The sequence below is a fragment of the Mesorhizobium sp. WSM4823 genome (genome assembly GCF_055811195.1).
In genome coordinates, this window is the sequence record NZ_JBVVQL010000007.1 from 866 (window position 1) to 58,536 (window position 57,671).

Consider the following 57,671-nt stretch of genomic DNA (forward strand, 5'->3'; position numbering starts at 1 on the left):
GCGCCGGTGTCACCAGTTGCACCGGTATCGCCTGTTGCACCCGTCTCGCCAGTGGCTCCAGTGTCACCCGTTGCACCGGTATCGCCAGTGGCGCCGGTGTCACCAGTTGCACCCGTGTCGCCTGTGGCTCCGGTATCGCCCGTTGCACCCGTGTCGCCTGTGGCTCCGGTGTCACCCGTTGCGCCGGTGTCGCCAGTTGCACCCGTGTCGCCAGTGGCTCCGGTATCGCCCGTTGCACCGGTATCGCCAGTGGCTCCGGTATCGCCAGTGGCGCCGGTGTCACCAGTTGCACCGGTATCGCCAGTAGCACCCGTGTCGCCGGTGGCTCCGGTGTCGCCGGTATCGCCTGTGGCTCCGGTATCGCCAGTGGCGCCGGTGTCACCCGTTGCGCCGGTGTCGCCAGTTGCACCCGTGTCGCCTGTGGCTCCGGTATCGCCAGTGGCGCCGGTGTCACCAGTTGCACCGGTATCGCCTGTTGCACCCGTCTCGCCAGTGGCTCCAGTGTCACCCGTTGCACCAGTATCGCCCGTTGCACCCGTGTCGCCTGTGGCTCCGGTGTCGCCCGTTGCACCGGTATCGCCGGTCGCGCCAGTGGCGCCGGTGTCACCAGTTGCACCCGTGTCGCCTGTGGCTCCGGTATCGCCCGTTGCACCGGTATCGCCCGTTGCACCCGTGTCGCCAGTGGCTCCGGTGTCGCCCGTTGCACCCGTGTCGCCTGTGGCTCCGGTATCGCCAGTGGCGCCGGTGTCACCAGTTGCACCGGTATCGCCAGTAGCACCCGTGTCGCCCGTTCCACCTGAAGCGCCAGTCGCACCTGTGGCACCGGTCGAGCCCGCACCGGTGGCTCCAGTCGCGCCCGTGGCACCCGTCGGGCCCGTCGGGCCTATTTGACTCGTGAGGGTGAGACTACCACTATTGAACGTATCGCCATTATCGCCATTGTTGTCAGCCACCGTCGCGAACGTATAACCGCCTCCGGAAGGCGTAAGTGTGCCGTATAATTTGAAGCCGCTGTCGTAAATTAGATAAGTATGAGTAGTGTCTGGAACATTTATAGTTATAGCAAATGTAAAAACGAAACCATTCGACGCAGATGGAAGTTGAAAACTACCAACAATTTTATCATCTGAATATTCTGTTGTAGGCCCAGGGGGGTCTATAAATGTATTGTTGGTGTCAACAAGATAAAATGTGTTAATATTATTGCCGCTACCAGCAGCGATGCTTCCCTCGAGTGTCAGATTGCCTGAAGCAAGCACGCCGGTGTAAATTGCCAACCCATCCGAGGTCAGCGGCGGCAGGGGCGTGGACGCGTTCCCGCGTGGGGACAGTTCCCAGGCGCCGCCCAGGGCGGCTGCGCCAACCAGCGATCTCGATGCGCGAACGTCCGCGCCGACCGCCTTCTCCAGCGCCTCCAGGAAAGGTTCACCTGCATCCCCCGATGCCGTCTCGCAGCTCCACAGCCGCAGTTCGCCGTCCACGGCAAGAGATCTGCCTATTGCGGCGAAATCGTCAGCCGCTTCTTTCAATGTCCCCGATGACCACTCTCCTGCAGCGAAGCTAACCCGGCCAGGCGCGCCATGCGCCATGATATGAACCGCGTCGAGCCCTTCGTGCCCTGCGAGCGCGGCAGCGATCTGCTGCAGCGCCGGTCGGCGACCATCGAGCACAATTGCTCGGACTTCGGGCCGCAGGTTGCCGAGAACCATCTCCGGGTCGGAGACTGAAGGATCGACAAAAAGAATTTCAGAGGCACGGGCCATGACTGGCTCCTGTTGGCTTCGAATTCAATTCAAAGGGAAAACGCCCACCGGCTTGGCCGGCGAGCGTCAGGGACAATGAACTTGGGAGGCGGTCATCGCCCGGACGGACCCACGGCGCCGTCGGGACCGTCAACAGCTGGGGTCTCTACGCGCAGGAAGCTGGCGGTCTGGAAATTCCCGCCGTCGTCAAACGTGCCAATCGCATATGAGCGTGCGGTGCTGGGGACTTTGACGGTGAGGGCGACAGCCAGGCTTCGCTTGACGGTTTTGGGAAGAACGACCTGGCCAACGATCGCGCTCTTGGCCATGTCCAAAATAAAATAAGTTACATTGTCGGTCGTGTCGCCGATCGGCAAAACGCCCCGAACGGTGACTTCCATAACTGCAAACCCTGCTGTGTAGCTCATCACGCTCTCCTTGGTCGGCGGCTGTGCCGCAGCTTCTCTTGTTTCGTACCCTTAGGTTTCAATGGTTGGCGCGCGCCCGCGCTCGCTGAGATTCGGTCGCGGCAGCCATCGGCGCTCGAGACGCGCGGCATGCAGCAACCATGGAGGGACTTTCGCAGTACGCAGCCGGACGATCGGCGTGATCGCTTCCAGCGCCTGGCTGCGGATGGGGTTGAGAACTATTCAAGCGAGGGGTCCACAACGTGCTCCCCCGGATCGCACGGGATATTATTCTACCCACCGCAATTCCCTCCCCAGTCGTGCCAACGGGCTCGGCGCGAACTATTGAAGGGGCCCCGGATCGTGAAAAACGTCATCATTCGAATGGATGTTGTGCAGTAACTTGGCACGTCATCGGCGCTTCGGACGCGCCTCTTTCATTGGCGAAATCGAAGTCGTCATCGCCAGTTTTGCTCACCGAGATGGCCAGCTTCCGCGCACGAATAACGCGGGCAAGCTGTATCGCGCGCCAAGCGTCTGGCGCTCCTTGCGTGGGTGGGGTGTGTTGACGGTTTGCGGGTTGTCTTTAATCTTGAATCTTGACGGCAGCCCGCAAATGGCGGCGAAGTATGGAACATAGACCTGATGAACCGGAGCTCTCAATGCAGACAAATGCAGCTCGGACAGGGTCTGTTCGTGACATTTTCTGCTGATCTTGCTGGCGCTTCGGCTGGGGGGAAACAATGAAGGACAAGGTTAAGCTCGATTTCGCAGGACGATCTCTGCACCAACCGTGAGAACGAAATGATCGGATCTTCAGGATTCGGATTGTTCTATCGATCGGATTGGCAGAGGGTCGAGACAGCGGAGTAAATGCATGAGCGATCGAAACCTGAAAATCCAAATCGAAGCGGATCCCTGCTCGGCGAGGGCAAGGCGGCAATCGAACAATTCCCGTAAACGACAGCCAGGTTGAGAGTCGACAAATCACAGATGACAAACGGCAAGCGCCTTTGCCTCAACATGATCGTCAAGAACGAGATGGCCAACCTGCAGCGCTGTCTCGGGGCGGTTGTCGACCACATCGACTGCTGGGTCATTGGCGATACCGGCTCGACAGATGGGACACAGGATTTCGTCAAATCGTTCTTCGCCGCCCGCAACCTGCCAGGCGAGCTGCATGAGTTCCCATTCCACAATTTCGGGCAGGCGCGCAACGCCGCGCTGGATCACGCCTATGCCTCACCGCTTGCTTATGACTTTCTCTTGTTCGACGACGCCGACATGGAGCTGATGGTCGAGGACGCGGGCTTTCGCGAGCAACTCGACGGTCCGGGCTACCGGCTGCTGCAACGCGCGGATTCCGGCCTCGCCTATTGGAACACGCGCATAGTCCGGCGCGACGTCGGCGCGCGCTACCACGGGGTTACCCACGAATACATCGATGTGCCCGGAGGCGTGCAGCAACTGAGAAGCGCTTGGTACAAGGACCATGCCAGCGGTTCGAACCGGGTGGACAAGTTCGAGCGTGACGCCAGGCTGTTGCTGGAAGCGCTGGAGAAAGATCCCGAAAATCAACGCTACTGGTTCTACTTGGCGCAATCCTACCGCGATGCCGGACGGACAGCGGAGGCCGCGGCCGCTTACGCCAAGCGCGCCGTGATGGGCGGCTGGGACGAGGAGGCATGGAACGCCCGCCTGCAGCAGGCGCGCTGCCTGCGCAAGCTAGGCGACGAGGCCGGCTTCGTCGAGCAGGCGCTCGCCTCTTTCAATCAACGGCCACAACGTGCCGAGCCGCTCCACGACCTGGCACGGTTCTATCGCGACAAGGGGATGAACGACGCCAGCGTGTTATTTTCGGAAGCGGGGCTGGCGATCAAGCGACCCGACGACATCCTGTTTGTCGAGGATTTTGTCTACACGACGGGCTTGCAGGAGGAGTATGCGATCGCGGCAAACTACGCCCGCGACCCGGTACGCAAGGACCGCGGTTTTGCTGCTTGCAACTGGCTGGCGCTGAATCGGGACGTCGGTGATACGCCTCGCGAACTGGCCTGGTCCAACCTGTTCTTCTACGTCAAGCCCGCCAAGGCGATGATGCCATCCTTCAGCGCACGTCCGCTTGGGTTCACGGCACCCAACGGTTACAGGGCATCAAACCCGTCGGTGGCCCGATGGGGCGACAAGATCGTGCTCCTGCAAGGGGCCGGGAACCACAGCTTTTCCGAAGACGGTTTCCCTGGCGACTCGCCGGATGGAGCGGCCCATACGCGCAATTTCCTGCTTGGTTTGAGCGACGAACTCGACGTTCAGTCCGCAAACGAGATCTTGCCCCCGTCCGATTGGCCGAAGCCGGCTTACGACAAGGTCCTCGGTTTTGAAGACATGCGCCTGTTTGCCTGGCGCGAGGAGCTGTGGGGCGTCTCGTGTGTACGCGAGCTGACGCCGGAGGGTTGGTGTGAGCAGGTCATCGCGCGCATCGATGATCGCGGATCGAGCCCACAGCGGATGACTGACTGGCGCGTGGTGGAGCCGTCAGGCCCGCGTGTGCACGAGAAGAACTGGATGCCGCAAATCAAACCAGCTGGTGCAGCTGGCGGCGAGGAGCTGCAGTTCATCTATTTTGGTGACTCTGCCCAGGCAGTGGATGAGCGTGGTGGGTCTATCTCCAAGACATCGCCCGTGATCGCGACCCAACGGTTCAGGGGGGGCACCCAGCTGATCGCATTCGACGGCGGTTGGCTGGCATTGATTCACGAAGTGCTGTGGAGGGCTGCGGAGAAACGATACTACTACATGCATCGGTTCGTCTGGTTCGATGAAACGAACAACCTGCAAAAAGTGAGCCGCCCGTTCTTCTTCAACAGAAAGGCCGTTGAATTCGCTGCCGGCCTGGCCTGGCATCCGGATGAAAGGCGCTTGCTGATTTCCTACGGCGTGGCCGATAGCGAGTCCTGGATCGCGACAGTCGACAAAGCAGATGTGGGGGTTCTGCTCGAGGACGTGGATCGCCTGCCGTCGGGCGTGGCCTATACAGGGCCCAACCTGCCGCCATCGTCACGGCAATCCGGATCTCCACCGCATGGCGTTCCCGCAAGCAGAGACGCGACCAAGCCTTGCCTCTCTGGCGATCAAGCAAGAGGCGAGGCGCCGACGGAAAGCAAGAGCATCCGCTCCAGCAGTGCGAAATCGACAGAGGAGATGTTTGATGAGGTGGCGCCGTTTCTGCGTGACGCCGATTCACCGCTGAGACGAAGGGAGCAATCGCGCCAGTTCGACGCGCGGATTGCTCCATTCCTGGGTGGCGACAACGCCGCACTTCCGCAGATCAACTGTTTCTACGAGGTGATGTCCGACAAGGCCGAGCATCGTACCTTGATTGCCTCAGCAACGTCGATGCGAGCGGTGGGCCATCCGGTGCGGGTATGGACCTATTCGCCGAACAAACTCGAATTTCTGGTTCGGCACGGGGTCGAGATCCGGGATGCGAACGACGTCCTGCCAAAGGCCTTGTTCGACCGCATCGTCGCCGGCTCCGAGATCAGGTATTTCAGCGATATCTTTCGCTACGCCGTACTCTACGAGCATGGCGGGCTATGGATGGATTGCGACGTTATTATGCTGCGGTCGTTCCCCTTCCGTGGCGATCATTTTTTCAATCTGCAGTGGCGGGGAGCGCACAAGGGCCACTTCATCTGCGGCAACGTCATGTACGCCCAACCCCACAGTGGGCACCTCAGGACGCTGTATGAGATGTCGGTCGAGCGTTTCCATGGAACGCATGGCAAGGAATTCGGCGACATCGGCCCAAAGCTGCTCTCCGACTACATCGCGTCCGACGCAGGTGCCGAATTGCGTGACAGCGTAGCCAGCCCGATGTACTTCAACGCCATCGATTGGACGGAAATCGACAGGTTCGACAAGCCGATTGCCGAACTGGCTGACTACCTGAAGGACGAGCGCGTATTCGGCATCCATTTGTGGACGGCGCGCAACGACGCACGGCCGGGCGACGAAGGCGCGCCGTTGATTTCGCTGCTCATCAGCCCGCTCGACAGCTTCCCAACACTCACAAGTCTCGCCGACCGCTTCAATACCGACAAAAACCGGCGGACCGGCAACCGGCACGCCTATGCCAGAGTCTATGATCGCCTGCTGTCGAGCCAGCGGTTTTCCCTGCAGAGGCTCATGGAGATCGGGCTATGTCGTGGGCGGGCGGAAGGCAGGCAGACCGAAACGCCTTCGGTCTCGCTCTGGCAGAGCTATTTTCCGTTCTGCCAGGTGATCGGCGTCGACCTGACAGATTTTTCGCGGCTCAACAATGACCGGTTCAAATCGTTCATCTGCGACCAGTCCAAACTGGACGATCTGCGGGAGGTGGCCGCAAAGCTCGCACCAGGTTCGTTCGACGTGATCATCGACGACGGTAGCCACGCGTCATTCGACGAGCAGCTCACACTCCGCGAGTTCTTCCCTTTGCTCGCCGAGGGTGGCTGGTATTTCATCGAGGATCTCGATTGGCAGCCACCGGGTGAGGACTCCACCAAGATCACACTGACGAAGAACCTGCTGCGGGAAATCCAGCAATATGGCACCGCGCGATCGATCGATCCGCTGGGAGTGAGCGTGCTTGCCGGCCAGTTCGCCGAGATATTGTTCTTCGACAGTCACTACGAGTTGAATCGGGCAAGGCTGCTGGGAGGCCTCGTCGCAATCCGCAAGCGCGGCGGGTCGAGGCACGTCCCCTAGGCGTGGTCATGCAACAGGGCGCTGAGTAGCGGGGTGCATTTGAAAGTCGCAGTCTACACCATCGCATTGAACGAAGCCGCTCACGCCGAGCGGTGGGCAAACTCGGCCGTCGACGCCGACTATCGCATTGTGGCCGATACCGGCAGCACCGACGGCACGGTGGAGCGGCTGATGGCTGCCGGCGTTACCGTGCACCGGATAGCGATCCGCCCGTGGCGCTTTGACGATGCCCGCAACGCCGCCATGGCACTTATCCCCGCCGATGTTGACGTGTGCTGCACGATGGACATGGACCGATTTCTCGAGCCTGGCTGGCGGGCGAAGCTCGAGGCGGCCTGGAAACCCGAGACCACCGCCCTTTTTTGTCAGACCACCTACAAATCGCATGTCGATGACCCGACACCGTTGCGAAGCTGGCCGGCGAAGAATTTTCACCATCGCTGGGGGTATCGCTTCAAGCGGCCGGTCCATGAGGCCCTTGTCTTCACCGGAGAAAGGGAAGTGACGGCAAGCAGCAACGACATCGTCATGTTCGAGGTACAAGACCTCACCAAGCCGACCAGGAGCAGTTATCTGCCTCTGATGGAAGTTGCACACAAGGAAGATTCCGCTGACGGACAGATCTGCTTCTGGCTCGGTCGAGACTTGATGTGGGCCAATCAGCAAGATCGGGCCGTCCAGCTGCTTGAACGCTACCTTGCCTTGCCGACCAGCTTGTGGGGCGAAGAGCGATCCGAGGCAATGCGTTACATCGCGCGCATGCAGCCCGAGCACAGGTTGTCGTGGTTGGACAAAGCGCGGATGGAAGCGCCGCACCGCCGCGAGATCTGGCTCGACCTTGGCGAGGAGTTCCACGGCAAGGCCGACTGGCTGAATCTGTTCTGGGCTTGCACTAACGGCATCGAGAAAACGCGCCGCACCGGAAGCTATCTGGACGACGCAAACTGCTGGGGTTTTCGACTTTATGATCTCGGTGCGATCGCGGCGTGGCATCTCAACCTGATGGATCGCGCTGTGGAATGGGGACAAAAGGCGCTTGAACTGGATTCAGCCAATCCGCGCCTCAGAGATAATCTTGACTTCTTCCTTCGTCGACGGGAGGAGGTGCGGGTACCGAAATGAGCGAGCTCTCGCCATTGTCTCGTTCGCGCTTGTTCACGGCGTTCGGCACAGTCATGTATGTCGATCCCTCCACAGGTGAGTTGCGCCATGGCCCGAACGAGAGCAGTCCTGCGAACGCTTTTTTTGAGGCGGGCAGGGGTGAGGTAGGCAGGTATCGGGACGGTCAGCTGCTCCATGTGGTCGACCGCTCCTCCGAACCGATTGTCTGCTACGCCGACCGGTGCCTAGCCGTTTCACGGTCGCAGCGCGAAAATCGATCCGCTGATCCGACGACGCTCGAACAGATTCCCCTCGAACGTGGCCTGCTGGCAATGAGATCCGACCGCATGTTCTTGTCGGCGCTGCCCGACGGGCAAATTAGGCTGTCTGCGTTGGTCTGCAGCACGTGGGAGATTTTCATCGCGTCTGAAGACTGGTGCACAGAGTTCAGCGTGAACTACGACAATACTTGGCGTGTTGCAGAAACAGAATTCGATATAGGGCGGATACAAAGCTTCATCGTCCATCCGATCACGAGGGTAAATTCAAATAGGCGATCTAAACGCTGCAAAATTCTGATATTCGGATATACAAAATGGTCACATGGCAGGGTATATTATGATTTATCGCGCCGTTTGAGCAACAGAGGGTTTATAGTTGACATATTGGACTGGCAGTCCAATAATGCAAATCTGGTTGACGCTATTTCAAATTACTATGATTTTTATTTGACGGCTCTTGATGGGGTATGTGTTCTTGCCGATAACTACAAAGTACCATACGACAGGATAATAGCCGTATCTCATTCTGAGTTCGATATACGAATGCTGATCGAACAAAAAGGGTTAGATATTTTTAATAGATTTGCAAACTATGGCGTCGTTAGTGAGTATTTATATTCGGCGTCAGTAGTTCGCGGAGTGACGCGAGCGCCAAAAGTGGCGCCCTTGGGAATTGACTATCAGGCTTTTTTTTCCGCATTGCCTGAGCGACTAGCAACAGTTGGCTACGCCACTTCGATGTCGGTAACGACATACGGTGTGGAGTTGAAACGGGGAGAACTCGCCGAAAAGGCGGTTGAGGCGGCAGGTTTGGATTTCAAGGTGGCCGGCTCGACCGCAAAACAGATTTCATTCCACGACATGCCTAAGTTCTATCAGAGCGTTGACGCCGTTGTGACCAGTTCGATCAACGAGTCCGGTCCCTTGTCGGTGATGGAAGGCGCAGCGGCCGGGCGGCTAGTCATCGGGACTCCAGTGGGGCACTTTCCCCTCAAGGCCTATCTTGGCGGAGGTATCATAGCCCCGATCGAGCCGGAAAAGTTCAAGGCGTTCACCAGCGCTACTCTGCGTCACTACAAGGACAATCCCGGTGCATTCGTTGAGAAGTGCTACGCAATAAGGGAAGCTGCACGCAAATTCGACTGGCGGTATTCAATTGATGAATGGATCGACCTGATCGAAGGCAGAAGTCCGACTGGGCAACGTGGCGTCGTGAGCAGCGCTTTGTGACGGTCGTGTGGAGCAAGCATGAAGCGGCGTAACTTCATCCTTGGCGCAGGGAGTGCTTCTATGCTATTTGCGCGGCCCGAGTTGACGCGCTGGGGTGTTTCGTGGCCCGATACAGTGGCAATGTCCGCCCCCTCTCCGACGCTCCTCACCGCGCCGATCGCACTCGCAGGTGATTGGGGGCACATGCTTCCGCGTGCGGCAGAGCAAGTCGTCGAGCGCATGCGCCAGGTTTGCCTGGATGGCATCCGCCTGGTCTCCGATCGCCAGCCAGCGCGACTTCGCGTCGACCGACATGCCTCGGGTTCGCCGGCTGTCTGGCTGCATTCTGACAACAGCAGCATGGCCTGGGTCATCGTCGACATCGGCGAACGGGACTGGTCGAAGCTCGCTTATCAATTCGGGCACGAACTCGGCCATGTCTTTGCCAACAGCTGGCAGCGCGACGCCACGCCGGCGCCGCCCTGCCAGTGGCTCGAGGAAGCGATGGTGGAGGCCTTCTCGCTGCGCGGGCTGGCGCGGCTGGCAAAGAGTTGGAAAGCGGATCCGCCGTTCGCCGGCGACAACGCTTTCGGCGATTCCATTGCCCGGTATCGAAGGAACATCATCCGCAAGTATGGTGCGCTCGCCGACAGCCAGGGGCTCACCCGCGACGCCGCGGCATGGTTCGCCGGTCATCGCACCGAGATCGAAATACCCGGCCTCAATCCATTCGCGCAGGCGATGTCACTGACCATTCTCGCCGAATACGACAGTGCTCCGGACTGCGTCGAGGCGCTGGGCGCACTCAACCGCTGGCCCGGCCGCACCGGCCTGCCGATCGCTGAGTACCTGAAGCGATGGGAGGTGAGCTGTGCCGAACTGCAAGCCTCGCCGCGACTGCCGATCCGGCTGCGCGAACTGCTGCGCATCGCGTGACCAGCCAGAGTGAAGGAAGAACCCTCCACCTGCGATCTTCGGAAACCGCACCGAGCGCCAGGGGGCTGCGGCAACCGCGGAATGGAATGTGTCCAAAAGGTCAAGGTGAGGCGCGAGGTCGCGTACTCATTTTCTTCAGACAACAAAGGAGGCAACCATGAACTGGGAAAATGGACGCAGCTCAAAGGGAAAGCCAAGGAGCAATGGGGTGACCTTGCCGACGATGATCCTGACCGCGCCGAGGGCAACCGCGACCAGCTCCTAGGACGTATCCAAGAGCGATAGGGAATCGCCAAGGAAGAGGCAGAGCGTCAGATCGACGACTGGTCCAGAAGGATTAGCTGAGCTGATTTTTCTTAAGGCTCAATCGGCACATCCTGCTCAACTGGCGCGCTGTTAGTGAAGATAGGAAGCGTGGGCCGCCTGGCCCCTCTGGACCCTGGACAGCGATTTAACAGTTGAGGTGCCGCTGACACCTACAACCTTTCTTCGCGCTCAATTGTACGCCGCTCAATCCCCCGTCGGCTCGCGGGCGCAAAGCAACGCGGCCGCCTCTAGGCCGAGAATCTGGATCGGATCATGACCATTTTACTAAATTAGCAATCTTGCATGAAATGGCTTATAACTCGCGCCAGCCGGCAAACGACCCAACTGCTCGCCGGCTAGGCCCCCGGCGGCCCGCTGGTCACCCCCGATAGGCTGTCGGGCCATTGCTATCACAGTTCGGCAGCGACCAACGTGAAACGAGATCGAACCAACAACCCCGCAACCGGCACCAAGGGCACGCGCCACGGGCCGCCCGCAAACGATGAAGCAGGGCATTTGGAATTCTGCCCCGGTTGTGGCCAGACGTTCGACAAGCGGAACCTTCGCGAGGTGCTGCATCATCATCTCCCCGACCATGAGCCGTTGAAACTCGATCGATAGGTGAAACGTCTCTCGCACGGATAGTCTTCCGGCGGCACGCCGTCAAACACCACCGTTTGCAGTTGGACAGGAACCGCACTGAGAGGACTTTGCGTTCCGGATCGTATTCCGTTTGGTTATCGAACACCGGCAGGCGTGGATCTATCGCGCAAAAGCAGATGGCCGACATCAGGGGCGGCTCGCAACGGTTGCTCCTGGCGAAGGTTCGGAGCCGAACATGATCGCTGTGAAAATCGCGCGAAGTGTCTTCAGCCAGGGTTGAACCGTTCAATACTGCTCGAACCGGTCTGGCCGAAGACGAACGCCATCAGCAGTTCCGGCTCGATCACCGGCGCCCGCACGGCGCTCAATTGACCACGGTACTGGCGTTCGCCGACGCCGATGACAAAACCGCTGGTGACCGGCGTTTCGCCGTTGAGGTCGAGACGCGCAAAAATGTCGGCAACGTTGAGGTCCAGCGCCAGTTTGAGGTCGTGCCGTGCATCATCGTTTGATCTGGAAGGCAGTTGGCGCTTCACCAGTTGCTGGAATGGAGCATTGAAGGTCAGGATCTTCTTCGATGACGTCAAGGCAAATGCAGGCGAAGGGCAGGCAACCAGTATGGCGTTGATTGTCGTTATTGACGCAAGCTTACTCAACGTCACGTTTTCCTTCGCCTGTCCGCATATGCAGGCTACCCGGATCGCCGATGTCAGGTTCCCTTTCTGTGCCTGAGTTTCGGCTATCTCATCGATGAGCATGCCGATGGTGCACTTCCGGCTCTCAGCCATCTGCTTCAGCGATATCCAAAAAGCCCGCTCCAAGCGGATCCCGCGGCGCGTTCCGCCACGCGCCACAACTCGAAATTCCAGGCCAAAATCCTCCTTGGCGAGCGGCAGGAGTAGCGGATCGGGATTGCTGGGGGGAGAGGTGGCGCTAGCGCTCACTCATGGCCTCCTGTCGCGCCTTGTTGATCGGCTTCAAAAGGTAACTCAGGATCGTCTTGCGTCCGGTCCTGATGTCGACAGAGCAGATCCTGCCCGGATGAAGCCTTGCCATCCCGTTCGAGCGTCGATTTGTCTCTCGCGACACCGGCCGTCGCTTCCTTGAGCGTGAGGGCACTAGCGCTTCCGCGAGCCAACATCGAAATGTGATCAGAAGGCCAAGGCGCTTGCCAATGGCCACTTTGATTGTCGTATTCATTTCTACCCCCGCCCCACGCTCTGCCCTGCATTTTTTATGGCCAAGCCTTGTCACTGAGCTTTGACAGATTATCCGACAAATTCTTCGAATATGTGAGTGTTTATTGATTTTTAGCGCTGGCTAAGGACCGAATTCGGGCGACAAGTTTCGGAATGTACAAAAATGGCACATAAACAAGGGGCCCGGTACGGTTGTGGCAGGGCGGCCCTGCGCCTTTGACCAATGTTGCTCGCCGCGAATCCTCGGGGGCGTGGCTCAGAAGCGCCTCTGTTCGGGAAGAGCACGCCTTCGATTAAGCCTCGCGCAATCTTTGCAGTCTATTCTGCTTGTCGATTGTCGAGGGAACATGACGCGCAAGCCGCTACTGCTTTTTGCCTTTCCGGCTCTCATCCTTCTGATTCTTGCAGGGGAGCGAGCAGCGACGTTCCTGCTGGGAACCTATTCGGCCAGCCCCGCCATGTGGCGGGTCTGGCTTGAACTGCGCCCTTTGTCGACGATGTTCTGGCAGCAGGTCGACCTCTATTTGAGCGATTCAATGATCCTTGATGCCGCTATCCTGATCGCCGCATCGATCGTCTGCTGGATAGCTTGCCGGACGAGAAAATCGACCGCGTTCTTCTTTCTTGCCAACCACATCGCTCTGCTTTTCGCCGGGTTGATGATCGCTTCCAGCAGCCATTCTGAAACAGCGAGCACGATTGCGGCGTTCACCGCGCCCAGCGGCCATCCATTCTCACTGATCCTCGATTTCACATGGCAGAACAGCCTGGTGTTGCTTCTAGGCACTGCAGCCTGCGCCTACTGCCATGTTGCGTTTCTCGGCGAAGCGCGACAGCGTTCCGAAGCGCTCGCCGTACGGCTTTTTGCTCTGCAGCGGGATCTCTAGGATCCAGGGCACAGCCCGTCTCGCTCCCGATCGGCATTGCCAACCAGGATGACGGCAGCTCGGCAAGCAGCTGAACGCAATACCGCTCTCGATGTCGCTTCTAATTGATTTTCTTGTAGTGGACCTTGCCGTCCGGCTGCACTATGCGCTGGTAGGAGGAGTTCGGGGCAGGAGGCAGCGCCGCCGCGATCTTCCTTTTGAGCGGGCGCGGCACATCGACGATACTGGGTTCGGTCGCTTCTTCGGGATCGGTGGCCGCTTCCGCCATGGTGCTGGTCGTGATCACGGAAGGCTCCGCCACGCTCGACATGTCGTCGTCACTGTCCAGGGGCAGGTTCTGTTCAAGCCGGGCAATACTGCCTTTGACTTCGTTGAAGCTGCCCTGCAGTTGACTGTCCAGTTTTTCGAACCGGCTTTGAAAGCCGTTGTTGACCGTATCGAGCCGGGCTGCGATCCGTTGCTCGAACGATCCGAGCTGTTCCAGCCGCCGTTCGACAAAGCGCAGATCGTTGATGCCGTGGTAGAAATAGACCGCGGCCGTTATGTTCGCCGCCGTGATCAGCAGGGCACCGACGGCGACAACGCCGATCATCGTTGCATTGCTCGGTTTCCCTACTGCAGCTTGCTCTTCAGTGTGGGTTACCGGCCCAATGTCGATCGCTGGCATATCCGGGTCGCTGATCATCGTCATTGAACCACCACCTTTGCGCCAACCGAGACGCGCTTGAAGAGATCGATCACGTCGGTGTTGGTAAGACGAAAACATCCCGATGTTCCGTCGAAGCCGATGCCCTTGGGATCGTTGGTGCCGTGGATGCGGTAGAGCGTGTCGCGCCCGTCCCGCAGCAGATAGAGTGCCCTGGCGCCGAGCGGATTGTAGGGACCGGCAGGCACCATTTCCGGCAGCTCCGGCTGGCGGGCGCGCATTTCCCTGGGCGGGCGCCATTCCGGCCATTCCGTTTTCGCCCCGACCTTAACGATGCCGGTCCAGCCAAAGCCGTCGCGTCCGACGCTGATCTGGTAGCGCAGCGCCTGACCCTGCCGGGTTACCAGATAGAGCGCCTTCTCGTCCTTGCGGATGATAATCGTGCCGGGCTGTTCCGCGGTTTGGAGAGCAACCGCCTTGCGCAGGCTGGGTCCCATTGCCGGCAACGGCGGCCGGTCCGACAGCGCGGATCGAGCATGGGCGAATTCCCAGGCCGGCATCCCCAACGCCAGGCCCATGATGCAGGCGCCGGCAAGCCTCGGGACGATGCGGTATCTAGCGGGCTGCGTCATCGAGCCGCTCTTTGAACATCCGCTTCAGGTCCTTGTTGAAACGCGCCCGCCCAGCCACTTCGGAAGGCAGGATGGCCCGGTTCAGCGCGTCGGTCAGCAGCGCATTGTCCAGGCTGACCGACTTAATGTGCGGCGCCCTGAAAATCTTCTCGAGTTCGCTGCGCGAAAAGTGGTTGCCGAACCATTTGCGCTTATGCTTGTTTGCGACCAGCGTGATGCTCACCGAATTGCCGCGCAGCTCGCGAATCTTCGTGTAGAGCCGCTTGCCTTGCCGCAGCGAGGCGACGTTGAGCTCGAAGACGATGAAGATCTCGTCGCTCGTCGAAAGCACGGAATTCTGCCAGGGGGTTTCGATATTCGGCAGATCGATGACGATGTCATCGAACCGGTAGGCGACGAGGTCCAGCAGCCGGAACACGAAATCGGCGCCCTGAGGCTCAAACGGCAGTTGCGGCCTCTCGAAGGCATAGAGCGTCAGGCCGGACGGGCGAGAGAGCTTAATGACGTCCATCAGTTCGACATCGAGCCTTTCCGGTTGGCCGATGATGCCGGCCAGGTCGAACTGGTTGAACAGGTTGAGATAAGCGCCGCAATTGGCGCTCTGGAAATCGAGGTCGACGAGGCAGGTCGAAGCCGCACGTTCGGCGGATTTCGACGCCAGGAATTCCGCCGCCGACAAAGCGAGCGTCGTGGCTCCGGCGCCGCCGCTGGCGCTGATGAAAGTGATGATGCGGCTCTTGGTGCCCTGGTTGCCGGTGTCGTGGAAGGTGACCGCGTTCAGCAGCTCCTTGGCGTCGAGCGGCTTGTGCAGCCAGTCCGAGGCGTTCATGCGAACCAGGATGCGCGTCTTTTCGGAGGTCAACTCGTCGGAGACCGCGATCAGCGGCACGGCCGCCCATAAGGCGCGCGCCGCGACTATTCCCGCATTGTCGAGCAGCTCGCCATTGCCAAGGTCGAGGATGACGATGCCCGGCCGCGTCTCGGCAGGCGGGCCCTTGAGGAACTCAGCTGTCTCGGCAATCCTGACATCGTAGATCGCCAACGCATCGAGCCGCGTCGCCACCTCGCGCTTGAACTGCGGATCCGACGAGAACAACGCCACTTGCTTTCGTTTGGTCGGGAGAACCTTGGTGTCGATGGCGTTCATGGGGATGTACTCCTCAGGTCTTCGCCCGTGACCGTGCTGAGCATCGAGGGCATGGTGATATTCGCGAACCCCATCAGTCCCTGCAGAAAGAAGAACTGGAAGTTCACGTTCTGAAGGCTGACTGTTATTGTCGGTACAGGACCGCCCAGCCGGGTCTGGTAGCCAAGCCCTGTGGCCGAGTAACGGACGACGACGTTCGCCGGCTGCAGATAGGGATAGAAGTCGCACATGCCGAGACGACTGCCGGCCACGGGACCACATACCCCGTCGTCACCTGCATAGACTCTGGTGAAATTTGCTGCTGACCAGACGCCGGCGACACAATAGGCGCCTGTGCAGTTGCAGGTCGATGTTGCGCCGTTGCAAACGTAGGCAAAAGAACCAGCGGCTACTGGCGCTCCCGGCGTCGTAGTCGGGCCAGCTGTGGAAATCTGCGGCGCGACCGGATCGGAAATGGAGGCCAACCTTGCGCCGATCTGTACGGCCTTGGTGGCCGCATTCCATTGATAGAAGGCATTGCCGAAATCCACGAAGCCGAGAACAAGAGCAAACAGCAGCGTCGCCACGATGGTCATTTCTACCATCGCCGCGCCGTCTTCCGATTTCGCAAAACGCTTGATCATGATCAGAATCGGATCAACCGCTCCTCGTGAGAGCCGGTCAGCGTGATCGGACCGATTCCGATGAACGACAGCATGCCGACGCCGGCATATGGATAGTTGCCGACCGCTCGGACGATACAGACTTGTGCCGTGGTGGAGCGATATTGGGTGACGCCGGCGACGACGGCGTCGCGACAGGAAGCGGGGGCCGCGATGGTCACCGTCGCATTGTTGGATGTCCCGCCCGATTTCTCCCAGTCGCTGATGCGCGGACTGCCTGTCATTGCTACATTGCCGAACACCGCGATGTTTGCTGCGATATCGGCGCAGTTGATCGCCGTGAATCCAGGGTAGCTAGTATACAGTTGGCTGTTGCAGCGCGCGGCAAAGCGTGCCGCGTCCGACAGGCCGGCCTCCATCAGAAGCTTTTTGTGGATCAGATTGCCGAACTCGAACACACCTGCCGACAAGATCAGCATCAGCGGCGTGATCAGCGTCATTTCGACGAGGACCGCACCACGGCTGTCGCGTCGAAATCTGTCGAGGTGGCGGAATAGCGTTCGGATCATCGCCATCACCGATAAAGCTGGGCTTCGTCACGAAGGAAGTTGTCGAGCGTGCCCTGGCCGCCGCGCCCGGTGATGTCGACCAGTTCAACCATGACGGATCCATCCTCCGACGGCGAGGCCACCGGCTCGGTGAGGAAGAAACTGGCGAATGCTTCGACCGGCAGGCCGGTGCTGTGGCCAGAAAGATCGTTGGTATCGTTGAGCGCGTCGCAATTCAGGATCGCGCCATAGATCAGGCGACGGTCCACCGACGTGACAGGCGGTTGGCAGGCTGCGGGCGGCGTTCCGATCTCTCCACCGGTAGACGCGGTGCCCACCAAACCGGCCGATATCTCGTAGCGGTAGACCTGATAGCGTGTCGGCTTGATCGTATCCCATGCCGATGGATAGGCAGCTGAACCGAAATTGGTGTTCCAATAGGCGGAGAAGTTCCAGTCTCCATTGCCCATTCGCCCGCCCATGTATGGCGTTGCCGGATCGCGCGGAAGGCCCATGGTGCCAGCTTCGGTGAATGAGTATTTGTTCATGGAAGCGCATTGATTGGGGCCGCCTGAAGTCTGTATCGCCCCTTTTCGAACATTGGCGGCAGGACCGTACTCTGGGCTGGCGAAATGATTGCCGTTAGCTCCGATCCCGAAACGAACGTTGAAGGCGTCCTGCACCGGGCCGGCATTCTGACCGGTCTTCGTGTCAACGCTCGCGGAATTATAGCAGCCGATCGGCCTCGATGTGGCGATGGTCTGTGCAAGGGCCTGGGCCCCGTTGCCGACACCTTCCGGCGGCTCGAGAAAGCCAAAGTTGCCGGGACCGGCGGCTGCACCGTTGCCGACCTTGCGCAGTTCTATGAGCCTCCGCCGCAGGGCGACGCTGGCGGCTGCCTCTTCGAGGGTGTAGTCAGGATCGTTCTCGTACGGATTGCAGATGAAGACGGGCGTGAAGTCACAGACGCCGGATGTAAAACCGGCGACAGCGACAGCGCCGACCGTAAAAGAATTGCTGGCGCCGGCCTGTAAAAACGAGGCCGGGAAAATCGCGGCAAAGCCGACCGGGTTGACGCTGACCTCAACAAAACGGGCGAGGTGGGGGTCGTTAAGTTCGTCGGTGATCACATTGGCCGCCACGATCGGCAGATTGTCAGTGGCCGGCAAGGAGCGGAGGTAACGCCGCGTCACGCCGGCAGCTGCCAGTGTCTGAGGCGGTCCTGCCGTCGAGAAGTTGTATCGATTGGCAACCAGCGTGAGCAGCGCTCTATCGGCCCGGGTGATGCTGTCCGACTTGCCGTCAAGCTCGGCTGCGGCAGCGATCGAGAAGGCGTCGGCACCCTTTTGCAGGTCGTTATGCAGATTGTTCACCCTGCTCATGTCGATGGCGAGCAGCGAAAACCCGATGATCGCCGGCAGCATGATGCTGACCAGGATCAGCGCTATTCCCCTCTGATCGTGCCAGAACGCGCGAACAATCCGCAGCATGGTCTTACTCTTAGCTCCCCTGACGCCAGTCACTTTGCCTGACGCTGAACCCGCATCCTTCTGTTTAATCCCCGGTGTCGCCGACATTGACCGTTATGGCCGGCGGAGGCGGCGGTGGTGGTGGGAATTTGTAATTCTGGGCAACAGCGGCAGCACGCGCGCCATCGCCTTCAATCGCCGTGTTCTTCGACGCGGGATTGAGCGGATCGACCGTCTGCAGCAGAGAATTGTATTTCTGCGTGTCGCCGGCAGCCAGTGTCACCGTTTCGTAATTGTTCAGGTAGTCGGCGGCGCAGCCCGACAGCACGCCGGCGCATAAAAGAAGGATCAAGGCGCTATTTCTTGACATAGATCATTTTGTCCTTGGATTTCAGGTCGAGCATGTGGCCGTAGGGGCCGACCACGCCTTGGCCGAGCTCATATTTGCGGACCATGTCCTTGGTCACTTCGAGCTGACCGAGGAGGAAGAGCTCCGGGTCGTTGGCTGGTCGCGTCTTGTCGAATGGCGTCGCCAGCTGCTCGCCGGGCTTTGTCGGGCGTACGATACGCGGCGTGACGATGACGACCAGCTCCGTCTCTTCTTTCTGATTGCTCGAATTCCGGAACAGTACGCCGACGATCGGAACCTGGCCGAGCCATGGCACCTGTTCCTGGATCTTGGTGTTCTTGCTGGACAAAAGCCCGCCGACGGCGAAGCTTTGGCCGTCGCGCAGTTCTATCGCGGTCGACAGCTTACGGTTGGTGAAGATCGGGTCGCCAGCGGCCGTGAAGCCGCTCAGGTCGCTCACTTCCGGCGCCAGCTTGATGTGGATCTTGTCGTCGTTGAGCACGATCGGCGTGAACAGCAAATTGACGCCGAACTGCTTGTATTCGATGACGACCTCGTCGTCGACCAGGCGGCGCACTGGCACTTCGCCACCGGCGTTGAAGCTGGCAACCTCACCCGACAGCGCGGTGAGATTGGGTTCGGCAAGAGTGCGCACAACGCCCTTTGCCTCGAGCGCCTCGATGATCAGGTCGACCTTGATATCGCTGTCGATGACGCGGGTGATCAGCGCTGCGAACGGGCTCGAATTCCCCAGGAGACCGCTGACCAGATTTCCTGGTCCAAGCACTAAACCGTCCTCGTCGACGGCGGCAATCCCGGTTCCTGTGCGGGTCGTGCCGCTGCCGTTGGTGCTCCTGATTGAAACGCCGAGATCGCGGCCGGCATTGCGCTTGGCCTCCAGCACGCGCACTTCGAGATTTACTTGCTGGCTGTCGTCGACGGTCACGGCGTTTATGATCGCGTCAGGGCCATATTGCTGGGCAACCTGCATGATCGCCGCCAGGGTTGCGCCGTCCTTGACATGGCCGCCAAGCCTGACCTTGCCGTTGACCGATCCGATATCAATGCGTGCGCTGGGAGCCACCTGCCGGATCGCTTGCGCCATGTCGCTCACGTCGACGCCGACCTCGATCTGGATCACGCCGAGCGAGCGCTTGTCTTCTGAAAAGAGGTTGACGGTGGTGGTGCCCGCGCTCTTGCCGATGACATAAAGCGTCCGGTCGGTCATTGGCTGGGCGTCGGCGATCTTCTCGTCGCCGACGACGATGTCGCCGAGAGTGGCGTTCACCTGGATCGTCACCGACTGCGACATGGGCAGGAAAATACGGTGGACGCTGGGGTTCGACACATCGATCCTGCGGTCGGCTGCATGAGCAGTAAGATCGATCGGCAATAGCATGACCGAACAGGCCAGCGCGGCAGCCGCCAGTGGTCCCCGGAACATTCGCATCTAGACTACCCCCTACCGACTCGTCGGTAATATCCTAGCGTAATTTTTGTCGCGGCACGTCGTAGGATTCGAGCTTCACACCCCTGAAAACGCCGATTGTCGCACGCGCCGGCGGCTCCGGCTGCACATATTTGATCACTTCCTTAACTACTTCTTGCATCTGGGGTGCTGAGGCCACTGCCGGAGCAGGTTTTGCGCTGCTCAACAGGTCGAGCCTGCTTCCCACACGTTCCACGGCCTGGGTCAGCCCATTGATCTTGTCGTCCGCGCGCTTGCGTTCGGCCGCGGCCTCAGCCTCGGCTGCAGCCTGCTTGGCGAGTTCGGCCTGCCTGGCGGCGACATCGTCCGGCGTATCACCGGTCAGGTCGGAAAGCGTGATACGTTCGGTCGTCTCGCCCTTGCTGGCGGCAGCCTGGCGAAGCGCTAGGGACAGCTGGCCGGCGTCGGCGGCGAGGGTAAGCTTCTGTGCGTCCTTGGTGCTAGCCTCGAGCGTGACCGCCTTCACGACCGTCGGGTTCTCGGTGCTTTCATCGGCGACCTGGTCGACGGCGAGCACCTTCATGCTCTGCAGAAGCACGTCGACAAAACTCTGATCCGTCCCTTGGCCGGTGCGTACCTTGCGCGTCAGCAGCACATCAACCCGGTCGCCGGGGAAAACGAACCCGGCCACGCCAAGCACGTCGTTGACCCTGATAGAGACGGCCTTCATGCCTTCGCCGAGCACCGCTGAAAGGGTAGCGCGTTGGCCCGGGCCAGTGATCTTGGTGGCGAGAACGGGCTCGTTGACGCCGATCGCCTGCAGCGCCTGCCTGGTGCCTTCGCCGTCCAGCATTTCTTTCGTTGTCTTGAAAGCTCCGGTCGGGACGGCGCCTGAGGGCCAGGCGACTTCGCGCAACTTGTCCGCCGACAGCGTGTCGCCGAATTTCAACGGCATCGCGGCCACCACAACTGTGTCGCGCTGAACATCATCCGGGCGCGCCATTGCACTGCGCTGGCTGGCCAGCCAAACATTGGCGAGCACCACCGCCAGCACGCCGAACACGCCGGCGAGAACGATCATGATGACACTGTTTGCGCGCATTTCTTGCCCCACCCGACTGCGTTTGCACAGCTCACTGCACTATTCTTGATCATCGACGCCGGGATGTCACCGGCGTCGATGATTAGATCAAGATATCACGGCAACGCTCCCGACAGCGCCGTCCACTGGGTGCCGACCCAACCGCCGACGAATATGACCGAGAGAATCACGGCCACGGTAATGAGGCCGAGCAGGATAGTATATTCGACCATGGCAGCGCCGTTTTCGTCGTCGCGGAACTGCCGGGTCATCGTCATGAGCTTCTTCATGCCAATTTCTCCCTTTGGAGGTTTGAACCCGACGAGACGAGCCAAGGATGAAATCCATACCCAAGCATCCCCCGTCATCTCGATCTAAGTCCCGACGAAAATCAGAGTCAAACGGGATTAAGGGTTTCTTAACTTTCCTATACATGATCTGGCAAGAATATTGCCGATCTGAAGGGGACCAAAACATTGGTTCGGCTCGTTTTTTAACCCGTCTTAACCATTCGTTCATAATTTGGCCATGGATATGGCAGGAGTGGGGCGGTATTAGCGATAGTGCATATTCCTTTATATCTAAGGGTTTGCGTGGGTTCCATGGCGCCTTTGTGGCAAAGAAGCATTTGGCATTGAAAGGCGAGTGCTCGTGTTCCATCAGGACAGCGCCGCTGACCAAATAAACGTCGCGTTTTCTGATGCTTGATCTTAACTATGTCTGAAGTATTAAATTGCATGGTGCGCGGCTGGCGCTTGTGCCCTGCGTGGTTAACGTTTAGTTTCCGTGGCGACGGATCTTACGGGGGAGTATAACGCGATATGCTGGGGCGGTTCACCAAAGGGCCAAGCGAGTTGCGAGTCGAGCCAAAGCTCGAGCCGATGGCGGTTTTGCCCGCCACCCCGACGATTTCTCCTGTTGTCGAACCGCATGGTAACGATTTCCTGACGCTCAAGGTCGAGCTCCACCGCCACCTCATTGACCGCTTCAACCTGACCGCACTTGAAAACGCGTCCAAGGATGAAATCCTGAATGAGATCCGGCCGATCGTGCGAGAATTTGTCCGCGCGCGCAACGTGCCGCTGAATGCTCGCGAGCTCGATCAATTGACCAGCGACACCGCCGACGAGATGCTCGGCCTGGGGCCGATCGAACCGCTGCTGAAAGACGATTCAATTTCCGACATACTGATCAACACACACAACCGGGTTTTCATCGAGCGGCGCGGCGTGATTGAGGAGACCTCGATCCGTTTCCGCGACGAGGCGCATCTGCTGCGTGTCATCAACAAGATCGTCTCGGCCATCGGCCGACGCGTCGATGAATCCGCGCCGATGGTCGATGCGCGGCTGGAAGATGGGTCGCGTGTCAACATCGCGGTGCGGCCGATCTCGGTGGATGGCCCACTGGTGTCCATCCGCAAATTCTCCAAGAATCCCTATTCGCTCGAACGCCTGATGGCGTTCAATTCGATCCGCCAGCCGATGATCGACCTGCTGCGGATCGCGGTGCAGGCACGCAAGTCGATCCTGGTTTCAGGCGGCACCGGCAGCGGCAAGACAACCTTGCTCAACGCGCTGTCGAGCTACATCCCGTCTCGGGAGCGTCTGATCACCATCGAGGACGCGGCGGAACTGCAATTGCAGCAGCCGCATGTCGGCCGCCTCGAAACGCGCCCGCCCAATGTCGAGGGCAAGGGCGAGGTCCGCCAGCGCGAGTTGCTCAAGAATGCGTTGCGCATGCGGCCGGACCGCATCATCGTCGGCGAGGTCCGCGGTGAAGAAGCTTTTGACATGCTGCAGGCGATGAACACCGGCCATGAAGGTTCGATGACCACCATCCATGCCAACACGCCGCGCGATGCAATATCGCGGCTGGAACAGATGGTCGGCATGGCCGGCATGCCGATGACCCATGAGTCCATTCGAGCGCAGATCGCGTCGGCCATCGACATCATCGTGCAGACGCAGCGTCTTTCGGACGGTGGCAGGCGGGTCGTTTCAATCTCCGAACTGACCGGTATGGAAGGCAATGTCGTCCAGCTTCAGGAACTTTACCATTTCGTTCGCCGCGATGTGAATGCGGAGGGTCAGATCGTCGGTGAATTTCGCGCCACCGGCATCCGTCCGCGCTTTGCCCAGGAAGCGGCGACGCTCGGCCATCACTTCGCCAAGGATGCGTTCAACCCGCAGGTTCCGCTTTGATGCCGTCGGGCCAGACATTGCTTTACCTCATCTATGTGATGGTGGCGGCGTCGGTCATTCTCGCGGCCGAGGCTTTGTACGTGAGCTACGCCAAGCGCCGCTCAACGGTCAGCACGATCAACCGTCGCCTAAAGCGGCTCGCTGACGAGGTTCCGGCCGAACAGACCTTGCAGGGATTGCTGCGAGAACGTGGGCTTACCGGCTCGGGCGATTTTCTTTTCAATGCGGTCGGGCTGAACAGGCTATACACTCAATCCGGCATTACCGGGAATCCGCTGTCGTTTGTCGCGATATTTATTCTCGCTGGGCTGGTACTGGCACTGGTATTGGCTTTCCTGCTGCACTTCTCCACGGTGGTTTCGTGTATCATCTTTCTTCTCATCGGATTCGTCCTGCCGTTTCTGGTTCTCCGCCGCGCGCGCGGCAAGCGAATCCAGAAATTTGCGAAGCAATTGCCGGATGCACTTGACATGATCGTGCGTTCGCTGCGCGCCGGTCACCCGACTTCCGTGGCGATAGGTCTTGTCGCCCGTGAAATGCCCGATCCGCTCGGCACCGAGTTCGGCATCGTTTCCGACGAAATCACCTTCGGCCTGAGCCTTGAAAACGCGGTGCGGAAACTCTCGCAACGCGTCGGCTTCGAGGGCCTTCAACTGCTATCTGTGTCGCTGTCAATTCAGGCCAAGACCGGTGGCAATTTGACCGAGATCCTGTCGAGCCTCGCATCGGTGTTGCGCGAACGGCAGAAACTGCGGTTGAAAATCAGGGCGCTCTCGGCCGAGGGCCGAGTGTCCGCGTGGATCCTTTCCCTGTTTCCGCTTCTGATGCTCGGCATCCTCATGGGCATCGCTCCGAGCTACTATGGCGAAGTATGGGGTAGCCCGCTGGTCATGCCTGTGTTCCTGATTTTCGGGCTATGGGCCCTGCTGGGTGACTTTATCATGTATCGCATGGTCAATTTCGATTTTTGACAGGAGCGAGCCATGAACCTGTTTTCGAATATCGGGGATTTGAGCCTTCTGGTTTCCATTGCTGTCTTCCTGGCGGCCGTAGCGCTTTTCCTGGTTGGCTCGCTCGTGTTCTTGCCGGCACTGCAGACGAGGAAACTGGTTGCGCAAAGCCTGATGGCAGAGGGTATTCCCAACCGCCGCTCACTTGTCGGACAGGAAGAACTGGCCAGGATTTCAGCGCAGCGGCCAGTCGAGGCGTATTTTCGATCGATCGAAAAGGAGCGGGACGAGCCCAGCGCGCTGGACGCGAAGCTCTTTCGCGCCGGCTTCTACCAGTCAGGCGCGCCGCTGATTTATACTCTGTCGCGGCTCGGGGCAGTCTGCACCGGCTTTATTGCGACCTATGCATTCCTGTCCCAGATTTTACCGCCCCAATTGCCCGGCCTTGTCGCTTTTGGAGGTTCAGCCTTGGTTGGGCTGGCATGCATTGTCATACCAAGTATCGCGCTCGATCGGTTCGAGAATGGGCAAAAGCAGATCTACCGTCGTGGCTTTCCGGATTTCATGGATATGATGATCACCTGCGCCGACGCGGGCATGAGCCTCGAGGCGGCCGTCGAGCGCGTCAGCAACGAACTGGCCGGCACCCATAAATGGCTTGGTATCCAGCTTTCGATCATGACTCTGCAGTTGCGCGCCGGCAAGCCATTGCGCGAGGCGCTGCGCGAACTGTCTGACCGCATCGGGCTTGAAGAGGCGCGGGCGCTGGCGGTTCTGTTCCGGCAATCCGAGGAACTCGGTACAAGCTTGACAGAAGCCCTGCGTGTCTACAGCGACGAAATGCGTGGACAGAGAATCCTTCGCGCCGAGGAACGCGCCAATGCCTTGCCGGTCAAGATGATGATTCCGTTGGGGCTGTGCATCTTTCCGGTGGTGATGATGGTCGTCATGCTGCCTGTCATCATCCGAATGAAAGGCGTTTTCTTCTAGGCAGGTATATGCTTTGGTCGAAATACAGAGTCGGAGAGAACTCTTTTGGGGGACGAAATGACTGGGCCAATGCGCCTCGCAGCCATAGCCAGCCTGCTGCTTATCGTGCTTTCCGGCTGTCAGACGGCTGATAGCGGCGTCGTCCGCACCAACGAGCCCTCAAAAGGTGACGTGACAGCCTTTGGCGATGCCTTCGACGGGCTGAAGACGGTCAGCGACGTCGAATACTATGCCTCGGACCAGGCCGTCGCCGAAGCCAAGAACCAGTTCCGCGCGGAAAACTATGGCAACGCCGGCGCCCTGTTCTACAAGGCGACGCAACTGGCGCCCAATGATGGTGGTGCCTGGATGGGCCTGGCCGCCTCTAGCGATCGCATCCGCCGCTTCGACCTCTCCGACCTGGCCTATCGCCAGGCCTTCCGGCTGGTCGGCGGGACGCCCGAATATTACAACAATGTCGGCTATTCCTATCTGCTGCGCGGCAAGCTGCAGGACGCGCGCAGCAATTTCCTCAAGGCTTACGAGCTGGCGCCCAACGATCCGACCGTGGCCAACAATCTGCAGCTCCTGTCGTCCAGCGTGAAGAATCTCGAGCGGTAAGGCGATAGCATGTTGCTCGCCGCATCGCTGCTGCTGAAGGGACTAGCCATTCCTCTGCTGGGAAGGATCGCCTGGCTCGACTTCACCACCCAGAAGATATCCAACCAGAATGTGCTGCTGCTGCTTTGCCTGGGTATGGGCTCGCTGCAGCTCCTGTCGGTGCAATCCGGGTCGTGGTGGGACATGGGCCTGAGCGGGCTTGCCGGTCTTTTGCTGTTTGTCGCGCTCTTTCCGTTCTGGGCCATGCGCAAGATCGGGGCCGGCGATGTCAAGCTGATGGCGGTGGTGCCGGTTCTGATCGGCGGCAGCGGCCTAGCCGTGTTTTCCGTGCTGCTGCTGGTTTTTGCGCTAGTCGCGGCACTGCTTGTCAAGAATCCATTCCTGCTGCCGGCAGGCGCCTTTCGCGTTTACGTCCAGCATCTGGATAGGAAAGGGGTGGTGCCGTTTGGCGTGCCTATTTCAGCAGCGGCGATTTGCACGATAGTATTCCAGATCGCATACAGCCTCGACGCTCTCGGTGCGCTACCGCTTTAGCGCCGAACTCCGGGCTGCCAGAGTCGAGATTAACCTTCTGGAAACCATTAGCTTGCGCTAAAACTGATGAAGTGCTTGCATTGGGTCTTGTCGGCGGGGTGCCGTATGGACGTTTTAAATCTCAAAGCGCTATTGATTACGGCTCTGATCTTCGTGCCGATCGAACGCCTATTTGGCCTACGACCTAGCCAGAAGATTTTCAGGAAAGCCTTCTTCAACGACCTGATCTATGCCGTGTTCAATGGCGTACCGATAATGCTTGGCCTGATTGCGGCTGTTACACTGGCAACGAGCACGGTTGGGCGGCTGGTGCCGGACTATGTCGGCAGAGCAGTGTCATCGCAGCCGGTTTGGCTGCAGGTGATAGAAATCATTCTCGTCGCGGACATTGGCTTTTACTTCGCGCACCGTGCTTTTCACGCTGTCCCGTTTCTGTGGCGCTTTCATTCAATCCATCACAGTATAGAAGAGCTTGATTGGTTGGCAGGGCACAGGATCCATCCTGTTGATCAAATTCTGACGAAGAGCGCTTCCTTTGTGCCTGTGTATTTGATGGGCTTTAGCAGTCAGTCGATCGCCCTTTTCGCGCTCGTTTTTCACGCCCACGCGCTGTTGCTTCACGCCAACGTCAAGCTGAACATCGGGCCGCTTCGATGGCTGATCGCCTCACCTCAGTTCCATCACTGGCATCACGCTCACGAGCGCGCTGCATATGACAAGAATTTCGCTGGCCAACTTTCATTCATCGATACGCTGTTTGGAACGATGCACCTGCCTGGCAAAGCTGTGCCGGAGCGCTATGGCGTTGATGATCCCATTCCACCAACTTACGTCGAGCAACTCGCCTATCCGTTTATTCCGAAGGGCAAAATCCATGAAGCTCCCACCAGCAGCGACGCGTGATTTCATCGGGCGCGCGACGATGATACTCTACTTCACGGTCTGCGCGACTTTGAAGGCCGGAGCATTGGTTATAGCTCTTCGCGGCGCAGAATGGTCAATAGCGCGAATTATCGGGGTCGTAGCGGACGTTGCCGCTCTCGGCTTCCTCGTTCTCGTTGTAGCAACGACAGTGGCGCGTCTTCCGCCGCTGAAGACAGCGCAAGGGCTTGAACCCCGAATCTCGGCGCTGATCGGATGCTTTGCCACCGTAACTTTGATCGCTGTCCCTCGAGTCGAGATACTTCCGCAGATTGAGCTCACTGCCAACCTGATTACCATCATCGGCTTCGCGCTTTGCGTTTGGTGCCTATGGTGGCTCGGCAGATCGTTCAGCATCTCTGCTCAGGCCAGACGGCTCGTCACCGCAGGCCCCTATCAAGTCGTGCGGCACCCTCTCTACGCCTGTGAAGCGATCGTCCTGTCCGGCATTCTTCTCGGTAATCCGACGTGGGCGACGGTCGCAATCTGCGCGATCGCCCTCGCTTTTCAATATCGGCGGATAATCAACGAGGAGAGGGTCTTGCGAGCGACGTTTTCCGAATATCATGAATACGCCCAACGCGTTCCGATGCTCTTGCCTCGTTTCGCTGGCGCATCTTTGCCGGCGCCTGAGCCGCGATAGAATATGTCGCATCTCAAAACACGCCCAAGGCGGGTAAATTCATCCCATACTGCGGTGAGGATTATGGGCGCAAGAAACTACCTTTACGCGACGTTGATCACTTCAGGCCTACTTGGGGCTGTTGACCTGCTGTGGCTGCCCTATTCGACCGTCCGCTTTTCGCCACTTAACTGGCATGACATTAGAGCAGTGGCATTATGCATCTGCTTGGCTGGTTTGGTTTCGTGGCTTGTCACACGGCGCCTACGGGACGATCGCTCGCGGGCAGGCCAATTTGTTCGCCGGGCATCCGATTTCCTTGGAAGCCTGGTGCTTGTCGCGGCAGCCTTTGTCCCACTGCTGATCTGCACGACTGTTTTAATGCATGTGGCCAGCGCCACTGGGCGCCCGCTTGCCGACCCGGTGCTCGCTGCCATCGACGCGCGAATGGGCTTTGATTGGCTTTGGTTCCTCTCCGTCACAAATAACCAGCTGGTAGCTCCTGTGTTGATCGTTGCCTACCATGCGCTCGGACCACAGGTGCCGTTTGTCCTATTGTTGAATATGGCCACAAACAGAAATGACAGGATCTTGCAGTTCATCGCGATGCTAGCCGTCTCATCAGTGCTCGCTGGAGGGATAATGACGCTCGTACCGGCTGAAGGCGCCTATGCGTACTTCAAGCCAACTGCAGAACAGTTCAACCATTTCACCGCCCAGGCAGGCATGTGGCATCACGAGACTTTGATGGCACTGCGATCTGGCAAACCGTTCGATCTGATCATGACCAGAAGCAACGGACTGGTCACCTTCCCGTCTTACCATACAACTCTCGGTATAATAATCATCTATGCGCTTCGCGACTATCGCTGGCTGATGTGGCCGATAGCTGTTTTGAATGCTCTGATGATCGTCGGCACCCTTCCCGAGGGTGGGCATCACCTGATTGATGTGCTTGCTGGCGCAATGGTTGGCGTTGCTTCGATCCTTGCCGTGAGAATGATTGGCGCTTATGAACGCGGAGAGGCCGACAGAGTCGCGAGATCAGCGGTGGGATCGGAAGCGGGCCGCTGAGTCGCCACGGGGGCGTTGCCGGCTTGTTGCAGCCGCTTTTGCTCCAGAACGCGATTGCCGCCCTGATGCCGACCACCGGGTCGAGCGGCGCGTCCGGTGGCAGAGGCGCAGAGGCGTGTTGATCCCGACGCTATCAAGGTCGGCGGCGGCGACAGCCTTCAGCAGCGCCGGACTGCCGCCCGGAGCAAAGGCTTTTAGCTGAACAAGCATGCCAGTTACTTGCCGCCCTCGCGGGCAGGTTGCAGACGTCGCCTTGCGGGACCGCCTGCCAAGTGGTTGAATAATAAAAGACGGGCTTTTGGGGATTTTGCTTGATCTGGTCTCTACAAATACTGCGGTTTGTTGCCGCTCTAATGGTCGTCTACGTCCATGCCGCGCAAACGGCGGTGGCCGCCACAGGGTCAAACGGCTTGTTGCCTCATGATTTCCAGGTCGCCGGGAGGGCCGGCGTCGACATCTTCTTAGTCATATCGGGCGTGATCATTGCCAAAACAGCGCCTGGCCTGACTTGGCAAGCGTTCGCATGGCGGCGGTTCCGGCGCATCGTCCCGCTCTATCTGCTGCTAAGCATCCCGTATGCGATAGTTGCGTCCAAGGCAGGCTTCGGATGGCGGGATGTGGTAGCGACCGTCTTCCTCTGGCCAGCCACTGATCGGATGACGGCGCCGGCACTTCCCCCAGCGTGGACTCTTTGCTTCGAGATGCTGTTCTATGCGGCGGCCACCATCGTGTTGATCGACCGGCGGCTGCTCTTAGGCATTCTCGGCATATTCGGATTCGCGATGGTATATCGCTCAGCTGGTCCGGTGTTCCAGTTTCTCGGCAATCCGCTGATCATCGAGTTCGCCTTCGGCGTCGCACTTGCCTATGCACCGAAACGGCCGCGCGGCGTATGGTGCCTCACGATTGGCGTCATCGCTATGATCGGCGCCGGCTTCGTCGGGATCGCTCCGAAAGGCGGCACCATGGAATACCTCGAAGGCGTGGAAGGGTTCCAGCGCGTTCTGGTGTACGGCGTGCCGGCCGCACTGATCGTCTTCGGCACGATGCATATCGAGGCAAGCCCGAGCGCGTGGACGATCCTTGGTGATGCCTCCTACATGCTATATCTCGTCCACACCCTGCCGATATCGCTTCTACTGGTCGTCTGGATGTCCTACCCGATCAATCCGGACCTCATCATCGCGATAGGTGTTGGAACGTCCGTCCTCTTGGCGTGGCGGATGTATGTCCGCCTCGAACTTCCGCTTCGCTGGTGGCTCGGCCACGTGCGAGTCTTCCCCACCGCGGCCTAACCAGCCACTTTAGACCTCTACCCAGGCCTTGAAGTCGGCGACAATGGCGTCACGATCGCTCGACGCCGGGATCGCCGAGAAAGACGACAAAGGTGAACCGATCAAGCGGGCCAAATATACTGGCTTGCACGCGTTGAGGCACTTCTACGCCTCATGGCTAATCAATCGGCGAGAGGATGGCGGATTGGTAGCAGCGCGATTAGCTTCGGGCCTTAGAGATTGGCTCTAAGGGGTTCGGGATGACCTCTATGCCTGTGGCCTTGATCGCCAAAGCAACGACCTGTTCGAGTTCCCAAACCGCTTGTTCGAGTTCCTTCATGCTCGGTGGCCGGCCGGGGTTGTTGTTATCACGATCCTCCAATGAGAAGTCATAGCGAACTAGAACGTAGTCATTGGCCGACGTGCGAGACCGAATGAATTTCTCAACCGCCTCCGTCACACGCAGCCCGTGAGCGTTGCTCTCGTCAAGCATGGCAGCGAAGTTGTGGTTATAGTCGCGGATCTGTGCCAGCGTTTTGCGCTCACAAAGGAGAAGAAAACAGCGAAGGAAATGCTCCAGCGCCTGGAAATAAAGCAGCCTTCTCGGGTGGTCAGAAAAGCGCGTATGGATTTGGCCGGCGGCTTCAAGCGCATCGGCATTTGCCCGATAGCATTGACCCAGGCGATAGACCCCAAATGGCGTCATTCCGGTGCCGGGGATCGGCTTCTTCTTCACGGGCTCGCCGGTCAAAGCCGCATTTCCATTAGATCGGAGCCTTGTTGGCCAGAAGAGCGAGTAGCACCTTTTGCATCGCTAGATGCTGCGGGCTTTTGACGTCCACCTCCCAGGCAGAATATCGGCTGTGCCAATCGAAATGCTCAGCCCTGAGGGCTCGCCGAAATGCCTTGGGTTCGATGCCTACCGCTTCGGCCATATCTGTAGCGGTTGTGGCCTTTCCTTTCATCTTTTCGCCCTTCCTCCAAGCGCGCCTCAGCCTCTGTCGTCCAGTAGTCTGGTGGTGGTGTCACGACGATGTTCAGTATTGGCGCGATCGATGCCTTCTACGGTAATCGCGAACATCCCGTTTTCGACCCTTCCTATCCAGCCTTTTGCTTTTAGATACCAGAGATGAAACTCCAGATGTTCACGCGGACAGCGCGACATGCGTTCGAGTTCTTCATCGCCAATGCCAGGATTGTTGACGTCTTGTCGGCGTTTGACATAAAGTAGCGAGAGCAGTTTGGCTTGAATGACGCCGTCCCGTTCGATTCCTTTAGTGTTGCTGACTTCCTCAATCAACTCACGGCGAAGTTTAAAATGGTCTTTATACTGAATGTCGTACTGCACGCGTTTGACAGGATCTTTGAGAGTATTATGGGCCTCCGCGATTTCACTGAAGCGTGAAGCATCGCCGGTATCCTGATTGTCGGGATGGTAGCGCATAGCAAAATAACGAAATACCCGTTCTATCGTTTCCGAGTTGGCGTTCGGGCTGATTTCCAGGAGTTCGTAGTAGTCAATGAACAAAGTGGTGCTCCCACAACATCGCTATTGCGCACACAGTCGAGAGAACGTCGCCGGAGTGTCTTGCGGTCATAGCTAGTCGATGGTGCGCTCGATGATGCCCATCAACACGTTGAAGGCCAGAAATCCGCGCTTGCGGGTCTCTACTCGCTCAATTCGTGGCATTAGTCCCCTTCCCCGTTTTGCAGATACTAGCGCGCAAGCTTCGCCCCTGCAAAGGGCTGCCCTCATTCCGGTCATCCGCCGATATACGTCGGCTCGCGTCAGACCCCAGTGTTGAGGTCGATGGACAGTAGGTTCCGTTCAATGACGCCCAAGACCGTTTTCGCCCCAACGGCTATTGCCAAGGCGATCGGCCCGCGCGCCTGGCGGCAACGCGGATCTTAGCGTCAACGATCGAACCGACTTCATCACAACGAAGGGCGACAATCGCAATTGAATCAGGGCATGAAGGCGCACCGGCGCTGAAAAGGCTCGGTAAAGAGAAAAGGCGGAATTGGATCCGAACTGGCCTTGGTGGTCGCGAAAAATCGGCCCGGAAAGACGGCAAGCGTCCGAGATGAACTTTTCGCGGGATCGAACAGATGTGTTGGCTGGAAAATAGGAATGTTAGTCGCTCCGCGAAGGTGATGGCTGAGGCTGAGCGCGCCGAACGCGCCGCGAAGACAGCAAGATTGAAGTCGCTTCGTATGGCAACTCAGAGTGACCTAGGGGTTTCGTTCCCTGAGGAACTAGATTGTTCTCTGCTTATCGCCGCACTGACTCAATGCGAACTACCGGCCGATCGGGATCGCCGAATTGCAGGGGTGCGAGCAAAACAGGCTCCCGTTGCCAGATTTTGCTAACGCTCTGAATAACCACTAAATTCCGGCGCAATGGTAGCGATCCCGGATCAAATCTCGCTGTGAGTTCAACGGCTGCCTTGATGACGAACTGATGCCTTTCCGAAGCGGCGAGCGCGGACAGCGCTTCACACCACCAAGGAGGTCTATGCTTTCACCGTGTTCGAAAGCGTTTTCAAGGAATTCGGCCTGCCTGGGGCGATCAGAACCGACAACGGCGCGCCGAAGGACGAGATGTCGGATGCACCGCCGAGGCCAGCGGTTTCGACCAGGAAACCCTTGGCCGAATTGTCGTCCTCGGGCTCGATGGTGCCGATGCCGAGCGGGGGCGGGATAACCGCGACGAAGCGGCGGAAGGCATCGGCCGACAGCCCCAGACCTCGACCTCGACGGCAGCGCCGCCCTCGACGACACGGATCAGCCCCGGCTTGGGCACGGACTGGCCAGCCAGCGAATAGAGCCAGCTGCCAACGACCACATAAATTTGTTCGTTTTTGACCAATACGCGCGGGCGGATTCCTGTAATCTTCAGAAAACACCGGGCTAACCGGGGGCCAACCAGAAAGGTCGGGGAATGAAATACGTCGTCGATACGATCGGCGGTCCCGCAGGCGGTGATGCCTGGCAAGCCGCTGTTACCGAAGCCTATTTTCCGCTCGACACCGAGTATCGGAACCGTCGAGAGTTTTCAGGCACGCTGGAAACCTTCTCTCTCGGGCTCGTCAGCGTGTCTAAAATGCGTTGCGATGCTGTAAGTTATCGCCGCCATCGCCGCCATTTCCTCAACGAGCGTGACGCCAGCCTGCTCATCACCATCCCCGAGATGTCGGAGGTGAATTTCTCGCAAGGATCGAGGACCGTCAATTGCGGTCCGGGAGGTTTCCTCCTTGAGAGGGGAGATGCGCCCTACGAATTCTGGCACGGCAAGCCAAACGCGCTGTGGGTCCTGAAGGTGCCGTCATCGAGCGTTCGGGCGCGGATCGGGTCTGCCGAACGGCTCAGTGCACTCAGTTTCGACGCAACCCAAGGCGTCGCCGCGCTCTTCCTCGACACGGTGCGAACCACGATCGGCCATGTCGATGAGATCACTGAAGTCGCTCGCGAGATGATGGGCAGGCACATCCTGGAAATGCTGTGCCTGTCGATCGTGAGCGACGATCGCGTGCTGGACAGCAGCATCTCGTCGATCCGGGCCGGCCATTTGCATCGCGCCGAGCAGTATATTCGCGACAACCTGAAGAATTCCGCCCTCGGCCCACAGGCGGTGGCCGATGCCTGCGGCATCTCCCTGCGTTACCTGCAGGTTCTTTTTCAGGACAGCAACCAGTCGATCAACGGCTTCATCCGCGACGCCCGGCTTGAACTTTGCGCCGAGGAGCTGATGTCGGTGACCAACATCAGCAGCGTTGCCGAGATTGCTTACCGCTGGGGCTTTGCCGACCAGTCTCAGTTCTGCAAGCACTACCGGACGCGGTTCGGCTGCGCACCGACGGATACCCGTCGCGAAGCAGCGAACCGGGCAGGCCGCGCTTCGACCTTAAGACAGCGGCACTAGACCCGACGAAATCCGGGCCAATCCATCATGTTTTACGACGTCATCCCGGCAAAGGGGCGGCGAAAGCCGGGCCTTGCCCGCAAAGACCCTGCGAAGGAACTGTCATGAGCAGAATAAGAGTTGCCGTCGATGTTGGAGGGACCTTCACCGACATCTGCATCATGGACGAAGACAGCGGCGCGATCCGCATCGAGAAGACCGCCTCCACGCCTGACGATCCCATGCAGGCCATCATGAATGGCGTGGAGCAGGGCCGCATCGATCTTTCGCAGGTGACGATGTTCTCTCACGGCACCACGGTCGCCACCAATGCGCTGATCACCCGCCGCCTGCCACGCACCGCAATGGTCTGCACCGAGGGTTTCCGTGACGTTGTCGAGATCCGTCGCGCTAACAAGGAAGACCTTTGGGATACCTACAAGGATGTCGCCAAGCCCTATATCCCGCGCCGCGACCGGCTGACCGTCCGGGAACGGGTCAGTGCCGAGGGCACGATCCTGGAAGCTCTGGACGAAGAGGCTGCGCGCCGCGTCGCGGACATTCTCAAGAGACGGCAGGTCAAGTCCATCGCCGTCTGCTTCATGAACTCCTATGTCAACGGCGCCAATGAACGCCGCATGCGTGAGATCCTGAACGAGGCCATGCCGGATCTGCCGGTCTCGATCTCCTCGGAGGTAATGCCGGAAATCTTCGAGCACGAGCGTTTTTCCACCACCATGGCGAATGCCGTCTGTGCCCCTGTCGTCGTTGACTACGTGTCGCGTCTCGGAGAAAAGCTTGCCGCGGCTGGATACAAGCGAGATCTCCTGTTGCTGCACAGCGGTGGCGGGGTCATGACACCCGCAAGCGTCAGGGATTTCTCGGCCCGGCTCGCAGGATCGGGCATTGCTGCCGGCGCGATCGCAAGCCGCTTCATCGGAAATCTCTGTGGCTTCCCAAACTCGATCGGCTTCGACATGGGCGGCACCAGCACCGACGTCTCGCTCGCATGGAACGGGGAGTCGCGCATTACAAAAGACTGGTACATCGAATTCGGATATCCGATCCGCTTCCCCTCCATCGAGGTGCTGACCATCGGCGCGGGCGGCGGGTCGTTGGCATGGCAGGACGAGGGCGGCAGCTTGCGCAACGGACCGCAGTCCGCCGGCGCCTTTCCGGGCCCGGCCTGCTACAAGAATGGCAACCGCACCGCCACCAACACCGATGCCAATGTCGTGCTCGGCCGTCTCGGCACCAGCCTTGCAGGCGGCAAGATCACGCTCGACCCCGGCTTGGCCGCCCAGGCGGTGCAGGAGACTGTGGCGGCACCCTTCGGAATGGAACTCCACCAAGCGGCCGAGGCGATCATCGCCGTCGCCAACGCGAATATGGGCAATGCCGTCCGGCTTCTCTCCATCAGCCGAGGCTATGATCCACGAGACTTCGCACTCGTCGCATTCGGCGGTGCAGGCGCTTTGCATGGAGCGGCCGTGGCAAAGGAGCTTTCGATTCCAACCGTGATCGTGCCGCCCAATCCCGGCGTCACCTCCGCGCTCGGTTGCCTTCTCGTCGACGTGCAGCACGATTTCTCCGAAAGCTTCATGGCCGATGCTTCGACCGTCTCGCCCGCCGAGATGCAGTCGGCGTTTGTCCTGATGGAAAAACAGGCTGTCGAGCGCCTGGCCCATGAGGGCGTGGCGCAGGAAGACATGGCGCTGCAGCGTACGGTCGAGATGATGTACCTGGGCCAGTGGCGCTCGCTTGCGGTGTCAGCCCCGGCGCGGATCGAGAGCATCTGCTCGCTGATCGAGGCATTCCACAACGAGCATGAGCGCGAGTTCAATTACCGCCGCGAAGAGGCGCCGGTGTCGATCTTCCGCATCGCGGTCAAGGCGATCGGCATCGTCCCGAAAGCCGAGATACCGCGGCATGAAGTCTTGCCGCATAAGCCACAGCCGGTCGGCCGCCGCAGCGTCTGGTTCGACGGCGTATCTTATGACGCGGCCGTGTATGAGCGTGAGCAACTCAGCGCCGGCGCTGCCTTCACAGGGCCTGCCATTGTCGAACAGTTCGATTCCACCACCGTGGTTCCGCCGGGAATGAGCGCGACCGTCGATGGCTTCCGGAACATTCTCATCGTGACGAAAGGCTGAGACATGACAAAGCTGATTGAAACGAGCCCCGGCCTCGATCCGGTAACGTTCGAGGTGCTGAAGAACTCCTTCATCACCACCGTCGACCAGATGGCTGAACAGATGCTTCGCACCTGCTATTCCTTCGTCATCTACAACCGAGACTTTTCGAACGCCCTGCACGACGCCGATGGCAACTCAGTCGCCCAGGGCAACTACGACATCGCGGTCCATGTCGGCACGCTGCACAACACCTGCAAGGAGGTGATCCGGGTCTTCGAAGGCGATATGGCACCCGGCGACGTCTACGCAATCAACGATCCCTATGCCGGCGGTACGCATTTCAGCGATGTTCGGCTCGTCCGGCCGATCTTCGACGAAGACAAACTGATCGGCTTCTCCCAGTCGAACGGACACTGGTCGGATCTGGGCGGCTCGGTGCCGGGTTCCTTCGACGTCACCGCCCGAGACATGTTCCGCGAAGGCCTGCGGATCACGCCGTTGCGCCTTTTCCAGCGCGGCCGCTTCTGCTCCGACGTCGCCAACATGATCGCCGCCAACACGCGCGATCCCGCATCGATCATTGGCGACATCCATTCCCAGGCGCAGGCGACGCAGGCCGCCGAGCGCGAACTGTTGCGGCTGGTCAAGAAGTATGGGCGCGGCCAGGTCATGCGCGGTATGGAGGAGGTCCAGGACTACGTCGAACGTGCCGTGCGAAAGCGTCTCGCGGAGCTGCCCGACGGCACCTGGGAGACGGTCGACTACATCGACCGGGATCTCGGTGCCGGCGAAGGCATGATCCCGATCCGCATCAAGATGACCATCAAGGGCGACACGATCCACTACGATTTTACGGGAAGCCATTCGACCATTGCCTCGATGTACAATTCAGCCCCAGGCGCGACCTTCTCGGCCGTGGTTGCTGGCATGAAGACCTTCTTCCCGGACCTTCCACTCAACAGTGGGTTTTACCGGATGATCGAGGTAACCGCGCCAAAGAACAGCATCGTCAGCGCGGAATGGCCGGTGGCGGTGACCGGGTTCCTGATGCCGTTCGAAAAGATCATGAACGCGATCTTCGAGATGTGGTCGAAGATCATGCCCGAACGCGCTATCGCCTGCGCCTTCAACCTGGAATATCTGCTGGCCGGGGGACGGGACGCGCGCAAACCCGAAAAGCCGATCTTCATGTTCTACGAATGGCTGCCCGGCGGCTGGGGCGGGCGTAACGGCAAGGATGGTGCAGATGTCACCACCGCCTGCTTCGGAACCGGGCTGATGTCGCAACCCAACGAAGGCAACGAGCGGGTGAACCCGACTCGGACGATCGAGTTCCAGATCAAGCAGGATTCAGCGGGGCCCGGCAAATGGCGGGGCGGTGTCGGCGTGCAGAAAACCTCGTTGTTGCTTGAGGCCGAAAATGCCGTCATGTCCTATATTTGCGACCGCGAGCGCGCTGTCGTCTGGGGCGTCGAAGGGGGGGTGCCGTCGATGCCCCACGGCTTGACCATGAAGCGCGCCGGAGAAGAGACCGAGATTTGGCTCGGCTCCGTATTCTCCGATTACTCCGTCCACACAGGCGACCAGTTCGCTCGTCCGACGGCCGGCGGCGGTGGTTTCGGCGATCCACTGGAGCGTGAGCCCCGCAAGGTGATGGAGGACGTGATCGACGACTACGTTTCTCTGGAGCGCGCCAAGACTGACTACGGGGTGGTGATCCGCAAAATCGACCGCGACCTGTGCCAGTACGAAATCGATGGGACGGCAACCGAAGCCTGCCGTGCCGACATCCGGGCGAAACGGAAGGACCGGGCACGTATGGATCCTGAGGAGGTCGCGCGCAAATACCGCTCCGGCGAGATCGATACGCTCGATGCGGTTCGGCACTATGCCGTGATCCTCGACTGGGAGACTGGCGAACTCCTCCCTAAAACCACCGCCCAGTTCCGTGAGAGCTTTGAGAAGCGGACGGTCGCTTACTGGGCCTGAGCGCTAAAGGGCGTGCCGCAAACCTTGCGGGCGCGCGCATGGAGTTATCTGTTTTCTCGATACGATATTCAAAGAATTACTATTTCACAGGAGCCTAAAGCTGGAGCAACAATGCTGCAGCGCCGCGAAATTTGGCTGCTTCCGAGGGGTATGACAGATGGCACCAAGCGTGGAACGATCGTTCACCGCAGCCAGCACACTTGAAGAGGCAATGGCCGCACGCCGGCAAGGTGCGGCGGTGCTTGCCGGCGGCACCTGGATGATGCGTGATCCACGGCGCGGGGTCGACCTTCCCGAGGCGGTGGTCGCACTCCACCGAATACCGGCCTTGTCCAAGGTCGAAATCGAACCGGACCATGTCGTGATAGGCGCAGCCGTTACCCATGCAGTCCTTGGCCGCGCGTTGCACGGGGCTGTGGGCTTCGAAGGTCTGGTTGCCGCGGCGGACGGTGCGGCCAATCCCGGCATCCGAAGGGTCGCCACCGTGGGCGGCAACCTTTGTGCCCTCGACTTTGCCGCCGCCGATCTCGCCCCCGCGCTTCTCGTCTGTGAGGCGACCGTGGAACTGGAGACGTTCGAAGGCCCAAAACTCCTCGGTATTTCGGATTTCCTCAAAGACAGGCTTACGCTGCTGGCCGAAGCGATTGTGACGAGAATTCATCTGCGCCGCGACCTGGTCGCAAGTGCTCATATCCGACTGCCGCTTCGGAAAGCCGGCGACTATCCGGTCGCCATCGTCTCCCTCGGAGTGGACAAGGACAAACGATGTCGCATCGCCGTCGGCTCGGTGGAGCCTGTAGCGCGGCGCTGGACGGCGCTCGAACAGGCCATGAGAGCAGGCCCGGCCGCCGCCCTCGATCCGGAACGCGCCGCCAACCTTGCACTGGAGCACAATGATTTTCAGGGCCGCGATGGCAAGGAAGCGGAGGGTTGGTACCGGCGCCAGGTTCTTCCGCCGCTGGTCAAGCGCGGTGTTGCCGCACTTCTCAAGACCGGGGGCCTGGCATGACCGTGACATTCCAGCTGAATGGCGAGGACTGCCGCTTCGATGGCGATCCGATGACGCCGCTCGTCGACATCTTGCGGCACGAACGATTCCTGACGGGGACCAAAGCCGTGTGCCGCGAAGGCTTTTGCGGCGCGTGCACGGTGCATGTCGACGACGAAGCAGTGCCGTCCTGCCTGAAGCCGGTTGGACTCGTCCATGGATGCGCGGTGACGACCATCGAGGGAATGAGTTCTGGAAACCAGGCGCTGCACCCGCTCCAGGTCAATTTCGAGGCGGCCGATGTCGTGCAATGCGGCATGTGTTTTCCGGGAATGGTCATGAGCCTTTCGGCGTTCGTGCGCGACAATCCGCATGCGAGCCGTCCCGAAATCAAGGCGGCGATGGTCGGCAACATCTGCCGCTGCACGGGATATGAGCGGATCGTCGACGCCGTGGCCGAATGCCTCGACCAAGCGCGGAAGGATGGCCAGTTGGTGGGAGGCATCCATGTCTGAGCTGTCCGCCACGGTGATGAATCTTCCCCGCCGCGATGCGCAGGACAAGCTGCGCGGGCGGACGAAATACACCAACGACCGCATTCGCTCCGACATGTTGCATGCCGTGCTGCTGCGGTCGACCGTTTCCGCGGGGCGTATCCGCAAGCTCGACGTTTCGGCGGCGCTTCGCTGTCCTGGCGTGCGCGCGGTGGCGACCGGCGCCGATGCGCCAGGGCTCTACGGCATCGGCATTGCCGATCATCCGCTCTTGGCGATCGACACGATCCGCTATCACGGCGAGCCAATCGCCGTCATCGCCGCCGAGACGGAGAAGCAGGCGCGGGCAGCACTTGCCGCCATCATGCTCAAGGTCGAGCCGCTGGCACCGGTGTTCACCATGGCCGAAGCGCTCCAGCCCGCCGCCCGCCTCGTCCACGAGGGCTGGCGCGGCTATGAGGTGATCACGGAGGGCGGCGCACGTGCCGGTAACATCGCATGGGAGGCAAAATCCAGCCGCGGTGACGTCGATGCGGCCTTCGCCCGTCCCGATATACGCATTGTCGAGAGCAGCTTCACCGTCGGTCGGCAGAGCCATGTGCCCTTCGAACCGCGCGTTGCCATCGGCTCCTGGGAGGACGGCCGTGCTCACATCCAGACCTCGACGCAGGTGCCTTGGACCGTGCGCAACGTCACCGGAAGGGTCATGCAGCTTCCACCCGGGCGTGTCCGGGTCACTGTACCCCCTGTCGGTGGCGGGTTCGGCCTGAAATTCGATGCGTCCATCGAGCCTATCACGGCACTTCTGGCGCGGATGACCGGGCGCACGGTGGTCCTGGAAAACACCCGGCAGGAAGAGATGGCAACCTGCCTCTGCCGCGAGAATGCGGAAATTCGCATTCGGTCCGCTGTCACCGCCGAAGGATACATCGCCGGGCGCGAGGCGGTCGTGCTGATGGATTGCGGTGCGTATGGCGGTGAGCAGGTCTTCCTGACGACGATGACGGCGCACACGCTGGGCGGCAATTACAGGGTCGGCGCAACGCGGCTCGTCAGCCGCGCCGTATACACCAACACACCACCCAACGGTGCTTTCCGAGCTTGCAACGGCGTCTACAACACATTCGCGTTGGAGCGACACACTGACGAAATCTGCGATGCGCTAGGCTTCGACCCAATGGAGTTCCGGAAGAAAAATGTCCTTGGAGATGGCGATCTCGGTGCCACGGGCCAGGTTTTCGAGGCCGACGTGCTGGGTCCGATGCTCGATCGTATGGAGGTGTTGCGTGCCAGTACCGGCACATCAGAAGCGAAGGCCGACGGCAGACTCTATGGAATTGCGACCACGGTCGGCACATGGTTCGTTTTCGTCGGACCCTCGGCGGCAACGGTGAACTTGAACGCCGACGGCAGTGCAACGCTGGTCACGTCGGGTGTGGAGATCGGATCGGGCACGATGGTGCAATCCCTGCCGCAGATGGTGGCTGGGCAGCTTGGCCTCGCTCCCGACCAGGTAATCGTGCGCGAAGCCGACACAGATGCCGCCGGCCTCGATGTCGGCGTCGGCGGTGGGCGCACCACAGTGTCCATTGGTGCTGCGAGCATCGCCGCCTGTGCAGAGGTGCGGGAGAAGCTGCTGCGGACCGCCGGCGAGATACTCCAGACCCGACCGGAAGACCTTGTGCTGCGGGACGGTCGTGTCGAGATCATCGGACGTCCCGGTTCCGGCATGTCGATCCCCGCCGTCGTCGCCCATGCGCAGGCCACCACCGGCCCGATCACGGGAAGCGGAGCCTTTACCGCCAGGAACACCCCGGCAATGTCCGGCTGCGCCATGGGGCATTTCATCGATGCCCTCGACATCCCCGTCTTCGTCGTTCACGAGGCCGAGGTGGCGGTTGATCAGGACACCGGTCATGTCGAGGTGCTGGCCTATCGCGTGGTTCAAGATGTCGGCCGCGCGCTCAATCCACGCGCCATCCTGGGCCAGATACAGGGCGGCGTGGTGCAGGGGCTGGGCTATGCGTTGCATGAGGAGGTGACGCTCACCGCCGACGGACGCATCGCGCAGGACGATTTCGAGACCTATCGCCTGCCGTTGGTGCAGGACGTGGTTCCAGTCGCCGCCGACCTCTACGAGGGCGCACCGTCGATGGGGCCTCTAGGCACCAAGGGCGCGGGCGAGGTCCCGATCCTGGCCGTGGGCGCGGCGATCGGCTGTGCGGTGGCGCGCGCCATCGGCAAGCCGGTGCAGCAACTGCCACTGACGCCGCCGCGCGTGCTTCGACTGCTGCACGAGCGCGAACCACCGCCGGAATTCCCGCACATCGCCCCCGGCTGGGCAGCAAACACTCTGGGCTGAGGCAAGCAAACCATGGTCACCCTGAACTGCGACATGGGGGAAAGTTACGGCAACTGGCGCTTCGGCGACGATGCCGGCATCATGCCTCATATCGATTGCGCCAACATCGCCTGCGGCTTCCACGCCTCCGATCCATGGACGATGCTGAAGACCGTGCGGCTCGCGCTTTCTCATGGAAAGCAGGTTGGCGCGCATCCCTCCCTTCCCGATCGCGAGGGGTTCGGTCGGCGCGAAATGAAACTTCAGCCGGAGGAACTGACAGCCGCCTTCCTCTACCAAATCGGTGCGCTGACAGGAATGCTGGCCACCGAGGGCGGGCAACTCAGCCATGTCAAACCGCATGGCATCATCTACGGCATGGCCGCGCACGACATGGATACTGCCCGGGCGATTGCCGCGGCGGTCAAGCCGTTCGGCATCCCGCTCTTTGGCATGGCGGGAACCTGTCACGAGACGGCAGCAGCTGAACTCGGCGTTGCCTTCGTGGGCGAGTTCTTTCCCGATCTTGCCTACGCTCCCGGCGGCAGCCTGATCATCCCGCGCGTACAGTCGGCCATCGACCTGACGCTCGCCGAGCACCGAATGGTGGGGGCGCTTACCCGACGCGAACTCGTCACGACAGACGGCACGATCCGCCCGGTCGACTTCGACACCGTCTGCATCCACTCCGATCCGCCGAATGCGCGCGACGTCGCCGCGCTGATGCGGCGGATCATCGACACCCATTCGACAAGCCTCCCATGATTCATTTTTCCGGATCGTGAAAGCTCTACGCACGGGATCGAGGACCATCTCGAACTCACTGCCATTCCACAAGCCGCTGAGGACTTCCATGGACGCGCTTTCCAACTCTCTCGCCGCCGCCGACATCGCCAGCACAATGCACCCCTACACCAACCTGCGTCAGCACGAACAAACCGGACCGCTGATCATCAGCCGCGGCGACGGCATCCGCGTGTATGACGAGCGCGGCAAGGAATACATCGAAGGGCTCGCGGGGCTATGGTCGGTGGCCGTCGGCTTTTCGGAAAGGCGGTTGGCCGACGCTGCCTATCAGCAAATGCTGAAGCTGCCTTACTACCACACCTTCTCCTCCAAGGCGCATGAGCCGTCCATCCGGCTCGCAGAGAAACTCGTAGAGATGACGCCGGAAAACCTGACGCGTGTCTTCTTCACGTCGTCGGGCTCGGAAGCCAACGACACCATCGTCAAGATGATGTGGTTCATGAACAACGCGCTGGGCCGGCCCAAAAAGAAGAAGTTCCTGGCACGGACCAAGGGCTATCACGGCATCACCGTCGCCTCTGGCAGCCTGACGGGCCTGCCGATCAACCATCGCGACTTCGATCTGCCGGCGATTCCCGTTCGCCACCTGACCTGCCCGCACTTCTATCGTTTCGGCATGGAAGGCGAAGACGAAGCCGCCTTCACGGCGCGTCTGCTCGCCGAGCTGGAGGCGGTGATCGCGGAAGAAGGGGCTGACACCATCGCAGCCTTCATAGGAGAGCCGCTTATGGCAGCCGGCGGCGTTCTGCCACCGCCGGTCGGGTACTGGGAAGGCGTGGAGAAAATCTGCCGGGCAAATGATATCATTCTGATAGCAGACGAGGTGATCTGTGGTTTCGGGCGGCTCGGCACGCCCTTTGGCTGCCAGAAATTCAGCTTCACGCCCGATATCATGACGCTTTCCAAGCAGATTACCTCCTCCTACATGCCGCTGGCCGCGGTGATGTTCTCGGAGGCTATCTATCAGGCGATCGCCGACAACACCGCAACGATCGGCAATTTCGGCCACGGCTTCACGGCGTCGGGTCATCCGGTCGCCACGGCAGTGGGTCTCGAAAACCTCGCCATCTTCGAAGAGCGGGACCTGATCGGAAACGCGGCCCGCCTTGAGGCGTCGTTCCAGGCCGGCATCCGCTCATTCACCGACCACCCGCTTGTCGGCGAAGCGCGGGGCACCGGTCTTATCGGCGCCGTTGAGCTGGTGGCAGACAAGGCGACGAAACGCCCCTTCGCCAAGATTGGGCGCGCAGGGACTATCGCAGGAGGGATCGGCCACGAAGAAGGCCTCATCTTCCGCGCCATCGGCGACCAGCTCGCGCTCTGTCCGCCGATGATCTCGACAGAAGACGATGTGAAGGAAATCATGACGCGCATGGGCCGGATGCTCGAGCGCCTGACCGGTGCGGTTGCCGAGGAGGGACTTGAATGACCCGTATGAAAGCCGAACCGGTCGTCCATATCGACGACGAACGCTTCCGGGTCACCGAATGGCGGTTTGCCACCGGGGCCGAGACCGGCTGGCACATCCATGGCCATGACTACGTCATCGTGCCGCTTACGGACGGCAAGCTCGGTCTCGAAGGCCCGGACGGCGCGCAATCGCAAGCCGCTCTCACCCAAGGGGTACCCTATTCGCGGCGGACGGGTGTGGCTCACAACGTCATCAATGCCGGCGATGCACCGCTCGCCTTCCTGGAGGTCGAGGTCGTTGAGGCTGGTGACCTCGCAGCCAGGCGGCTCGCCGTGCTCGACCGGTTCCTCGCGGCCTGGAACGCCCGAGACATGGGCGCGCTGATGGACTGCATGGCTGAGAATTGCGCTTTCCACGGCTCGGCCGGCCCCGATGCCGAAGGGCGCAAGCATATGGGGCGTGACGCCGTGCGCGTCGCCTATGCAGCGCTGTTCGATGCCTTCCCGAAAGCCGTGTGGACCAGGGGACGGCACGTCGTGACGGGCGATACCGGGCTTTCATCATGGCGCTTCGTCGGCACCACGGCAGCGGGGCAGCAAATCGAAGTCGACGGCTGCGATATCTTCGCTTTTTCGGGGGAGCTCATAGCGCTCAAGGATTCCTACCGCAAAGCGCGAGGGTAGCGAAAATCTGAATTCATCGGGCTGTGAGGGCGGTCCAAGCGGGCCGTCCTCTTTTTTCAAAGCAAGATCGTCAAAAGACGAAAGGCCCGGTCGTCCCAAAGCAACAGGGCCTTTCGCATATCAAGCGCCGGATTATCCGGCCCATCTTCTCCTACTTGAGCAAGGCTTCCATCGGTACCGGCTCGGAAATCGTCCAGTTGCCTACAACACCCGGTTTGCCGGCCTTGGTCTCGACGATCAGGTACCGCGTCTGGTTCTGGTGATGCAGTTCGGGCGTGAAGGTGCGAGGCCCGAACAGCGTCGGCTCATTCTTCATCTTTTCCAGTTCCGCGACGACCGCGTCGGCGTCGGTCGTGCCTGCACGCTCCACCGCCTTGGCCCAGACGTCGACCATGACGTAACCCGGAAAAACATACTGGCTCGAGGGATCGGCGCCTGTCTTCTCCTTGTACGCGGCATTGAACTTCAGCACGGCCGGATTGGGATCGTCGCCATAGATCGATCCCTGAACGGGGACGTAGAAGTTCGTCAGATCGGGTACAGCCGAGAGCCAATAGCTACCGTCGACGCCCGAGCCGTTCAGGATCATGGAGTTGATACCCGCGGCGCGAAGCTGCTTGATGGCCGAGACAGCGCCCGGCATCATCGTGCAAAGCATGATCGCATCCGGCTCCTTCGGCAGAGACTTGATGCGGGTGATCTGCGCGGCGATGGAGGCGTCCTCGTTCTTGAAGGTGTCTTCACCGACAAGCTTCGCGCCCTGGGCTTCGAGCTTCGGCATCATCCAGTCGAAGCCGTCGCAGATGCCCTTGTTGTAGGCCGTCCAGGTATCGAGCAGACGGTAGAAGTCCTTTGCGCCCTTTTCCTTGAATGCCCACTCGGCCATGGTCGCTCCCTGCACGGCCGCCAGCACCGACGCAGAGAAGCTGTGCGGGCCGACACCCTGGATACCGGCCTTGACCGATTCCGCGCACAGGAAGAAGGAGATATGGCCTGCGTCCTCGGCCGCGAGCGCAGCCGGCGATCCGAAGTCGTAGTCGCAGGAGACGACCACGAGATCGGCGTCCTGGTCGAGCACGGAGAGGCCCGCCTTGGCGCCTTCGGCCCGGTCGGACTTGGTGTCGGCCTTGACAACCTTGATCTGCTTTCCAAGCAGACCGCCAGCCGCATTGATCTCGTCGATGCGAATCAAGGCCGCCTCTTGGGCAGGCTTGTCATAGGCTTCCATGAAGCCCGACTCCGCAGTGGCGAAGCCGATGACGATAGTCTCGTCATCGGCCAGGGCCGGGTATGCGATGGACATCGAGGCCAGAGCGGTTGCGACAATTCTCATTTTGTATGTCATGCACGTCTCCTTTTTTGTTTTCCGGTCGGGCTTGTGCCGCCGGTCACTTGTTGCGACTGCTGCGGGGTAAGGTGATCTCGCGGTTGCCCATGAGTCCGGAGGGGCGAAGCGCGAGGATCACGATCATGATGACGCCGAGGGCTATTTCCTGAACCCCTTTCGGCAGGGCGAAAGTGGACTCGCCGAGCGATACGCCTGCCTCCAGCCAGCGCAGCGCCTGGATGAGGGCGGACAGCAGGACGACACCCACCACACCCCCCGACAGGCTGCCCATGCCGCCGACGACGAGCATGGAAAGGGTGATGAAGGTGAGACCGAGATAGAATGTATCGGGTGTGACCACGCCGATGGAATGAGCCATGAGCGCACCGCCCAGCCCCATCACCGCGCCTGATACGACGAACGCCACCAGTCTTTCCCTGGGAATGTCGACTCCGGAAGCCGCCGCGGCGGTGGACTCGTCGCGAGCAGCACGAAGGGCCAGGCCGGACCGGGAGATCGCGTGCGCCCAGGCGATGAAGATTGCGACCACGGCGCCGATGAGATACGGCCAGATCACGCGCACGATAGGAATGCCGACGACCGATGACGTCGCTCCGGTCACGCTCTCCCAGTTGGAATAAATTGTGTTGATCATGGCGAGCATCGCGAAGGTCGCGATCGATGCTGCGATGCCCGATAGCCGCATCAGCACCCGCCCGAAAATGAGAGCGGCGAGGGCGGCGAACAACGCCGCCAGCACAGCCGATTGCCAGTACGGCAAACGGGTCGCCAGCAGCCAATCGGGCAGTCCCGGCAGCGAACCGCGTTTCATCATCGGATTGATGGTGAGCCACGCGGCCGCGTAGGCGCCAAGGCAGGTGAAGCCGATATGCCCGAAGCTGAGAACGCCCGAATTTCCGATAAAGATGTATAGGCCCACGACGAGGATGACACGGACGAACACGTCGATCACCGTCTGGTTGAAGGGCCGCGATCCGGTCATCACCGTGATCAGCGCGATGGCCAGCAGCAGCAGAGAAAGCAGGACCGGCGTCAGGATTGTGCGGCGGGCAAGCGCGAAGCGGGCTGGCTTTCGCTCGGCAGCCGCGGCACCGGCAGCGGTAGAGTTGGCAAGGGAGGCGGCGACAGCCATGAAATCAGACCCTTTCCTTGGTGCCGCGCGCGGCAATGAGCCCTTGCGGGCGAAAGAGGAGAACGAGGATGACTGCTCCATAGACAAAGGCATCGCGGAATGGCCGGGCGTCGATGGGCAGCATGACCTGCATGATCACCGAGGCGGCACCCAGCAGGAAGCCGGCGAGCACGGCCCCCCCGAGGCTGCCGAGGCCGCCAATGACGGTGGCGATGAAGGCCATCAACATGATCGAGGCGCCCATCTGGATGTCCAGCGTGCCTGTCTGGGCGCCAAAGATCAGCGCAATGGCGGCGGCCAACGCGCCGGAGAGGGCGAACGCGCCCATGATAACCCGGTTCGCACGCACACCCAGCATGCGGGCCATCGAGAAGTTCTCGGCCGCCGCCCGCATCTCCAGGCCGAAGCGGGTTTGACGCAGGAACAGCGTCAGGCCGATCAGGATGACCATTGTGGCGACGATCGTTATCAGTTGGAGGAGGGGAAGCCGGGCACCAAGGATCTCCACCGGTTGGGATAATTCGGGCAGCAGCGAGATCGATTTCGGCCGACTGGAGAAAAGCATGAGCAGGAAGTAGCGAATTACGAAACCGAGCGCGAAGGAGGCGATCATCATCGTTGCTGGATTTGCCTTGCGGAACCGCCTGAAGACGACGATTTCGCACAGCACCGACAGCCCGGCCCCGCATAGGAGCACGAAGGGCACCAGCAGATACCACGGCAATTGGCCAGCGAAGACGATGGCCATGGCGTCTGTTGACGGCCACAGCAGCGCGAAGACGCAGAAGGCGATGACGTCGCCATGCGCGAAGTTCACGAGCCGCATGACGCCGAAGATGAGGGCAATGCCAAGCGCCCCGAGCGCGTAGAGCGAACCAAGCGAGAGTGCATCGAACAGGATCTGGAGCATCTCAGTGGTCCTCGTAACCGAAATAAGCAGCCTGGATCGCCTCGCCGTTGCCGAGCGTCCGGGCGTCGCCATCGAGCACGATCTGTCCGCCACGCATCAGGATCATCCGCCCGCCCACCATCATCGCCCGGGCCGAGCTCTGCTCAACGATCAGAAGCGTGAGCTGGCGCTGCGCACGCAGCGCGATCAGCCGCTCATAGACCTGGTCGTTGATGTTGGGGGCGAGGCCCAGCGAAGGCTCGTCGATGGCTACAAGCCGCGGATTGGTCATCAGCGCGCGTCCGATGACGAGCATTTGCTGCTGCCCACCGGACAGCAATCCCGCCTGCCCGTGCCGCCTCTCTTTCAGCATCGGGAAGGTTGCGTAGACGGCTTCGAGTTCGTCGGCAGCTCGGCTGCGCCAGCCACGTTCGCGGGCGTGCATGCCGGTTCCGACCAGAAGGTTCTCTTCGGTCGTCAGCGAGCCGAAGACATCGCGCCCCTCCGGCACCATGGAGAATCCGAGCCTGGCGATGTTCTCCGGCGCCTGGCCGATGATCTCATGACCCGCGAGGTCGATCCGGCCGCCCGCCACCGGCGTAACACCGGCGATCGCGCGCAGCAGCGAAGACTTCCCGGCACCGTTCGGGCCGGTGATGAACAGGATTTCTCCTTCGTCCATGGAGAAGGAGACGTCGCGGACCGCCGTGAGACGGCTATAGCGGATGGTGATATCGGAAAGGGCGAGCAGGCTCATTCCATCACCTCCAGCACTGGCAGGTCGGTGTTCGAGGCCGTTCCCATATAGGCGTGGCGCACCTTCTCGCTATCGCGGATGGCCGCGGGCGGGCCTTCTTCGATGATCGCTCCGGAATCGAGCACGACGATATGCTCGCAAAGGCCGAGCACTAGCCCGACATTGTGCTCGATGAGCAGGACACCACAGCCGAGATCGGCGGCGATGTGTCTTATCAGGGCCGAAAGCTCCCGCGCCTCTGGCGAACTCATGCCAGCCGCTGGCTCGTCGAGCAGGATGTATGCGGGCCGTCCCATCAGGGCACGGCCAATGGCTACACGGCGCTCATCCGTATAAGGCAAGGTTCCGGCGATGCGGGAGCCCAACGCGCCGATGCCTATCCAGTCGAGCATCGCTTCCGCTTCGGCGATGGCAGCGCGCCGGCTCATTCCCAGGCCAACGCCGGTTACCTCCAAATTGTCCAGCACAGGCAGGTCGCGGAAGAGCCGCCCACCCTGGAAGGTGCGGGCGATGCCGCGCCGCCGGACCTGGTGCGGCTTGAGACCCGCGAGTGCTGCCCCGTCGAGCTTGATGGTGCCTTCCGTCGGTGCCTGGAAGCCGGTCAACACGTTGACGAGGGTGGTCTTGCCGGCGCCATTCGGGCCGATGAGGCCACTGATGCGGCCGGGCGTAATTTGGAGGTCTACCGATGACAGGGCCTTCAGCCCCGCAAACGATACCGAGACGTTCTCCGCGCTCAGATGACTCATGTCCCTTTCCTTCTTTTTACCGACGGAAAGGCGCGAAGCATCCGGCCTTGCGGCCAGTCACGTTGCAAATGTCTTCCCCTGTCGGTTCCGGCGGTCTCTAGCGGACTGCTCGGATGCCAAATTCACGCCGTTACCCGGCGTCGTCTTGTCGTTTCGCGCACCGGATTTTGTCTTCCGCTACGCGCGGTCGGTTTTGGCCGACCGATCTCCTCGCCTCCGGCTCCTCCGCCGGCATTTTCCCGGCTGACGTCAGCCGGCCAGATGCCCTTCAGCACGCGCCAGCGCGGCGCGCTGTTCGGTTCGCGCGGCAAGCGCGTCTTCCAGCGTCACCGGAACGAAGCGCGCCGGGGTGTGCGGCTGGAGCTGGGCGATCAGGTCCATGTCGGCCGATATTACCACGCCCAGCATCATGTACCCGCCACCCGAAACCGCGTCCCGGTGAAGAACGATCGGCTCTGTGCCACTCGGCACCTGGACGGATCCATAAGGATAGCAGGCGTCGACGATGTTCGAGGGGTCGGAGCCTGCACCGAAAGGCTGCTCGCGCTCAACGAACTCCAGCGGCGTTCCGCCACGGAAGCGATAGCCGATGCGGTCAGCTTCGGGCGCGACCTTCCAGGTTTCCTCAAAGAACCGATTGCCGGCAGCTTCAGTGATCCGATGCCAATACATGCCGGGAAGCATTCTGAGTTCCGCCAAATTATTCCGCGCGCGGCGCAGATTTGCAGGCAGTGAAAGACCGGCTTTGCCGGAACCTTCGCCGAGGGGAAGCTCATCGCCCGCCTTCAGCGTGCGGCCCTCATGCCCGCCGAGCGCGCCCAGAATGTACGTCGAGCGCGAGCCGAGAACCACCGGCACGTCGATGCCGCCGGAGATGGCCAGATAAGCGCGCGCGCCGCCCTTGAGGAAGCCGAAGGAAAGCCGGTCACCGGCCTTCACCGGAAAACTTTCCCAGGTCGGCCGTTCCTCGCCATTGAGTTTGGGTGGGAGCTCTCCACCCGTGACGGCGACGACCGCGGATTGGGTGAATTCGAGTTCGGGGCCCATGAAGGTGGCTTCGAGCACCGCGGCACCCGGATCGTTGCCGACAAGCAGGTTTGCGATGCGTGTCGCAAAGCGGTCCATGCCGCCGCCTTCTGGAATGCCGACATGATAGTGGCCTGGTCGGCCAAGGTCCTGCACGGAAGTGGAGAGGCCGGGAGAGATTACCTTAACGGCCATTGATAAGCTCCATCAGCTTTGCATTGGTGCCGTAAATATCGCTGTTGAAGTCCTTCAGGCTGAAGGTGCACTCGCGAACCGTCGGCTGCCACCGATTGGCTTCGATTTCCTCCAGCGTGGCGTCGTAGTCATCGCGGCCAATGGCCTTGAACTTGACGATGTCGCCTGGCTTGAACAGGCACATGTCATCGGAGAGGTAGCGCACCTTCCTGGCCGGGTCGTAGATCGGGGCCGGGGTTATGCCATACATCTGGTAGCCGCCAGCGCCGCGCACCGAATAGATCGCTGCAAAGCAGCCGCCATGGCCAATGGTGAGCTTGGGAGTGTCGGTGCGTGGGCGCAAGTATTTCGGCGCCTGAATCTGTTTCTTGCGCTCAACCATCTGGTACAGGAAGGGCAGTCCAGCGACGAAGCCGACCATGGATACGAACCAGGGCTGGCCGGAATAGGCCGCGATAAACTCTTCCACCGTGGCGTAGCCGTTGATGCGTGCCGAATATTCAAGATCGGTGGAGGACGGGTCCTGATGGCGCTCGCGGAAGCGCAAGCAGGTTTCACGCGTCCATGGATCCTGGAAGTAAACCGGCAGTTCGATGATCCGGGTCTTCAGCACCGGGTCCGCCTTTGAGGCCGCCTCTTCCATCGACTTCAGTTCGCTGAGCAAATCTTGCGGCTTGACGATGTCGGGGTTGAAGCGAATCTGGAAGCTGGCGTTGGCTGGGCAGATCTCGGTGACACCTCGGATGCCTGCCGTACGCACCGCATTGGTCATCGAAAGGCCGGTAAAGAAGGAGGTGAGCGACATTTCTTCGGACACCTCGCCGAAGATATGCTCGTCGCCGCCGAAGTTGAATCGTATCGACATCGGTCCTCCTTTAGCCCGCCAAAGCTGCGGCGTTTTCGATGAGCCAGCCTTCCAGCCAGCGGGTATGCACGTCTCCTGTCCGCACCGCAGGATCTGCGGCGAGCGCAAGAAACAGCGGCTTGGTGGTCTTGAGCCCGCCGATCTTCAACTCGTTGAGCGCGCGGATCAGGCGGACTATCGCCGCCTCGCGCGTCTCAGCATGCACGATCAGCTTGGCAAGCAGCGAGTCATAAAAGGGCGGCACCTGATAGCCTTGGTAGAGCATCGAATCGAAGCGTACGCCCGGACCGCCGGGGATGCGAAGCTCGGCCACCTGCCCGGGGAATGGAGCGAACTCCTTCGCCGGATCTTCGGCATTGAGCCGAACTTCGATCGCATGCCCCTTGACGGAGACATCGCCCTGCCGAATCCGCAGCTTCTCGCCGCCGGCGATGCGAAGCATCTCCGCAACGAGGTCGACGCCGGTGATCGCCTCGGTGACCGGGTGCTCAACCTGGATACGGGTGTTCATCTCGATGAAGTAAAAGCGGTCTGCTTCATCGTCATAAAGATACTCTACCGTGCCGGCGCCAGAGTATTTGACCGCCTTGGCTAAAGCGACCGCCGAAGCGCAGAGCTCCTCGCGCAGCCTTTGGGAAAGTGCGCGCGACGGCGCCTCCTCCCAAACTTTCTGGCGTCGCCGCTGCAGCGAGCACTCCCGCTCGTAGCAGTGGATGGCATCGCTTCCGTCTGCCAGCACCTGCACCTCGATATGGCGGGCCTTACCGATAACCTTTTCCATGTAGAGACCACCGTCGCCAAAGGCGGCGAGGGCTTCTGCTTCGGCCTGAGGAAAGGCTTGTTCGAACTCGGCGAGCGAGTTCGCAATGCGGATGCCCCGCCCGCCGCCGCCCGCCGCAGCCTTGATCATCACCGGAAAACCGGTTTCCGTCAGCACCTCGCGGCCAGCCTTGAGGCCCTCGACCCGGCCAGCCGAGCCAGGCACCACAGGGACACCTGCAGCGGCAGCGGCCGATCGCGCCGAGACCTTGTCTCCCATCATCCGGATCGCATCTCCCGACGGGCCGACGAAGACCAATCCAGCGCCTGTGACCGCGTCGGAAAACGCGGCATTCTCGGCAAGGAAACCATAGCCAGGATGAACGCTGTCGCAACCGGTGTCGCGGGCAGCCTTCAGAATTGCTTCGACGTTGAGATAGGACTTCTTTGCTGCTGGTGGGCCGACGTTGACCGCTTCGTCCGCAAGCTGGACGTGGAGCGATCCCGCGTCTGCGGCCGAGTACACCGCCACGGTGGGGATACCCAGATCTTGTGCGGCCCGGATGATCCTGACCGCTATCTCGCCCCGGTTGGCAACCAGAAGCTTTTTCAGCATCAGTCGAGATCCGCAATAGGTGCGCCGGCCATGATGGGGTCTTCATTGTCGGCAATGAAGCGGATGTTCGTACCGGCCGTCTCGGCCCTCACTTCGTGGAACGACTTCATCACTTCGATGAGACCGATTACGTCTCCAGCGGAAACCGCGTCGCCATCCGCCTTGTAGGGCGGCTGGTCTGGCGAAGCGCTCCGATAAAAAGTGCCGGGAAGAGGCGAAAGAATCTGGGCCATAAAAAGCTCCGGAAAACTGCAGGCAAACTATTTTGGAACCGCCTGCGCAGGCGGGTTCGGTCGAGTTCAGTGCCAAGGGGCGATTGCGGTGCGCACGGCCCTGGCTATTTCGATGGCGTTCGGCGTATCGGAATGCACGCAGATGGTTTCGCAGCGTACGGGGAAGAAACTGCCGTCCTCTGCCGTGCCCTCGCCCTCGCTGATGGCGCGTACGCAACGCTCGGCCATCTCTGCGGGGTCCTTGGCGTCATGAACGCGTGTCAAGATCAGCTTGCCGGAGGCATCGTAGTCGAGATCGGCATAGAACTCGGCGACGAATGGGATACCGCGCTCTTGATAGATCTTCTCGTGCAGGGTGCCCGTCATGCCGAAGAGGGGTACGCCGAAAACCTCTGCCGCGTCGCACACGCCATGGGCGATTGCCTCCTGCTGCATGGCCATGAAGTAAAGGCTGCCATGCGGCTTGATATGGTGGAGTTCCACACCCTCGGCCTTGAGGAAGCCGGCAAGCGCTCCCACCTGGTAAATGATGGTGTTCCTGACTTCGTCGCGGGTCATCCGCATCTCGCGCCGGCCGAAACCCTGAATGTCCGGCAAGCCTGGATGGGCGCCGATCTTTACGCCACTCGCCTTGGCGCTGCGGACGGCGGCGTGCATGTGATCCGGATCGGAGGCATGAAAACCACATGCGACATTGGCAACGTCGATGATCGGCATCATGCCCACATCATCGCCAACCTTGTAGAGGCCAAAGCTTTCGCCCATGTCACAGTTTAGCGTCACCGCCATCGCATTGTTACCCCTCGAAGCTGCCGTCTTTGCGGCGTTGCAGCATTTTTTGCGCATGCGAGGGCATTTGTGAAATAGTAGTTTATTGATTGTGATATTAAAAAAACAGATAATGGTTCTGGGCCGGAGCGCACCATGACCATCACCTTGAAACAGCTTGATTATTTTATCGCGACCGCCGAGAGCGGACAGGTCAGTCATGCCGCGGTGGAACTCAACATCTCACAATCGGCGGTCACCGCGGCGATAAAGACGCTTGAGGCTGACCTGGGCGTACGGCTTTTGGAGCGTAACCACGCTGGCGTAAGATTGACGATGGAGGGCGCGCGGTTTCTTGAACATGCGCGTGTTATCACCGGGGCCGTCGCAGCCGCCGTCCGAAGCCCGTTGCGCGATAGGAAAGGCCTGGCGGGCAAGCTGCGGCTGGGCATGACCTACACGGTCGTCGGCTACTACATGTCGCGCCACTACGCGCGGTTTCGAAAGACCTATCCCGAGATCGAGGTCGAGGTGCTGGAACTGCCCCGAGACGCCCTCGAAAGCGGCTTGATGTGCGGGGACATCGACATGGCCGTTATGCTGGTGTCCAACCTGGAGCACACCGAGGAATTGGCGCAGGAGGTCTTGATGCGATCGAACCGCCGGCTCTGGCTTTCGGCTGATCATCATCTGCTCGCGCGGCAGGAAATCAGACTCGCCGATGTGGCGGCGGAAGATTATGTCATGCTGACGGTGGACGAGGCACGCACGACGGCCGCCCGTTACTGGGATGCCGCGGGCCTTTCGCTCCGCGCCGTCCTTACCACCAGTTCGGTCGAGGCCGTGCGCTCGCTCGTGGCTGCCGGCATGGGGGTCACTGTCCTGTCCGACATGGTTTACCGCCCCTGGTCCTTGGAGGGGCAGCGCATCGAAGTGCGCGGGCTTGTCGAGCCGATCCCCACTATGGATGTCGGCCTGGCCTGGTCGCGTGACAGACCAATCGACCCGGCGGCGGCGGCCTTCCGGGCCTTCATGTCCGTAACCATGGGCGGCGGCGGCTAACCGCCGGCCCGTCAGACAGGCGCTTTACCTCAGGCTGGCTGGTTGAGCAGCGGGTAGTCTACAAGCACGGAGCGTGCCGCAAGCGTTGCTATAGCACTCGGTACCCGCGCAGGAGCCGGCCCTCGGCCCGAATATGACCCGGGCTTAATTGCTGAGACGGTCGCATCAAACTGATGATCGCGCCGCGGGACCTGCGAGGTGAGAAGTGCCTGTGTCTCCTCGAACGTGGCCAACGTGACGATCGGCTCGTGCTCTCCTTCATAGACTCGATACGCCATCCCTGTAGCGCACTCGGCTAGGTGGGGTGCTGCGGCTAAGCCCCGGCGCAGCAAGCGGGTCATTCTCGGACAGGTTTGACAATTTTGGAGAAAATCCAACAGAAGCAATGGACGGTTTCGATACGGTTTGACGCTCCAAACCGTTGATCTTTCGAAGGTATTCTATGCCCTCCGGGCCCACCCGACGCGGCGAATTCGCAACCCTACTCGGCGGCCGTCTCCGATGGCGCCTCTAGCGGCCCCGAAGGCTCGGTCTCGGCACGGGGCTTGCGCCGTGAAAACAGCGACCTGAGCGTGACGTAGAATACCGGCGTCAGGAACAGGCCGACGAAGGTGACGCCGAGCATGCCGGAGAACACCGCGGTGCCGAGCGACTGGCGCATTTCTGCGCCCGGGCCGGTTGCGATCATCAGCGGCACGACGCCGAGGATGAACGAGAAGGCGGTCATCAGGATCGGCCGCAGCCTGAGCCGGCAGGCTTCGACGGCAGCCTCGGCAGCCGACAGGCCGCGGTCCTGCGCCTGCCGCGCGAATTCGACGATCAGGATCGCGTTCTTGGCGGCAAGCCCGATCAGCACGATGAGGCCGATCTGCACGAGGATGTTGTTGTCCAGCCCTCGGAAAGACACGCCGAGTAACGCCGCGAGCACGCCGAGCGGCACCACCAGCACAATGGCGAACGGCAACACCCAGCTTTCATATTGCGCCGCCAGCGCGAGGAACACGAACAGCACCGACAGTCCGAAGATATAGACAGCGGCATTGCCGGTGGTGCGCTCCTGATAGGCGAGTTCGGTCCATTCATAGGAGGTACCGGCCGGCAGCGTCTTTGCCGTGATGCCTTCCATCAATGTCAGCGCGTCGCCCGTGGAGACGCCGGGCGCGGCGTTGCCCTGCAGCGGCACCGAGACGTACATGTTGTAGCGCTGGACCAGCGCCGGGCCGGTGACGTCGCGGATCTCGATCAAGGTGCCGAGCGGAACCAGCGCGCCGGTCGCAGAGCGCACCTTCAGTTTCAAGATGTCGGCGCGATCGAGGCGGAACGCCTGGTCGGCCTGCGCCCGCACCTGGTAGACGCGACCGAAAGCGTTGAAGTCGTTGACGTAGGCGGTGCCCAAATTGATCGACAGCGTCTCGAAGATGTTGGGGATCGGCACGTTCAGGATGCGCGCCTTATCGCGATCGATCGCCAGGAAGAATTGCGGGCTCGACGTGGAGAACGTGGTGAACACGCCCGTCAGCCCCGGCGTCTTGTTGGCATTGCCGGCGATTTCGTTGGCAAGCGCCAAGATCTGCCGCATGTCGGCGCTGTTGCGCTCCTGGATCTGCAGCTTGAAGCCGCCGGCATTGCCGACGCCGCGGATCGGCGGCGGCGGCAGTGCGATAATGAAGGCTTCCTTGATACTTTGCAGGCTGCCGAACAGATTGCCGATGACCTGGGTCGCAGACTGGCCGGCTTTCAGTCGCTCGTCAAACGGCTTGAACCTGGCGAAGATCACACCCGCGTTGCTGGCGTTGGTGAAGGTCGCGCCGGAGAAGCCGGCGAAGGCGACTGCGTAGTCGACGCCTGGCGTTTTCTGGATGATCTGCGACGCCTGCTGGATGACCGCATCGGTCCTCGACAGCGAGGCGCCGTCCGGCAACTGGACGACGACGATCGCATAGCCCTGGTCTAGCGATGGAATGAAACCGCGCGGCACCGCCTGCACCATGTAGACCGTGGCGTAGATGAGGGCCGCGAAAACGGCCAGCA

General features: G+C 60.5%; 51 protein-coding genes and 3 pseudogenes (1 of these 54 cut by a window edge). 25 read left to right on the top strand and 29 right to left on the bottom strand.

The window, feature by feature from the left end; translation table 11 throughout:
• The 3 genes and pseudogenes from AC0L26_RS18570 to AC0L26_RS18580 form a co-directional block, all read right to left on the bottom strand.
• A pseudogene (locus tag AC0L26_RS18570) lies at positions 1-838 on the bottom strand (hypothetical protein); the annotation flags it as partial.
• Between the two features lie 475 nt (positions 839-1,313).
• Positions 1,314-1,763 (bottom strand): annotated as a pseudogene (locus tag AC0L26_RS18575) (DUF4347 domain-containing protein); the annotation flags it as partial.
• A gap of 92 nt (positions 1,764-1,855) precedes the next feature.
• On the bottom strand, positions 1,856-2,170 hold the full coding sequence (locus AC0L26_RS18580) for a hypothetical protein (RefSeq protein ID WP_473633865.1): 315 nt from the start codon (positions 2,168-2,170) through the stop codon (positions 1,856-1,858).
• 972 nt (positions 2,171-3,142) lie between these two features.
• Here AC0L26_RS18580 and AC0L26_RS18585 point away from each other — a divergent pair.
• From AC0L26_RS18585 to AC0L26_RS18605, 5 genes are all read left to right on the top strand, one after another.
• Entirely contained in the window at positions 3,143-6,898 is a 3,756-nt protein-coding gene (locus AC0L26_RS18585) for a glycosyltransferase (protein ID WP_473633866.1), read from the top strand.
• Between the two features lie 39 nt (positions 6,899-6,937).
• Entirely contained in the window at positions 6,938-8,020 is a 1,083-nt protein-coding gene (locus tag AC0L26_RS18590; RefSeq protein ID WP_473633867.1) for a glycosyltransferase, read from the top strand.
• A complete protein-coding gene (locus tag AC0L26_RS18595) occupies positions 8,017-9,510 on the top strand; it encodes a glycosyltransferase (protein ID WP_473633868.1) in 1,494 nt (497 codons plus the stop codon). Before AC0L26_RS18590 ends, AC0L26_RS18595 begins: the two co-directional genes overlap by 4 nt.
• Positions 9,511-9,630: 120 nt before the next feature.
• On the top strand, positions 9,631-10,425 hold the full coding sequence (locus AC0L26_RS18600) for a hypothetical protein (protein WP_473633869.1): 795 nt from the start codon (positions 9,631-9,633) through the stop codon (positions 10,423-10,425).
• Between the two features lie 162 nt (positions 10,426-10,587).
• Positions 10,588-10,710, top strand: a complete 123-nt coding sequence (locus AC0L26_RS18605; RefSeq protein ID WP_473634116.1) for a CsbD family protein — start codon at positions 10,588-10,590, stop codon at positions 10,708-10,710.
• Between the two features lie 890 nt (positions 10,711-11,600).
• Here the strand turns inward: AC0L26_RS18605 and AC0L26_RS18610 are convergent.
• Positions 11,601-12,278: a ribbon-helix-helix domain-containing protein gene (locus AC0L26_RS18610; protein WP_473633870.1), complete on the bottom strand. Its 678-nt coding sequence runs from the start codon at positions 12,276-12,278 to the stop codon at positions 11,601-11,603.
• A pseudogene (locus AC0L26_RS18615) lies at positions 12,268-12,421 on the bottom strand (HlyD family type I secretion periplasmic adaptor subunit); the annotation flags it as partial. The pseudogene AC0L26_RS18615 and the gene AC0L26_RS18610, both read right to left, overlap by 11 nt.
• Positions 12,422-12,784: 363 nt before the next feature.
• Between AC0L26_RS18615 and AC0L26_RS18620 the strand changes: the two are divergent.
• Positions 12,785-13,420: a hypothetical protein gene (locus AC0L26_RS18620; RefSeq protein ID WP_473633871.1), complete on the top strand. Its 636-nt coding sequence runs from the start codon at positions 12,785-12,787 to the stop codon at positions 13,418-13,420.
• A 100-nt stretch (positions 13,421-13,520) separates the two neighbouring features.
• Here the strand turns inward: AC0L26_RS18620 and AC0L26_RS18625 are convergent, their stop codons facing one another.
• The 10 genes from AC0L26_RS18625 to AC0L26_RS18670 form a co-directional block, all read right to left on the bottom strand.
• Positions 13,521-14,111: a hypothetical protein gene (locus AC0L26_RS18625; protein ID WP_473633872.1), complete on the bottom strand. Its 591-nt coding sequence runs from the start codon at positions 14,109-14,111 to the stop codon at positions 13,521-13,523.
• The gene (locus tag AC0L26_RS18630; RefSeq protein WP_473633873.1) at positions 14,108-14,698 is read right to left on the bottom strand and encodes a L,D-transpeptidase; all 591 of its coding nucleotides are present in this window, start codon (positions 14,696-14,698) and stop codon (positions 14,108-14,110) included. The genes AC0L26_RS18625 and AC0L26_RS18630 overlap by 4 nt, the downstream gene beginning before the upstream one ends.
• Positions 14,682-15,845 (bottom strand): CpaE/TadZ family protein, encoded by a 1,164-nt coding sequence (locus tag AC0L26_RS18635; RefSeq protein ID WP_473633874.1) that lies wholly within the window; start codon positions 15,843-15,845, stop codon positions 14,682-14,684. The genes AC0L26_RS18630 and AC0L26_RS18635 overlap by 17 nt, the downstream gene beginning before the upstream one ends.
• Positions 15,842-16,468, bottom strand: coding sequence for a TadE/TadG family type IV pilus assembly protein (locus tag AC0L26_RS18640; protein ID WP_473633875.1), 627 nt, complete (start codon positions 16,466-16,468; stop codon positions 15,842-15,844). Before AC0L26_RS18640 ends, AC0L26_RS18635 begins: the two co-directional genes overlap by 4 nt.
• Positions 16,469-16,470: 2 nt before the next feature.
• Positions 16,471-17,016, bottom strand: coding sequence for a TadE/TadG family type IV pilus assembly protein (locus tag AC0L26_RS18645; RefSeq protein WP_473633876.1), 546 nt, complete (start codon positions 17,014-17,016; stop codon positions 16,471-16,473).
• Between the two features lie 5 nt (positions 17,017-17,021).
• The gene (locus AC0L26_RS18650) at positions 17,022-18,485 is read right to left on the bottom strand and encodes a TadE/TadG family type IV pilus assembly protein (protein ID WP_473633877.1); all 1,464 of its coding nucleotides are present in this window, start codon (positions 18,483-18,485) and stop codon (positions 17,022-17,024) included.
• 64 nt (positions 18,486-18,549) lie between these two features.
• On the bottom strand, positions 18,550-18,816 hold the full coding sequence (locus AC0L26_RS18655; RefSeq protein ID WP_473633878.1) for a hypothetical protein: 267 nt from the start codon (positions 18,814-18,816) through the stop codon (positions 18,550-18,552).
• A gap of 4 nt (positions 18,817-18,820) precedes the next feature.
• The gene (locus AC0L26_RS18660) at positions 18,821-20,263 is read right to left on the bottom strand and encodes a type II and III secretion system protein family protein (protein WP_473633879.1); all 1,443 of its coding nucleotides are present in this window, start codon (positions 20,261-20,263) and stop codon (positions 18,821-18,823) included.
• 34 nt (positions 20,264-20,297) lie between these two features.
• On the bottom strand, positions 20,298-21,344 hold the full coding sequence (gene cpaB / locus AC0L26_RS18665; RefSeq protein WP_473633880.1) for a Flp pilus assembly protein CpaB: 1,047 nt from the start codon (positions 21,342-21,344) through the stop codon (positions 20,298-20,300).
• A 95-nt stretch (positions 21,345-21,439) separates the two neighbouring features.
• Positions 21,440-21,613 (bottom strand): Flp family type IVb pilin, encoded by a 174-nt coding sequence (locus AC0L26_RS18670; RefSeq protein WP_473633881.1) that lies wholly within the window; start codon positions 21,611-21,613, stop codon positions 21,440-21,442.
• 531 nt (positions 21,614-22,144) lie between these two features.
• On the opposite strand from AC0L26_RS18670, the gene AC0L26_RS18675 reads away from it, so the two are divergent.
• The 9 genes from AC0L26_RS18675 to AC0L26_RS18715 all read left to right on the top strand — a co-directional run bounded on the left by AC0L26_RS18675 (position 22,145) and on the right by AC0L26_RS18715 (position 30,513).
• Positions 22,145-23,527: a CpaF family protein gene (locus AC0L26_RS18675; RefSeq protein WP_473633882.1), complete on the top strand. Its 1,383-nt coding sequence runs from the start codon at positions 22,145-22,147 to the stop codon at positions 23,525-23,527.
• Between the two features lie 17 nt (positions 23,528-23,544).
• Entirely contained in the window at positions 23,545-24,498 is a 954-nt protein-coding gene (locus tag AC0L26_RS18680; protein WP_473633883.1) for a type II secretion system F family protein, read from the top strand.
• 12 nt (positions 24,499-24,510) lie between these two features.
• Positions 24,511-25,467: a type II secretion system F family protein gene (locus tag AC0L26_RS18685; RefSeq protein ID WP_473633884.1), complete on the top strand. Its 957-nt coding sequence runs from the start codon at positions 24,511-24,513 to the stop codon at positions 25,465-25,467.
• Positions 25,468-25,524: 57 nt separating this feature from the next.
• Positions 25,525-26,067 (top strand): tetratricopeptide repeat protein, encoded by a 543-nt coding sequence (locus tag AC0L26_RS18690; protein ID WP_473633885.1) that lies wholly within the window; start codon positions 25,525-25,527, stop codon positions 26,065-26,067.
• Between the two features lie 9 nt (positions 26,068-26,076).
• Positions 26,077-26,601, top strand: a complete 525-nt coding sequence (locus AC0L26_RS18695) for a prepilin peptidase (protein ID WP_473633886.1) — start codon at positions 26,077-26,079, stop codon at positions 26,599-26,601.
• A 105-nt stretch (positions 26,602-26,706) separates the two neighbouring features.
• Positions 26,707-27,504, top strand: coding sequence for a sterol desaturase family protein (locus AC0L26_RS18700; RefSeq protein ID WP_473633887.1), 798 nt, complete (start codon positions 26,707-26,709; stop codon positions 27,502-27,504).
• Positions 27,476-28,165, top strand: coding sequence for a methyltransferase family protein (locus AC0L26_RS18705; protein WP_473633888.1), 690 nt, complete (start codon positions 27,476-27,478; stop codon positions 28,163-28,165). The genes AC0L26_RS18700 and AC0L26_RS18705 overlap by 29 nt, the downstream gene beginning before the upstream one ends.
• Before the next feature lie 63 nt (positions 28,166-28,228).
• Positions 28,229-29,218, top strand: a complete 990-nt coding sequence (locus AC0L26_RS18710; RefSeq protein WP_473633889.1) for a phosphatase PAP2 family protein — start codon at positions 28,229-28,231, stop codon at positions 29,216-29,218.
• Between the two features lie 311 nt (positions 29,219-29,529).
• Positions 29,530-30,513, top strand: coding sequence for an acyltransferase family protein (locus AC0L26_RS18715; RefSeq protein WP_473633890.1), 984 nt, complete (start codon positions 29,530-29,532; stop codon positions 30,511-30,513).
• Positions 30,514-30,712: 199 nt separating this feature from the next.
• Here AC0L26_RS18715 and AC0L26_RS18720 read toward each other — a convergent pair whose 3' ends face one another.
• The 3 genes from AC0L26_RS18720 to AC0L26_RS18730 all read right to left on the bottom strand — a co-directional run bounded on the left by AC0L26_RS18720 (position 30,713) and on the right by AC0L26_RS18730 (position 33,398).
• Complete coding sequence (locus AC0L26_RS18720; protein ID WP_473633891.1) at positions 30,713-31,243, bottom strand: hypothetical protein; 531 nt, start codon at positions 31,241-31,243, stop codon at positions 30,713-30,715.
• A 240-nt stretch (positions 31,244-31,483) separates the two neighbouring features.
• Entirely contained in the window at positions 31,484-32,020 is a 537-nt protein-coding gene (locus tag AC0L26_RS18725) for a DnaJ domain-containing protein (RefSeq protein WP_473633892.1), read from the bottom strand.
• 985 nt (positions 32,021-33,005) lie between these two features.
• The gene (locus AC0L26_RS18730; protein WP_473633893.1) at positions 33,006-33,398 is read right to left on the bottom strand and encodes an allophanate hydrolase-related protein; all 393 of its coding nucleotides are present in this window, start codon (positions 33,396-33,398) and stop codon (positions 33,006-33,008) included.
• A gap of 35 nt (positions 33,399-33,433) precedes the next feature.
• Here AC0L26_RS18730 and AC0L26_RS18735 point away from each other — a divergent pair, with 35 nt between their 5' ends.
• From AC0L26_RS18735 to AC0L26_RS18775, 9 genes are all read left to right on the top strand, one after another.
• Positions 33,434-34,414 (top strand): AraC-like ligand-binding domain-containing protein, encoded by a 981-nt coding sequence (locus AC0L26_RS18735; RefSeq protein WP_473633894.1) that lies wholly within the window; start codon positions 33,434-33,436, stop codon positions 34,412-34,414.
• 104 nt (positions 34,415-34,518) lie between these two features.
• Complete coding sequence (locus tag AC0L26_RS18740) at positions 34,519-36,546, top strand: hydantoinase/oxoprolinase family protein (protein ID WP_473633895.1); 2,028 nt, start codon at positions 34,519-34,521, stop codon at positions 36,544-36,546.
• 3 nt (positions 36,547-36,549) lie between these two features.
• Positions 36,550-38,517 (top strand): hydantoinase B/oxoprolinase family protein, encoded by a 1,968-nt coding sequence (locus tag AC0L26_RS18745; protein WP_473633896.1) that lies wholly within the window; start codon positions 36,550-36,552, stop codon positions 38,515-38,517.
• A 157-nt stretch (positions 38,518-38,674) separates the two neighbouring features.
• Positions 38,675-39,526: an FAD binding domain-containing protein gene (locus AC0L26_RS18750; protein WP_473633897.1), complete on the top strand. Its 852-nt coding sequence runs from the start codon at positions 38,675-38,677 to the stop codon at positions 39,524-39,526.
• Positions 39,523-40,020, top strand: coding sequence for a (2Fe-2S)-binding protein (locus tag AC0L26_RS18755; RefSeq protein WP_473633898.1), 498 nt, complete (start codon positions 39,523-39,525; stop codon positions 40,018-40,020). Before AC0L26_RS18750 ends, AC0L26_RS18755 begins: the two co-directional genes overlap by 4 nt.
• Positions 40,013-42,361: a xanthine dehydrogenase family protein molybdopterin-binding subunit gene (locus AC0L26_RS18760; RefSeq protein ID WP_473633899.1), complete on the top strand. Its 2,349-nt coding sequence runs from the start codon at positions 40,013-40,015 to the stop codon at positions 42,359-42,361. The genes AC0L26_RS18755 and AC0L26_RS18760 overlap by 8 nt, the downstream gene beginning before the upstream one ends.
• Before the next feature lie 12 nt (positions 42,362-42,373).
• Positions 42,374-43,105, top strand: a complete 732-nt coding sequence (locus tag AC0L26_RS18765; protein WP_473633900.1) for a LamB/YcsF family protein — start codon at positions 42,374-42,376, stop codon at positions 43,103-43,105.
• 88 nt (positions 43,106-43,193) lie between these two features.
• Complete coding sequence (locus AC0L26_RS18770; protein ID WP_473633901.1) at positions 43,194-44,576, top strand: aspartate aminotransferase family protein; 1,383 nt, start codon at positions 43,194-43,196, stop codon at positions 44,574-44,576.
• On the top strand, positions 44,573-45,241 hold the full coding sequence (locus AC0L26_RS18775) for a nuclear transport factor 2 family protein (RefSeq protein WP_473633902.1): 669 nt from the start codon (positions 44,573-44,575) through the stop codon (positions 45,239-45,241). The genes AC0L26_RS18770 and AC0L26_RS18775 overlap by 4 nt, the downstream gene beginning before the upstream one ends.
• Before the next feature lie 151 nt (positions 45,242-45,392).
• Here the strand turns inward: AC0L26_RS18775 and AC0L26_RS18780 are convergent, their stop codons facing one another.
• The 10 genes from AC0L26_RS18780 to AC0L26_RS18825 all read right to left on the bottom strand — a co-directional run bounded on the left by AC0L26_RS18780 (position 45,393) and on the right by AC0L26_RS18825 (position 54,599).
• Positions 45,393-46,586: an ABC transporter substrate-binding protein gene (locus AC0L26_RS18780; protein ID WP_473633903.1), complete on the bottom strand. Its 1,194-nt coding sequence runs from the start codon at positions 46,584-46,586 to the stop codon at positions 45,393-45,395.
• A 43-nt stretch (positions 46,587-46,629) separates the two neighbouring features.
• Entirely contained in the window at positions 46,630-47,721 is a 1,092-nt protein-coding gene (locus AC0L26_RS18785; RefSeq protein ID WP_473633904.1) for a branched-chain amino acid ABC transporter permease, read from the bottom strand.
• 4 nt (positions 47,722-47,725) lie between these two features.
• A complete protein-coding gene (locus tag AC0L26_RS18790; RefSeq protein ID WP_473591157.1) occupies positions 47,726-48,631 on the bottom strand; it encodes a branched-chain amino acid ABC transporter permease in 906 nt (301 codons plus the stop codon).
• A gap of 1 nt (position 48,632) precedes the next feature.
• Positions 48,633-49,367, bottom strand: coding sequence for an ABC transporter ATP-binding protein (locus AC0L26_RS18795; protein WP_473633905.1), 735 nt, complete (start codon positions 49,365-49,367; stop codon positions 48,633-48,635).
• The gene (locus AC0L26_RS18800) at positions 49,364-50,116 is read right to left on the bottom strand and encodes an ABC transporter ATP-binding protein (RefSeq protein WP_473591156.1); all 753 of its coding nucleotides are present in this window, start codon (positions 50,114-50,116) and stop codon (positions 49,364-49,366) included. The genes AC0L26_RS18795 and AC0L26_RS18800 overlap by 4 nt, the downstream gene beginning before the upstream one ends.
• 249 nt (positions 50,117-50,365) lie before the next feature.
• Entirely contained in the window at positions 50,366-51,337 is a 972-nt protein-coding gene (locus AC0L26_RS18805; RefSeq protein ID WP_473633906.1) for a 5-oxoprolinase subunit C family protein, read from the bottom strand.
• Positions 51,327-52,202 (bottom strand): 5-oxoprolinase subunit B family protein, encoded by an 876-nt coding sequence (locus AC0L26_RS18810; protein WP_473633907.1) that lies wholly within the window; start codon positions 52,200-52,202, stop codon positions 51,327-51,329. Before AC0L26_RS18810 ends, AC0L26_RS18805 begins: the two co-directional genes overlap by 11 nt.
• A gap of 10 nt (positions 52,203-52,212) precedes the next feature.
• Positions 52,213-53,577, bottom strand: coding sequence for an acetyl-CoA carboxylase biotin carboxylase subunit (locus AC0L26_RS18815; RefSeq protein WP_473633908.1), 1,365 nt, complete (start codon positions 53,575-53,577; stop codon positions 52,213-52,215).
• The gene (locus tag AC0L26_RS18820) at positions 53,577-53,810 is read right to left on the bottom strand and encodes an acetyl-CoA carboxylase (protein WP_013533152.1); all 234 of its coding nucleotides are present in this window, start codon (positions 53,808-53,810) and stop codon (positions 53,577-53,579) included. Before AC0L26_RS18820 ends, AC0L26_RS18815 begins: the two co-directional genes overlap by 1 nt.
• A 66-nt stretch (positions 53,811-53,876) precedes the next feature.
• Positions 53,877-54,599, bottom strand: coding sequence for a LamB/YcsF family protein (locus AC0L26_RS18825; protein ID WP_378977995.1), 723 nt, complete (start codon positions 54,597-54,599; stop codon positions 53,877-53,879).
• A 135-nt stretch (positions 54,600-54,734) separates the two neighbouring features.
• Here AC0L26_RS18825 and AC0L26_RS18830 point away from each other — a divergent pair, with 135 nt between their 5' ends.
• Positions 54,735-55,640 (top strand): LysR family transcriptional regulator, encoded by a 906-nt coding sequence (locus AC0L26_RS18830; protein WP_473591153.1) that lies wholly within the window; start codon positions 54,735-54,737, stop codon positions 55,638-55,640.
• Between the two features lie 481 nt (positions 55,641-56,121).
• Here the strand turns inward: AC0L26_RS18830 and AC0L26_RS18835 are convergent, their stop codons facing one another.
• Positions 56,122-57,671, bottom strand: partial view of an efflux RND transporter permease subunit gene (locus tag AC0L26_RS18835; RefSeq protein WP_473633909.1) — the 3' end only. 1,654 nt of this gene lie beyond the right edge of the window; only the last 1,550 of its 3,204 coding nucleotides appear in the window; the start codon falls outside the window, past its right edge; its stop codon occupies positions 56,122-56,124.

Coding starts and splice junctions, on each gene's coding strand:
- AC0L26_RS18790 (WP_473591157.1), bottom strand. CDS start 48,631: ATGCTCCAGATCCTGTTCGATGCACTCTCGCTTGGTTCGCTCTACGCG.
- AC0L26_RS18755 (WP_473633898.1), top strand. CDS start 39,523: ATGACCGTGACATTCCAGCTGAATGGCGAGGACTGCCGCTTCGATGGC.
- AC0L26_RS18825 (WP_378977995.1), bottom strand. CDS start 54,599: ATGGCGGTGACGCTAAACTGTGACATGGGCGAAAGCTTTGGCCTCTAC.
- AC0L26_RS18805 (WP_473633906.1), bottom strand. CDS start 51,337: ATGGCCGTTAAGGTAATCTCTCCCGGCCTCTCCACTTCCGTGCAGGAC.
- AC0L26_RS18595 (WP_473633868.1), top strand. CDS start 8,017: ATGAGCGAGCTCTCGCCATTGTCTCGTTCGCGCTTGTTCACGGCGTTC.
- AC0L26_RS18625 (WP_473633872.1), bottom strand. CDS start 14,111: ATGACGATGATCAGCGACCCGGATATGCCAGCGATCGACATTGGGCCG.
- AC0L26_RS18585 (WP_473633866.1), top strand. CDS start 3,143: ATGACAAACGGCAAGCGCCTTTGCCTCAACATGATCGTCAAGAACGAG.
- AC0L26_RS18815 (WP_473633908.1), bottom strand. CDS start 53,577: ATGCTGAAAAAGCTTCTGGTTGCCAACCGGGGCGAGATAGCGGTCAGG.
- AC0L26_RS18660 (WP_473633879.1), bottom strand. CDS start 20,263: ATGCGAATGTTCCGGGGACCACTGGCGGCTGCCGCGCTGGCCTGTTCG.
- AC0L26_RS18700 (WP_473633887.1), top strand. CDS start 26,707: ATGGACGTTTTAAATCTCAAAGCGCTATTGATTACGGCTCTGATCTTC.
- AC0L26_RS18820 (WP_013533152.1), bottom strand. CDS start 53,810: ATGGCCCAGATTCTTTCGCCTCTTCCCGGCACTTTTTATCGGAGCGCT.
- AC0L26_RS18600 (WP_473633869.1), top strand. CDS start 9,631: ATGTCCGCCCCCTCTCCGACGCTCCTCACCGCGCCGATCGCACTCGCA.
- AC0L26_RS18830 (WP_473591153.1), top strand. CDS start 54,735: ATGACCATCACCTTGAAACAGCTTGATTATTTTATCGCGACCGCCGAG.
- AC0L26_RS18800 (WP_473591156.1), bottom strand. CDS start 50,116: ATGAGTCATCTGAGCGCGGAGAACGTCTCGGTATCGTTTGCGGGGCTG.
- AC0L26_RS18630 (WP_473633873.1), bottom strand. CDS start 14,698: ATGACGCAGCCCGCTAGATACCGCATCGTCCCGAGGCTTGCCGGCGCC.
- AC0L26_RS18780 (WP_473633903.1), bottom strand. CDS start 46,586: ATGACATACAAAATGAGAATTGTCGCAACCGCTCTGGCCTCGATGTCC.
- AC0L26_RS18635 (WP_473633874.1), bottom strand. CDS start 15,845: ATGAACGCCATCGACACCAAGGTTCTCCCGACCAAACGAAAGCAAGTG.
- AC0L26_RS18675 (WP_473633882.1), top strand. CDS start 22,145: ATGCTGGGGCGGTTCACCAAAGGGCCAAGCGAGTTGCGAGTCGAGCCA.
- AC0L26_RS18580 (WP_473633865.1), bottom strand. CDS start 2,170: ATGAGCTACACAGCAGGGTTTGCAGTTATGGAAGTCACCGTTCGGGGC.
- AC0L26_RS18710 (WP_473633889.1), top strand. CDS start 28,229: ATGGGCGCAAGAAACTACCTTTACGCGACGTTGATCACTTCAGGCCTA.
- AC0L26_RS18810 (WP_473633907.1), bottom strand. CDS start 52,202: ATGTCGATACGATTCAACTTCGGCGGCGACGAGCATATCTTCGGCGAG.
- AC0L26_RS18795 (WP_473633905.1), bottom strand. CDS start 49,367: ATGAGCCTGCTCGCCCTTTCCGATATCACCATCCGCTATAGCCGTCTC.
- AC0L26_RS18645 (WP_473633876.1), bottom strand. CDS start 17,016: ATGATCCGAACGCTATTCCGCCACCTCGACAGATTTCGACGCGACAGC.
- AC0L26_RS18745 (WP_473633896.1), top strand. CDS start 36,550: ATGACAAAGCTGATTGAAACGAGCCCCGGCCTCGATCCGGTAACGTTC.
- AC0L26_RS18640 (WP_473633875.1), bottom strand. CDS start 16,468: ATGATCAAGCGTTTTGCGAAATCGGAAGACGGCGCGGCGATGGTAGAA.
- AC0L26_RS18685 (WP_473633884.1), top strand. CDS start 24,511: ATGAACCTGTTTTCGAATATCGGGGATTTGAGCCTTCTGGTTTCCATT.
- AC0L26_RS18705 (WP_473633888.1), top strand. CDS start 27,476: ATGAAGCTCCCACCAGCAGCGACGCGTGATTTCATCGGGCGCGCGACG.
- AC0L26_RS18785 (WP_473633904.1), bottom strand. CDS start 47,721: ATGGCTGTCGCCGCCTCCCTTGCCAACTCTACCGCTGCCGGTGCCGCG.
- AC0L26_RS18670 (WP_473633881.1), bottom strand. CDS start 21,613: ATGAAGAAGCTCATGACGATGACCCGGCAGTTCCGCGACGACGAAAAC.
- AC0L26_RS18690 (WP_473633885.1), top strand. CDS start 25,525: ATGACTGGGCCAATGCGCCTCGCAGCCATAGCCAGCCTGCTGCTTATC.
- AC0L26_RS18750 (WP_473633897.1), top strand. CDS start 38,675: ATGGCACCAAGCGTGGAACGATCGTTCACCGCAGCCAGCACACTTGAA.
- AC0L26_RS18695 (WP_473633886.1), top strand. CDS start 26,077: ATGTTGCTCGCCGCATCGCTGCTGCTGAAGGGACTAGCCATTCCTCTG.
- AC0L26_RS18765 (WP_473633900.1), top strand. CDS start 42,374: ATGGTCACCCTGAACTGCGACATGGGGGAAAGTTACGGCAACTGGCGC.
- AC0L26_RS18735 (WP_473633894.1), top strand. CDS start 33,434: ATGAAATACGTCGTCGATACGATCGGCGGTCCCGCAGGCGGTGATGCC.
- AC0L26_RS18775 (WP_473633902.1), top strand. CDS start 44,573: ATGACCCGTATGAAAGCCGAACCGGTCGTCCATATCGACGACGAACGC.
- AC0L26_RS18770 (WP_473633901.1), top strand. CDS start 43,194: ATGGACGCGCTTTCCAACTCTCTCGCCGCCGCCGACATCGCCAGCACA.
- cpaB (WP_473633880.1), bottom strand. CDS start 21,344: ATGCGCGCAAACAGTGTCATCATGATCGTTCTCGCCGGCGTGTTCGGC.
- AC0L26_RS18740 (WP_473633895.1), top strand. CDS start 34,519: ATGAGCAGAATAAGAGTTGCCGTCGATGTTGGAGGGACCTTCACCGAC.
- AC0L26_RS18650 (WP_473633877.1), bottom strand. CDS start 18,485: ATGCTGCGGATTGTTCGCGCGTTCTGGCACGATCAGAGGGGAATAGCG.
- AC0L26_RS18760 (WP_473633899.1), top strand. CDS start 40,013: ATGTCTGAGCTGTCCGCCACGGTGATGAATCTTCCCCGCCGCGATGCG.